Annotated in this window: 58 protein-coding genes, 2 tRNA genes and 1 rRNA gene; 24 read left to right on the top strand and 37 right to left on the bottom strand. The window is 41.0% G+C overall.

Annotated elements, in window-relative coordinates; all coding sequences use genetic code 11:
- Positions 1-167 precede the first annotated feature (167 nt).
- The 7 genes from E0H81_RS08615 to ftsY form a co-directional block, all read right to left on the bottom strand.
- Positions 168-243 (bottom strand) — tRNA-Ala (locus E0H81_RS08615).
- Positions 244-288: 45 nt separating this feature from the next.
- Positions 289-365, bottom strand: a tRNA-Ile gene (locus tag E0H81_RS08620).
- Positions 366-426: 61 nt separating this feature from the next.
- Positions 427-1,964, bottom strand: a 16S ribosomal RNA gene (locus E0H81_RS08625).
- Between the two features lie 488 nt (positions 1,965-2,452).
- Positions 2,453-3,130 (bottom strand): DUF2057 family protein, encoded by a 678-nt coding sequence (locus E0H81_RS08630; RefSeq protein ID WP_131318204.1) that lies wholly within the window; start codon positions 3,128-3,130, stop codon positions 2,453-2,455.
- Positions 3,131-3,361: 231 nt separating this feature from the next.
- Positions 3,362-3,955, bottom strand: coding sequence for a nitroreductase family protein (locus tag E0H81_RS08635; RefSeq protein ID WP_131318206.1), 594 nt, complete (start codon positions 3,953-3,955; stop codon positions 3,362-3,364).
- A gap of 198 nt (positions 3,956-4,153) precedes the next feature.
- Positions 4,154-4,840, bottom strand: coding sequence for a nitroreductase family protein (locus tag E0H81_RS08640; RefSeq protein WP_131318208.1), 687 nt, complete (start codon positions 4,838-4,840; stop codon positions 4,154-4,156).
- A 171-nt stretch (positions 4,841-5,011) separates the two neighbouring features.
- Complete coding sequence (gene ftsY / locus E0H81_RS08645) at positions 5,012-6,115, bottom strand: signal recognition particle-docking protein FtsY (RefSeq protein ID WP_131266385.1); 1,104 nt, start codon at positions 6,113-6,115, stop codon at positions 5,012-5,014.
- Between the two features lie 253 nt (positions 6,116-6,368).
- Here ftsY and E0H81_RS08650 point away from each other — a divergent pair, with 253 nt between their 5' ends.
- On the top strand, positions 6,369-7,679 hold the full coding sequence (locus tag E0H81_RS08650) for a M16 family metallopeptidase (RefSeq protein ID WP_244926525.1): 1,311 nt from the start codon (positions 6,369-6,371) through the stop codon (positions 7,677-7,679).
- Positions 7,680-7,690: 11 nt separating this feature from the next.
- A complete protein-coding gene (locus E0H81_RS08655) occupies positions 7,691-9,274 on the top strand; it encodes a M16 family metallopeptidase (protein WP_131318210.1) in 1,584 nt (527 codons plus the stop codon).
- On the opposite strand, the gene E0H81_RS08660 is transcribed toward E0H81_RS08655, so the two are convergent.
- On the bottom strand, positions 9,201-9,521 hold the full coding sequence (locus E0H81_RS08660) for a hypothetical protein (protein ID WP_131318212.1): 321 nt from the start codon (positions 9,519-9,521) through the stop codon (positions 9,201-9,203). The two genes, E0H81_RS08655 and E0H81_RS08660, sit on opposite strands and share 74 nt — an antisense overlap.
- A 106-nt stretch (positions 9,522-9,627) precedes the next feature.
- On the bottom strand, positions 9,628-9,987 hold the full coding sequence (locus E0H81_RS08665) for a hypothetical protein (protein WP_131318213.1): 360 nt from the start codon (positions 9,985-9,987) through the stop codon (positions 9,628-9,630).
- A gap of 224 nt (positions 9,988-10,211) precedes the next feature.
- Here E0H81_RS08665 and E0H81_RS08670 point away from each other — a divergent pair, with 224 nt between their 5' ends.
- The 3 genes from E0H81_RS08670 (at position 10,212) to E0H81_RS08680 (ending at position 11,522) form a co-directional block, all read left to right on the top strand.
- Positions 10,212-10,445, top strand: a complete 234-nt coding sequence (locus E0H81_RS08670) for an SEL1-like repeat protein (RefSeq protein ID WP_131266390.1) — start codon at positions 10,212-10,214, stop codon at positions 10,443-10,445.
- A 138-nt stretch (positions 10,446-10,583) separates the two neighbouring features.
- Positions 10,584-10,958: a DUF2750 domain-containing protein gene (locus tag E0H81_RS08675; RefSeq protein WP_131266391.1), complete on the top strand. Its 375-nt coding sequence runs from the start codon at positions 10,584-10,586 to the stop codon at positions 10,956-10,958.
- 132 nt (positions 10,959-11,090) lie between these two features.
- Positions 11,091-11,522 (top strand): CBS domain-containing protein, encoded by a 432-nt coding sequence (locus tag E0H81_RS08680; RefSeq protein WP_131318215.1) that lies wholly within the window; start codon positions 11,091-11,093, stop codon positions 11,520-11,522.
- A gap of 151 nt (positions 11,523-11,673) precedes the next feature.
- On the opposite strand, the gene trpB is transcribed toward E0H81_RS08680, so the two are convergent.
- From trpB to E0H81_RS08725, 9 genes are all read right to left on the bottom strand, one after another.
- Positions 11,674-12,882 carry a tryptophan synthase subunit beta gene (gene trpB / locus E0H81_RS08685; protein ID WP_131318217.1) on the bottom strand — a complete coding sequence of 403 codons (1,209 nt, stop codon included), beginning with the start codon at positions 12,880-12,882 and terminating at the stop codon, positions 11,674-11,676.
- 46 nt (positions 12,883-12,928) lie between these two features.
- Positions 12,929-14,116 (bottom strand): vWA domain-containing protein, encoded by a 1,188-nt coding sequence (locus tag E0H81_RS08690; RefSeq protein WP_131318219.1) that lies wholly within the window; start codon positions 14,114-14,116, stop codon positions 12,929-12,931.
- 13 nt (positions 14,117-14,129) lie between these two features.
- Complete coding sequence (locus E0H81_RS08695) at positions 14,130-14,981, bottom strand: AAA family ATPase (protein WP_131266395.1); 852 nt, start codon at positions 14,979-14,981, stop codon at positions 14,130-14,132.
- A gap of 21 nt (positions 14,982-15,002) precedes the next feature.
- A complete protein-coding gene (locus E0H81_RS08700) occupies positions 15,003-15,386 on the bottom strand; it encodes a hypothetical protein (protein ID WP_131318221.1) in 384 nt (127 codons plus the stop codon).
- Between the two features lie 21 nt (positions 15,387-15,407).
- Positions 15,408-15,716, bottom strand: coding sequence for a YcgL domain-containing protein (locus E0H81_RS08705; protein ID WP_131318358.1), 309 nt, complete (start codon positions 15,714-15,716; stop codon positions 15,408-15,410).
- Between the two features lie 128 nt (positions 15,717-15,844).
- Entirely contained in the window at positions 15,845-16,987 is a 1,143-nt protein-coding gene (locus tag E0H81_RS08710; RefSeq protein WP_131318223.1) for a ribonuclease D, read from the bottom strand.
- Between the two features lie 224 nt (positions 16,988-17,211).
- On the bottom strand, positions 17,212-17,808 hold the full coding sequence (gene recR, locus E0H81_RS08715; RefSeq protein ID WP_131318225.1) for a recombination mediator RecR: 597 nt from the start codon (positions 17,806-17,808) through the stop codon (positions 17,212-17,214).
- A gap of 12 nt (positions 17,809-17,820) precedes the next feature.
- Positions 17,821-18,150 (bottom strand): YbaB/EbfC family nucleoid-associated protein, encoded by a 330-nt coding sequence (locus E0H81_RS08720; RefSeq protein WP_131318227.1) that lies wholly within the window; start codon positions 18,148-18,150, stop codon positions 17,821-17,823.
- A gap of 45 nt (positions 18,151-18,195) precedes the next feature.
- Positions 18,196-19,383, bottom strand: a complete 1,188-nt coding sequence (locus E0H81_RS08725) for an O-succinylhomoserine sulfhydrylase (protein WP_131318229.1) — start codon at positions 19,381-19,383, stop codon at positions 18,196-18,198.
- A gap of 137 nt (positions 19,384-19,520) precedes the next feature.
- Here E0H81_RS08725 and E0H81_RS08730 point away from each other — a divergent pair, with 137 nt between their 5' ends.
- The 10 genes from E0H81_RS08730 to E0H81_RS08775 all read left to right on the top strand — a co-directional run bounded on the left by E0H81_RS08730 (position 19,521) and on the right by E0H81_RS08775 (position 27,539).
- Positions 19,521-20,612, top strand: a complete 1,092-nt coding sequence (locus tag E0H81_RS08730; protein WP_131318360.1) for an alpha/beta fold hydrolase — start codon at positions 19,521-19,523, stop codon at positions 20,610-20,612.
- Positions 20,613-20,622: 10 nt separating this feature from the next.
- A complete protein-coding gene (locus E0H81_RS08735) occupies positions 20,623-21,495 on the top strand; it encodes an NAD(P)-dependent oxidoreductase (RefSeq protein WP_131318231.1) in 873 nt (290 codons plus the stop codon).
- Between the two features lie 81 nt (positions 21,496-21,576).
- Positions 21,577-21,846 (top strand): YARHG domain-containing protein, encoded by a 270-nt coding sequence (locus E0H81_RS08740; protein ID WP_131266402.1) that lies wholly within the window; start codon positions 21,577-21,579, stop codon positions 21,844-21,846.
- 31 nt (positions 21,847-21,877) lie between these two features.
- A complete protein-coding gene (locus E0H81_RS08745) occupies positions 21,878-22,291 on the top strand; it encodes an HIT family protein (protein WP_131318233.1) in 414 nt (137 codons plus the stop codon).
- A gap of 252 nt (positions 22,292-22,543) precedes the next feature.
- Entirely contained in the window at positions 22,544-23,638 is a 1,095-nt protein-coding gene (locus E0H81_RS08750; protein ID WP_131318235.1) for a porin, read from the top strand.
- Between the two features lie 523 nt (positions 23,639-24,161).
- Positions 24,162-24,353 (top strand): cytochrome oxidase putative small subunit CydP, encoded by a 192-nt coding sequence (gene cydP / locus E0H81_RS08755; RefSeq protein ID WP_131266405.1) that lies wholly within the window; start codon positions 24,162-24,164, stop codon positions 24,351-24,353.
- A complete protein-coding gene (locus tag E0H81_RS08760) occupies positions 24,353-25,972 on the top strand; it encodes a cytochrome ubiquinol oxidase subunit I (RefSeq protein ID WP_131318237.1) in 1,620 nt (539 codons plus the stop codon). Before cydP ends, E0H81_RS08760 begins: the two co-directional genes overlap by 1 nt.
- Positions 25,969-27,114: a cytochrome d ubiquinol oxidase subunit II gene (gene cydB / locus E0H81_RS08765; RefSeq protein ID WP_131318238.1), complete on the top strand. Its 1,146-nt coding sequence runs from the start codon at positions 25,969-25,971 to the stop codon at positions 27,112-27,114. Before E0H81_RS08760 ends, cydB begins: the two co-directional genes overlap by 4 nt.
- A 23-nt stretch (positions 27,115-27,137) precedes the next feature.
- On the top strand, positions 27,138-27,239 hold the full coding sequence (gene cydX / locus E0H81_RS08770) for a cytochrome bd-I oxidase subunit CydX (RefSeq protein WP_131266408.1): 102 nt from the start codon (positions 27,138-27,140) through the stop codon (positions 27,237-27,239).
- 3 nt (positions 27,240-27,242) lie between these two features.
- Entirely contained in the window at positions 27,243-27,539 is a 297-nt protein-coding gene (locus E0H81_RS08775) for a cyd operon YbgE family protein (protein ID WP_131318240.1), read from the top strand.
- A 43-nt stretch (positions 27,540-27,582) separates the two neighbouring features.
- Here E0H81_RS08775 and E0H81_RS08780 read toward each other — a convergent pair whose 3' ends face one another.
- The 7 genes from E0H81_RS08780 to E0H81_RS08810 form a co-directional block, all read right to left on the bottom strand.
- A complete protein-coding gene (locus E0H81_RS08780) occupies positions 27,583-28,239 on the bottom strand; it encodes a DUF6988 family protein (protein ID WP_131318242.1) in 657 nt (218 codons plus the stop codon).
- 51 nt (positions 28,240-28,290) lie between these two features.
- The gene (gene rodA, locus E0H81_RS08785) at positions 28,291-29,427 is read right to left on the bottom strand and encodes a rod shape-determining protein RodA (protein WP_131318244.1); all 1,137 of its coding nucleotides are present in this window, start codon (positions 29,425-29,427) and stop codon (positions 28,291-28,293) included.
- Between the two features lie 82 nt (positions 29,428-29,509).
- On the bottom strand, positions 29,510-30,232 hold the full coding sequence (gene ispD / locus E0H81_RS08790) for a 2-C-methyl-D-erythritol 4-phosphate cytidylyltransferase (protein ID WP_370984640.1): 723 nt from the start codon (positions 30,230-30,232) through the stop codon (positions 29,510-29,512).
- The gene (locus E0H81_RS08795; protein WP_131266413.1) at positions 30,192-30,587 is read right to left on the bottom strand and encodes a septum formation initiator family protein; all 396 of its coding nucleotides are present in this window, start codon (positions 30,585-30,587) and stop codon (positions 30,192-30,194) included. Before E0H81_RS08795 ends, ispD begins: the two co-directional genes overlap by 41 nt.
- Before the next feature lie 16 nt (positions 30,588-30,603).
- Positions 30,604-31,893: a phosphopyruvate hydratase gene (gene eno, locus E0H81_RS08800; RefSeq protein ID WP_131318248.1), complete on the bottom strand. Its 1,290-nt coding sequence runs from the start codon at positions 31,891-31,893 to the stop codon at positions 30,604-30,606.
- A 45-nt stretch (positions 31,894-31,938) separates the two neighbouring features.
- Positions 31,939-32,796, bottom strand: coding sequence for a 3-deoxy-8-phosphooctulonate synthase (kdsA, locus tag E0H81_RS08805; RefSeq protein ID WP_086193395.1), 858 nt, complete (start codon positions 32,794-32,796; stop codon positions 31,939-31,941).
- 35 nt (positions 32,797-32,831) lie between these two features.
- Positions 32,832-34,472, bottom strand: a complete 1,641-nt coding sequence (locus E0H81_RS08810) for a CTP synthase (RefSeq protein ID WP_131318250.1) — start codon at positions 34,470-34,472, stop codon at positions 32,832-32,834.
- A gap of 226 nt (positions 34,473-34,698) precedes the next feature.
- On the opposite strand from E0H81_RS08810, the gene E0H81_RS08815 reads away from it, so the two are divergent.
- The 3 genes from E0H81_RS08815 (at position 34,699) to E0H81_RS08825 (ending at position 36,533) form a co-directional block, all read left to right on the top strand.
- On the top strand, positions 34,699-35,151 hold the full coding sequence (locus E0H81_RS08815; RefSeq protein ID WP_131318252.1) for an internalin: 453 nt from the start codon (positions 34,699-34,701) through the stop codon (positions 35,149-35,151).
- A 263-nt stretch (positions 35,152-35,414) separates the two neighbouring features.
- Positions 35,415-35,891, top strand: a complete 477-nt coding sequence (locus tag E0H81_RS08820; RefSeq protein ID WP_131318254.1) for a CinA family protein — start codon at positions 35,415-35,417, stop codon at positions 35,889-35,891.
- 18 nt (positions 35,892-35,909) lie between these two features.
- On the top strand, positions 35,910-36,533 hold the full coding sequence (locus E0H81_RS08825; protein WP_131318256.1) for an aminotransferase: 624 nt from the start codon (positions 35,910-35,912) through the stop codon (positions 36,531-36,533).
- 60 nt (positions 36,534-36,593) lie between these two features.
- Here E0H81_RS08825 and prpC read toward each other — a convergent pair whose 3' ends face one another.
- Both prpC and prpB read right to left on the bottom strand, forming a co-directional pair.
- Positions 36,594-37,730, bottom strand: a complete 1,137-nt coding sequence (gene prpC / locus E0H81_RS08830; protein ID WP_131318258.1) for a bifunctional 2-methylcitrate synthase/citrate synthase — start codon at positions 37,728-37,730, stop codon at positions 36,594-36,596.
- A 26-nt stretch (positions 37,731-37,756) separates the two neighbouring features.
- Entirely contained in the window at positions 37,757-38,632 is an 876-nt protein-coding gene (prpB, locus tag E0H81_RS08835; protein WP_131318260.1) for a methylisocitrate lyase, read from the bottom strand.
- Positions 38,633-38,879: 247 nt separating this feature from the next.
- Here prpB and E0H81_RS08840 point away from each other — a divergent pair, with 247 nt between their 5' ends.
- From E0H81_RS08840 to E0H81_RS08850, 3 genes are all read left to right on the top strand, one after another.
- A complete protein-coding gene (locus E0H81_RS08840) occupies positions 38,880-39,530 on the top strand; it encodes a TetR/AcrR family transcriptional regulator (RefSeq protein ID WP_131318262.1) in 651 nt (216 codons plus the stop codon).
- A 111-nt stretch (positions 39,531-39,641) separates the two neighbouring features.
- Positions 39,642-40,562, top strand: a complete 921-nt coding sequence (gene argF / locus E0H81_RS08845; RefSeq protein WP_131266422.1) for an ornithine carbamoyltransferase — start codon at positions 39,642-39,644, stop codon at positions 40,560-40,562.
- A gap of 98 nt (positions 40,563-40,660) precedes the next feature.
- Positions 40,661-41,131, top strand: a complete 471-nt coding sequence (locus tag E0H81_RS08850; protein ID WP_131318264.1) for a hypothetical protein — start codon at positions 40,661-40,663, stop codon at positions 41,129-41,131.
- A gap of 25 nt (positions 41,132-41,156) precedes the next feature.
- Here E0H81_RS08850 and E0H81_RS08855 read toward each other — a convergent pair whose 3' ends face one another.
- The 8 genes from E0H81_RS08855 to rpiA all read right to left on the bottom strand — a co-directional run bounded on the left by E0H81_RS08855 (position 41,157) and on the right by rpiA (position 48,651).
- On the bottom strand, positions 41,157-41,510 hold the full coding sequence (locus E0H81_RS08855; RefSeq protein WP_131318266.1) for a YnfA family protein: 354 nt from the start codon (positions 41,508-41,510) through the stop codon (positions 41,157-41,159).
- A 113-nt stretch (positions 41,511-41,623) separates the two neighbouring features.
- Positions 41,624-43,900, bottom strand: a complete 2,277-nt coding sequence (gene clpA / locus E0H81_RS08860; RefSeq protein WP_131318269.1) for an ATP-dependent Clp protease ATP-binding subunit ClpA — start codon at positions 43,898-43,900, stop codon at positions 41,624-41,626.
- 9 nt (positions 43,901-43,909) lie between these two features.
- Positions 43,910-44,323: an ATP-dependent Clp protease adapter ClpS gene (gene clpS, locus E0H81_RS08865; protein WP_067724705.1), complete on the bottom strand. Its 414-nt coding sequence runs from the start codon at positions 44,321-44,323 to the stop codon at positions 43,910-43,912.
- An 18-nt stretch (positions 44,324-44,341) separates the two neighbouring features.
- The gene (locus E0H81_RS08870; RefSeq protein WP_131266426.1) at positions 44,342-45,097 is read right to left on the bottom strand and encodes a DUF6776 family protein; all 756 of its coding nucleotides are present in this window, start codon (positions 45,095-45,097) and stop codon (positions 44,342-44,344) included.
- Between the two features lie 78 nt (positions 45,098-45,175).
- Positions 45,176-46,231 carry an N-acetyl-gamma-glutamyl-phosphate reductase gene (argC, locus tag E0H81_RS08875; RefSeq protein ID WP_171458393.1) on the bottom strand — a complete coding sequence of 352 codons (1,056 nt, stop codon included), beginning with the start codon at positions 46,229-46,231 and terminating at the stop codon, positions 45,176-45,178.
- A 362-nt stretch (positions 46,232-46,593) separates the two neighbouring features.
- On the bottom strand, positions 46,594-46,935 hold the full coding sequence (locus E0H81_RS08880) for a hypothetical protein (protein WP_131269976.1): 342 nt from the start codon (positions 46,933-46,935) through the stop codon (positions 46,594-46,596).
- A gap of 229 nt (positions 46,936-47,164) precedes the next feature.
- Positions 47,165-47,842: a M48 family metallopeptidase gene (locus E0H81_RS08885; protein WP_131318271.1), complete on the bottom strand. Its 678-nt coding sequence runs from the start codon at positions 47,840-47,842 to the stop codon at positions 47,165-47,167.
- A gap of 137 nt (positions 47,843-47,979) precedes the next feature.
- The gene (gene rpiA, locus E0H81_RS08890) at positions 47,980-48,651 is read right to left on the bottom strand and encodes a ribose-5-phosphate isomerase RpiA (protein WP_067724695.1); all 672 of its coding nucleotides are present in this window, start codon (positions 48,649-48,651) and stop codon (positions 47,980-47,982) included.
- 107 nt (positions 48,652-48,758) lie between these two features.
- Between rpiA and ilvA the strand changes: the two genes are divergently transcribed.
- The 3 genes from ilvA (at position 48,759) to E0H81_RS08905 (ending at position 52,929) form a co-directional block, all read left to right on the top strand.
- Complete coding sequence (gene ilvA, locus E0H81_RS08895) at positions 48,759-50,297, top strand: threonine ammonia-lyase, biosynthetic (RefSeq protein WP_131318273.1); 1,539 nt, start codon at positions 48,759-48,761, stop codon at positions 50,295-50,297.
- 637 nt (positions 50,298-50,934) lie between these two features.
- A complete protein-coding gene (locus E0H81_RS08900; protein WP_131318275.1) occupies positions 50,935-51,585 on the top strand; it encodes a potassium channel family protein in 651 nt (216 codons plus the stop codon).
- Positions 51,586-51,588: 3 nt separating this feature from the next.
- A complete protein-coding gene (locus E0H81_RS08905) occupies positions 51,589-52,929 on the top strand; it encodes a TrkH family potassium uptake protein (RefSeq protein WP_131318277.1) in 1,341 nt (446 codons plus the stop codon).
- 67 nt (positions 52,930-52,996) lie between these two features.
- Here E0H81_RS08905 and E0H81_RS08910 read toward each other — a convergent pair whose 3' ends face one another.
- On the bottom strand, positions 52,997-54,151 hold the full coding sequence (locus E0H81_RS08910; protein WP_131318279.1) for a phospholipase A: 1,155 nt from the start codon (positions 54,149-54,151) through the stop codon (positions 52,997-52,999).
- A 309-nt stretch (positions 54,152-54,460) separates the two neighbouring features.
- The gene (locus E0H81_RS08915) at positions 54,461-57,400 is read right to left on the bottom strand and encodes an insulinase family protein (RefSeq protein ID WP_131318281.1); all 2,940 of its coding nucleotides are present in this window, start codon (positions 57,398-57,400) and stop codon (positions 54,461-54,463) included.
- Positions 57,401-57,671: the final 271 nt, after the last annotated feature.

Genomic DNA, 57,671 nt, shown 5'->3' on the forward strand with positions numbered 1-57,671 from the left:
TAAATTCAATTCAGTTCTGAGTTAAACAATTATTTCAACTCAAATTTGCCAATCTGTTAATGAATAAACTTGCCTTCGTCAGGTCAGGTTTAAAACACTGTGATAAATCACAGAACTTAATAAACTTAAACAGTTCACTAAATTCTATAATTTCTCAGCTTAATATATGGTGGAGACTAACGGAGTCGAACCGTTGACCTCCTGCGTGCAAAGCAGGCGCTCTACCAACTAAGCTAAGTCCCCAGCTTATCATTAGATCGATGTATCTTTTCTTCTGTAGTCAGATAGTGGTGGGTCTGACAAGACTTGAACTTGTGACCCCACGCTTATCAAGCGTGTGCTCTAACCAACTGAGCTACAGACCCTCAGATACATCTTTATGAAGAACAACTTGTTGTGGATTCTTACCGATCGTCAATCTTTCGTTAAGGAGGTGATCCAGCCGCAGGTTCCCCTACGGCTACCTTGTTACGACTTCACCCCAGTCATCGGCCACACCGTGGTAAGCGTCCTCCTTGCGGTTAGACTACCTACTTCTGGTGCAACAAACTCCCATGGTGTGACGGGCGGTGTGTACAAGGCCCGGGAACGTATTCACCGCGGCATTCTGATCCGCGATTACTAGCGATTCCGACTTCATGGAGTCGAGTTGCAGACTCCAATCCGGACTACGATCGGCTTTTTGAGATTAGCATCCTATCGCTAGGTAGCAACCCTTTGTACCGACCATTGTAGCACGTGTGTAGCCCTGGTCGTAAGGGCCATGATGACTTGACGTCGTCCCCGCCTTCCTCCAGTTTGTCACTGGCAGTATCCTTAAAGTTCCCGGCTTAACCCGCTGGCAAATAAGGAAAAGGGTTGCGCTCGTTGCGGGACTTAACCCAACATCTCACGACACGAGCTGACGACAGCCATGCAGCACCTGTATGTAAGTTCCCGAAGGCACCAATCCATCTCTGGAAAGTTCTTACTATGTCAAGACCAGGTAAGGTTCTTCGCGTTGCATCGAATTAAACCACATGCTCCACCGCTTGTGCGGGCCCCCGTCAATTCATTTGAGTTTTAGTCTTGCGACCGTACTCCCCAGGCGGTCTACTTATCGCGTTAGCTGCGCCACTAAAGTCTCAAAGACCCCAACGGCTAGTAGACATCGTTTACGGCATGGACTACCAGGGTATCTAATCCTGTTTGCTCCCCATGCTTTCGTACCTCAGTGTCAGTATTAGGCCAGATGGCTGCCTTCGCCATCGGTATTCCTCCAGATCTCTACGCATTTCACCGCTACACCTGGAATTCTACCATCCTCTCCCATACTCTAGCCAACCAGTATCGAATGCAATTCCCAAGTTAAGCTCGGGGATTTCACATTTGACTTAATTGGCCACCTACGCACGCTTTACGCCCAGTAAATCCGATTAACGCTTGCACCCTCTGTATTACCGCGGCTGCTGGCACAGAGTTAGCCGGTGCTTATTCTGCGAGTAACGTCCACTATCTCAGAGTATTAATCTAAGTAGCCTCCTCCTCGCTTAAAGTGCTTTACAACCAAAAGGCCTTCTTCACACACGCGGCATGGCTGGATCAGGGTTGCCCCCATTGTCCAATATTCCCCACTGCTGCCTCCCGTAGGAGTCTGGGCCGTGTCTCAGTCCCAGTGTGGCGGATCATCCTCTCAGACCCGCTACAGATCGTCGCCTTGGTAGGCCTTTACCCCACCAACTAGCTAATCCGACTTAGGCTCATCTATTAGCGCAAGGCCCGAAGGTCCCCTGCTTTCTCCCGTAGGACGTATGCGGTATTAGCATTCCTTTCGAAATGTTGTCCCCCACTAATAGGCAGATTCCTAAGCATTACTCACCCGTCCGCCGCTAGGTAAAGTAGCAAGCTACTTTTCCCCGCTCGACTTGCATGTGTTAAGCCTGCCGCCAGCGTTCAATCTGAGCCATGATCAAACTCTTCAGTTTAATATTGCTTAGTGCCTTAAAGGGCACCAATCTTGGCTCATCAATTTTCTGACAAATATTTCTCAAATAAACTTCGAGTCATTTCTACCATCAATCAATGAAAATAATTTCGATCGATCAACCAGTAAAAATCCACACAAGTTGTTCTTCATAATCTCTTAATGATCTACCTTGCTCTTCGTCAGAGACAAGTTTCAACGCAACAAAATAAACAACTTAACCAAATCAGCTCAGTTCGTTTGCTGTATCGCGTCGGGATGCTGCGTATTCTATACAGTTTCTCAAGCCGCGCAACCCCTATTTATCAAAATAACTTAAAAACAGAACTGACTGTTTATTTTTTAAACCAAAATGCTGTTTTTCTCACTTTTCAAGGTTCTTTCCCTATTTTTTCTTATCCCTAAACACAAATTCCAATCTCTTACTCCTCTCAAAAAAAGAAAAACCAGCTTTGGCTAGTTTTTTCTTTAAATGAATGAACCCATGAATTAGTTTGCTTGTTCAGCCAACCAAGCCATAAATTTTTGACGTTCGGCTTTATTCGAATTTTTCCACAGCTGAATCAGTTGCTGATCTGCGGTATTTGCAAAATGAGTTGATACGCTAGAATTTAAGCTCGCTGGTAAAGCAGCACCCGAAATAACTGCTGCTTGTGTATAAACTGGCGCTGGCTGATTCACTGGTGTAGATTTTTTTTGCGTTAAATCTGTGGCTTTTGCAAAGATGCCTTGTCCCAACCAAGGTTTTTGCTCTGTATTTGCACCACTTTGCTGAACCAGTATTTGTTTGTTGTTATCCACCAAAGCAATAATAGGTTGTTCCGCATATTTTTTTGCAGCTTCAAAACTTGCTGGTGCATTTACTAAATCTAATCGGTAATTTTCACCCTCTTTTAACAATGGAGTTTTTAGCGTCACTACACCAGACTTCACAATATCGTGTTCACCATTCAGATGTTCAAAATATTGGGTGTAACGAACACTTATCAGACTTTCACCTGCAGCGACTTTATATTGATTATTCGCCGAGCGGAATAATCCTGTATTAACTTCCTGATCATTTACTGCAACAATTTTAATTTCTTCAGGTGCGGTAATTGTCACTGCCGAAAATGCAGCACCACTGATCATTAATGCAGCTGCAGCAAAAGTTAATCTTAAAGCCATTCTGCTTTCTCTTTTTTCATTGTTAAAATTAAATTGCACTATGCAATATATCAATGACGATTTTATGACAAAGCTATTTTCAATACACCAGCATGTTCAAGACTTTGTTGAGATAAGCTTTGCAACTTCATAGATATAAATATTAAAGTCTTTTTTCGAGCCATAAAAAAGAGCGTTAAATAACGCTCTTTATAACTTAAAAATTAAGAACAACTTTAAATTAAGAAAAATTTAGTCAAATTTCTTAAACCGCTCTTTATCATCCATAAATGTCTTTTCTCCCGCAGGTGCTTCGATTGAGCCAAACACCAATTGAGCACGTAATTTCCAGTTTTTAGGAATATCAAAAGTCTCTGCAACCTCATCATCAATTACAGGATGATAATGCTGTAATGAAGCCCCGATATGTTGCTCTGCCAATGCTGTCCATACCGCAAACTGCGCAATAGCGCTTGAGTGTTCTGACCATACAGGGAAATGATCGGCATATGAAGCAAATTGTTTTTGCAATGATTTTACAACCTCTTGATCTTCAAAAAATAAAACGGTGCCATAACCGGCTGCAAAACTATTAATTTTTGTATCAGTTTTTTCAAAAGCATCTGCTGGCACCATTTTACGGAGTGTTTCACGCACAATATTCCAAAATTTACTATGTGAATCACCATATAAAGTAACCACTCGCGATGTTTGTGAATTAAAAGCAGATGGACTATTGCGCACAGCATCTTTGATGATTTCTTCGATTTTTTCTTGTGCCAATGGAACATTTTTACCGATTGAGTAAATGCTACGGCGTTGTTTAATTTGCTCTAGAAATGACATGATTTAATTCCCTCTGGTTTTTGTTAAACATTATTAGGATGGATTAATCTTAGGTTAATTCTATGATGAGTACATGACTAAAAAAGTGACATTGCGTTTTATTTATAGAACAGTTTGATGAAAGGCTTTTTGAATTTTATGCGGATTTAAAAAAGAAAAAGCACCTATAACAAGTGCTTTATTTGTTCATAGCATGGATTAGACCAATATTCTAAATCGCTCTCCATCTTGTTGGTAATGTTTAAGCTCAGCATCTTGCTCAATGGAGCCAAAAACCAGTTGCGCTCGAAGCAGCCAGGATGCGTCTATTTTAAAATAGTCGGCAACTGCTGAATCTATACTCGGGTTATAGTGTTGCAGGCAAGCGCCAATACCCGAATCCGCTAAAGCCGTCCATACTGCATATTGTGCCATGCCTGAAGTCTGTTCTGACCAGACTGGAAAATCATCCGCATTGAACGGGATCTTCTTTTGTAATCGCTGAATGGTTTGCTGATCTTCATAAAAAAGAACCGTACCGAAACCTGCGGCACATTGTTCTATCTTCATCTCTGTGCCGGCAAAAACATGCCCCGCGACTAATTTTCGTTGTACTTCTTTGACAATATCCCAAAATTTTTCATGAGACTCACCAAATAACACCACAACGCGTGAACTTTGAGAATTTAAGGCAGATGGACAACTTCGTACGGCTGCCTGGATGAGTTCTGCCAAGTAGGCTTGACTATAATGAACTTTTTTCCCGAGCACATAGATGCTACGGCGTTTTTTCAAATGATCAACAAAAGTGAGTTGGTGTATTTCTTCAGCAACGCGTTTTTTAAGCTTAAAATCTTTGGTGATATCTGCCGTCAGGACATGACCAATTTTTTCCAACAATGCCACAGCAGTACTCCCCAATACCAATACCAAAGCTTTTAATAGCCTTTGATTCTAATCGTTTCCTGAAGACTTCTTTGCATAAGTTATTTTTAGATGTTGTTTTTTAAATCAAACAATTAGCTTAAAAACAACAAACTCCGCACTTGGCGGAGTTTATGTGAAACATCAAGCATTTTACTTTTCTGTTTCAAATAGTGCTGCAACAAAAGATTTTGCTGAAAACGGACGTAAATCGTCGATTTTTTCACCCACACCAATAAAACGAATTGGCACATGGGTACGACTGGCAATATTAAACAGCACACCACCCTTAGCCGTACCATCAAGTTTGGTAATGGTCAGTCCAGTCAGGCCAACGGCTTCATCAAACATTTCGACCTGATTAATCGCATTTTGACCTGTACCTGCATCCACCACCAACATGATTTCATGCGGTGCAGTTGCATCAATTTTTTGCATCACACGCTTAACTTTGGTCAGCTCTTGCATCAAGTGACTTTTATTATGTAAACGTCCTGCGGTATCGGCAATCAAAACATCAACACCTTTAGCACGCGCACTTTCAAAAGCATCAAAAATCACTGACGCACTATCCGCGCCATGACCTTGTGATACCACTGCAATATTATTGCGGTCACCCCAAATTTGAAGCTGTTCTGTTGCTGCAGCACGGAATGTATCGCCCGCTGCCAGCATTACTTTCTTGCCTTCACCCTGTAAACGTTTTGCCAGTTTGCCTATGGTCGTGGTTTTCCCCACACCATTAACGCCCACCACCAAAATAACGAACGGCGCTTTATTTGGGTCAATGTGTAAAGGCTTGACACGTGGGGCAAGGATCGCCACCAACTCTTCTTGCAAAGCTTTATACAATGAATGTGAATAGATCAAATCACCACGCGTGGTACGCTCGGTTAAATTGGCAATAATGGTTTTCGTTGCCTCAACACCAATATCTGCAACCAGTAATTGCTCTTCCACTTCCTCTAATAATTCATCATCGATTTCTTTACCACCGATCAGAATATTCACCATGCCATCTGCAAGGTTTTTACGGGTTTTGGTTAAGCCCACTTTCATGCGGCTAAAAAAACCGCTCTTAGATGCATCATCTTGCTCAGTTTCTGTGGCTACAGGCGCAGAAACAGTTGCTTGTTCTTGTTTTGGAGTTTCAACAATAGGTACATTTACCGCAGGTAAATTCGGTAAAGTGACATCGTCATCCCCGATATCAGCATCAATCAAAAATTTATTTTGCCCATTAGATTGCTGTTGCATGCCGAATCCTTGAAAAGCATTGCGTTGAAAAACAAGGATTCTAGCATAGATTTCCTTTGCAATCCCCAGTAGACGTACAACACACCAAAAACGAACAACTCCGCCTTGCTTTCAAACAGGAATTTCTTAAAAATAATCATAAATACAATGAATCACTTTGGTAAATATTGTGCTCAAAATTTATGTCTCACTTTTTCCAAAGCTGTCTTTTTTTAAAAAACATATTTTACCCATGGGCTTGGCTTTGCTCTGTATGCAAAGTGGATGGGTTCATGCCGAGACACGCAGTGAGTTAGCACGCACCACCTTTGAAACCACGCTTAAAAATGGCTTAAAAGTGATTATTCGCGAAGACCATCGCTCACCCATGGTGATGACGCAAATTTGGTATGGTGTCGGAAGTAGTGATGAATCAGGGAATTTATTGGGCATTTCCCATGTTCTGGAACATATGATGTTTAAAGGAACCAGTAAAGTTCCCAATGACGAATTTACCCGCTTAAGCCGTATTTATGGCGGCCGCGTGAATGCCTCAACTTTCACCAACTACACCAATTATTATCAGCTTTACCCAAAAACCTATTTGCCGATGGCATTGGAACTTGAAGCGGATCGCATGAGTAATCTGCTGTTACGTCAGCAAGATTTTGATCCGGAAATGAAAGTGGTGATGGAAGAACGGCGCTTACGCACAGATGACAATCCAAGATCACTTGCATTTGAACGATTCAAATGGATTGCTTATCCCACCAGTCATTATCGACAGCCCGTGATTGGGCACATGAAAAATCTTCAAAACATTCAGCTTGAAGATGTCAAAAAATGGTATCGCGATTGGTATATCCCGAATAATGCCATCTTGATTATTGTCGGCGATGTGGATTCTGAGAATGCCTTACTACAAGTACAAAAGTATTTTGGTGATATCCCGGCCAGAAAAATACCGGCTAGAAATGATGTTCTGGAATTTGATCGTGTCGGTTACCGGCATATGGAACTCAACCTACCGGTACAAGTGCCGAATTTATTTATGGCCTGGAATGTCCGCTCACTGGTAACGGCCAAAAATCCACAGGATGCTTATGCGCTGACGATTATTAAAAATTTATTAGACAGCGGAATTTCCTCCCGGCTACAAGACCGACTGGTCCGTGACAAGAAAGTTTTAACGGCGATTAGCGTTTCTTACGATCCCTATAGTCGTGGAGACAGCTTGCTCAGTATTTCTGCATTGCCTGTTGATGGCGTGAGTTTGCAAGAAGCTGAAAAAGCCATTCAAAATGAAATTGATTTATTAAAAACCGAACTGATTAAACCCGAAGAAGTTGAACGCGTGACGGCTAAATTCGTATCCAATTTAGTCTATAGCCAGGACGATATTGCAGGTCAAACCAAAATGATCGGCAATCTGGAGATCAATGGTCTAAGTTTTCGCTTGATGGATGAACTGCCAAAGCATTTTGAAACAGTCACTCCCCAAGATATTCAGCGCGTAGCGAATATTTATTTTAGCCGCGACAATCTCAGCACCTTATATCTTTCTCCCGAAAACAAAGCACAATAATGGAATTATACATGTCGAAGCTACGCCCTCTTGTTTTACTCGGTTCTATTATTGCTGCCCAATCTGTAGTTGCCGAAGTAGATTTAACTAGCATGAGCGATGCCAATCCGGCTCATTTAAGCTCGATTCCCCTATTACAAAGTCTGAAAATCAATCACCAGCAACTTCAATTTAATGCCCCTTACGTTCATGAACTGAAGAATCGCTATAAAGTCCGCAGCCTGTTTGTAGAGTCAAAAGATCTGCCTATGATCGATATTCAACTCACCTTTAATGCGGGTGCCGCGCGAGATGAAGAGGTTGCTCCAGGTTTGTATGGTATTGCCAATATGGCCGCAAAGCTGATTGACGAAGGCACAGAACAATATACTGCTAATGATATTGCTAGTGCTTTTGAACGCGTGGGGGCTAAATTTAGTGCTCAAGCTTATCGGGATATGTTTGTTGTAAAACTAAGGGTGCTCTCTGACCCTAAAAAACTTGAGCCGGCTTTAGCCATGATGATGGAAGTTTTAAATCATTCGACCTTTAAAAAATCCAGTATTAATCTGGTCTTAAGCAATACCCAAGTGGGTCAGAAGCAAATTAAGGAAAGTCCGAGCCGGATGATGAGTGTTCAGTTTTATCGAGCGCTATATGGAAAACATCCCTATGCAGAACCGATTAGCGGAACACAACGTAGCATCAGTAAAATTACCCCAGTACAACTGAAACAGTTTAGTGACCAATTCTTGGTGGCACAGAATCTGAATATCGCCATTACCGGCCAACTCAGCGCCAAAGAAGCACTACAACTTTCTGAACGCATTGCTGGCAATTTAAAACAGGGCGAAAAAGCCAAACCCTTGGCTCAGCCACTCGAAAAATCGGCTTTTGATATCCGCCACATAGCCTTTAATTCTAGCCAGGCGCATGTGATGATGGGGCATTTAGGCACCACACGATTTGATCCAGATCGTTTAGCTTTGGAAGTTGCCAATCAGATGTTGGGTGGAAGTGGCTTTAATTCTGTATTGATGAAAGAGCTACGGGTTAAACGCGGCTACACTTATGGGGCGTATAGCTCTTTTTCATTTAGCCAGGTGCCGGGTACTTTTAGTTTTAGTTACTCAACCCGACAAGACCAACTGCTCGACAGCATACAAGTTGCTCATCAGGCTTTAGTCAATTTTGTTCAGCAACCGATTGAGCAAAAACAGCTGGAAGAAACCAAGGCGGGAATGTTACGCGCGTTTCCAAATAATTATAGTAGCAATGCCAATATTAATGCCCAGTTAGGCTCAATAGGTTTTTACAACCAAACAGCTGATTATTTAAATGAATATCCCAAATTATTAGAAAAAATGACTGCACAAGATATCCAAAATGCAATCCGCAAACATCTGCATCCTGAACGTTTGACCATCATCGTGGTCAATGAAAAATTAGATAAACAGGCTTTGGAAACTACTCTCAATCAAAATCTGCTTCCAGATGCACCTAAGCTTCCAGCACCTTCAATCGAACAAATCCCTAAAACGATTACTGTTCCGCCTGCAAAGGAGGGAGTTGATGTGCCCGTGTCATTTCCAACTGATGCGCCTGCATCAATTTAAAGTATTGACCGTAAGGAACCTGCGGCTGCTGCATCAACTGCAAAGCCATTTCTTGAGTATCAGGATAATTGGCCTGAGAGGAAAGTTTTACAATATTTTCAAACTGGGTAACTGAAATTGGTCGATGCAAGGCAATAAGGGCAAGGATTAATATAATGGCGATAATCGCAACAATGAGCACGTTATAAACATTTTCAAACTTTATTTCAGATTTTAATTGAACAATTTTTTGTATAGCAATATGCATAACCTACCTCGAACTCAAGGTAGTGTATGGCGCGTTAAAAATAAGTACAAGCAGATTTGCTCAATTTCAAAGCACTTGTGCCAGAAATTGAGCAATTGTCAACTGCTTATCCCACTACGTTTCTGATTACGGCAAAGTAAAGCACCATTGCAATAATGGCCAAGACCACCGCAATTGCAAAAACCCCGACACCTCTTTCTGAATCAGCTGGATGCAGCTCATCATCATCCGCGACACGCATTAACTCGCCATTATAAACATCATAAAATTGTTCCCGTTGTTGTATATCCAGCTGACGGGTAAAATCATAAACTCTCTTGCGCTGAGCCAAACAAAAATTACCCAGATGAATTTCTTGATGAAAAACTGCTTCGTCTAAATTTTTGCGATGTTGATGAGCGAGCTCAACAATTTGAGCTTCTGTTGGAGGCAAATCAAAATTCAAACCATCTAATGTTTTTGTCATGTTATTCTCCTTATACTTAAGAGTTTCCGTACATCCATCTTAATAAAAAATCATTTTGTGCATTGTTTAATCATGTAAACTTGAATTAACCCGAAAAACCCACATATATTGTTTGACAATTTATCTTCGTTGTAATATTACTTTAACAATACCAAGTTAAATTAGTATAAAGACGAATATAGAAGTCTGACCTTAGCAATCATAATTACAATAAGGAGTTTAATATGATTCAACAACTCTCTCCTCAAGATTTAGAACATGTATATGCAGATGCAGTAAATACGATTCAATCTCAAATGAATTTTGCAGATGCGGTTCAAAAATTGGAAGAAGTCGCTCGTGCTGGGCATGGTAAAGCAGCATTATTCTTGGCAGAACTTTATTATCAAGGTTTTCGCGTAGAACGAGACTCGCTAAAAGCGCAGTATTGGCAGAATTTAGCCACCATGCAAGCATAATAAAACGTCACCCAGGTGGCGTTTTTTAATGCCTATTGTTTTTAAATACATATTTTCTTACATTGTTTGTCAAAGCTTACACATAACTTTCATCTAAATTTCCTACAATAGCTGCTGAAGTCACTAGATGCTTTTGGTATGAATCGAATTAAATCTTTACACCCTATTCCTAAAGACTTGTTCTTTAAAATCACGCTTTTAAAGTCAATGATGTACTGCGGTGTACTCTGGGGTTTATATCACCAACAAGGCTGGGCCATGATGTCTGACCATGAAGACTTCATTTTTCCATTTTGGCTTAACAGTGTTCAAGCGCATAAATATGCCGAGCTACATTGGCCAGACTATACTCCTCGTAAAATCACACCTCAGGATTTCCAGGAATCTTTATTGCCGACATTGACGCGCTTAAAAGTCACCCCTGCTTTATGTAATTCTTCAAGTCGAAAATTTAAATTGACCACTCAACAAATGCGTCATTTTTTCTTCTCTGAATCTTTACAGCCTGCTTAACAGTTGTGCAAACAGCTAAAGCGAAAAACAGAGAAATGTAAAATTAAGTTTCTGAATTGAAAAGTGTTTGCATTTTTCTGATTTCGCGCTAAGTTTAATGTCAAAGAACAAAACAACAAAGGATGATAATAAATGACCAATGTAGCACAAGTTCTTCAGGACAAAATTGAACATACCACCTTTACCATTAGTCCAGAAGCGACTGTACTTGAAGCGATTTCACTTATGGCAAATAAAGGCATTGGCGCAGTTGTGGTCACTGACCAGGATAAAGTAGTTGGTATTCTTTCTGAGCGTGATTACACGCGCAAAGTGATGTTAATGGAACGTACCTCTAAAGAAACTGCAGTGCAGGAAATTATGACTGCAAAAGTATTAACCGTGACCAAATCAACCAGTGTTGAAGCTTGCCTAGATCTGATGACAGATCGCCATTTACGTCATCTTCCTGTTGTTGAAAATGACAGACTCATCGGCTTGATCTCAATTGGAGACTTAGTCAAAGCCGTCATGGATGATCAGCGTAAACTCATTGATCAGCTGCAACAATATATTGCCAGTTAAACGCTTAAATCCAATAAAAAAACCTCTCGAAACGAGAGGTTTTTTTATATGAGCTATATTAGGCGTTAAGCCATCTCCTTTTAGGAGAGGGTTTGGGAGAGGTCAAATTACCTCATCCTAAGCTTCCGCTTAAAAAGGCAGGAAATATGAGCTAGTTCAAGCCTAATTTTTGCGCCACATAATCCGAGTCTTTATCACCACGACCGGATAAGTTCACCACGATTTTTACATCATTTTCCATTTGAGGTGCTTCACGTATCGCCCATGCTACAGCATGTGAACTTTCTAGCGCAGGTACAATGCCTTCTACACGTGACAATGTCATAAAGGCATCCAGACATTCCTGATCTGTTGCGGTGGAGTATTCCACACGACCCAAGTCTTTCAGGAAGCTGTGCTGTGGACCTACGCCCGGATAATCCAGGCCAGAAGCAATTGAATGTACGGGTAAAGGTTCACCCTGCTCATCTTCAAGCACATAACACGCCATGCCATGCAGCTGACTCGGTTTGCCCAAAGTCAAGGTTGCAGAATGCATATTGGTATCCAGACCATGTCCTGCAGGTTCCACACCCACAAGTTTCACATCGGATTCATTTAAAAATGCGGTGAAAGCACCCATTGCATTTGAACCACCACCGACACAAGCCACGATGTAATCTGGATTCGAACCGAAACGGTCATGGGTTTGAACTTTAATTTCATCACCAATAATGGACTGGAAATCACGCACCATTTTCGGGAATGGATGTGGTCCCACCACTGAACCAATGGCATAGATAAAGTTTTTCGGATCTTTTAGGTATTCCTCAAACGCGCTGTCTACTGCATCTTTTAAGGTTGCCGTGCCGCGTGTGACAGAAATCAGGGTTGCACCCAAAATTTTCATTTTCACGACATTTGGATGTTCTTTTTCAATATCCACTTGGCCCATGTGAATTTCACACGGAATACCGACTAAGGCACAGGCGGTCGCCAAAGCAACGCCATGCTGCCCTGCACCAGTTTCTGCAATAACTTTAGTTTTACCCATATATTTGGCAAGTAAAGCTTCGCCTAAACAATGGTTAATTTTGTGTGCGCCAGTGTGGTTTAAATCTTCACGTTTCAGGTAAATTTGCGCACCACCCAACTGATCCGACAAACGCTTCGCATGAAATAATGGGCTTGGACGACCGACATAATTGGCAAACAAATCTGTCAGTTCATTTTGAAATTCGGCAGTATGGCGAATGTGCTCATACGCCACATTAATTTCATCCATCGCCTCTTTTAAATGAGGTGGAATAAATTGACCGCCATATTGTCCAAAGAAGCCTTCTTCATTGGGTAATGGGATACCATTAATTTGATGAGTCATTTTCCAATTCCTTCATTTAAAACCAGTGCGTTGAGTTTTATTCTGCTTAGCGGGATAAATACTTTGTCATATCTTCCACACCTTTCAAGGTCATTGGATACATATGATCTTCAAAAATCTGCTTAATTTGACCAATGGTATGGGTGTAATGCCAATAACGGTCTTCTTCAGGATTTAGCCATGCAGTTTTTTCAAAATGCTGACGTAAACGCTGCAACCAGATATTGCCCGCTTCATCATTCATATATTCAACCGAACCCCCCGCCGAGCTTAGCTCATAAGGTGCCATACTGGCATCGCCAACGACAATTACCCGATAGTCGCGACCATATGTATTAAATAAATCCCAGGTGTTCATGCGCGTGTTGGAACGACGAATATTGTCCTTCCACACATAATCGTACAGACAGTTATGGAAATAGAAATACTCTAAGGTTTTAAATTCTGTTTTGGCTGCACTAAACAGTTTTTCACATTGGGCGATGTGTGAATCCATTGATCCACCAACATCAAACAACATCAGCACTTTAATGCGGTTACGACGTTCAGGCACCAGTTGTACATCTAAAATGCCCTGCTTCGCCGTTTCACGAATCGTACCGTTAATATCCAGTTCTTCAGCTGCACCTTGTCGGGCAAATTTACGCAAACGACGCAGTGCCATTTGCATTTGCCGTGTACCTAAAATCTGTTCGTCATCGAGGTTTTGATATTTGCGCTGTTCCCATACTTTAACCGCTGAACGTTTACGTCCCGGTCCACCAATGCGCACACCTTCAGGATGATCTCCATAAGCACCGAATGGCGATGTGCCACCCGTGCCGATCATTTTGTTACCGCCCTGATGCTTCTTGTGCTGCTCACGAAGACGCTCTTCCAGCATCTTCATCAGTTCTTCAAGAGAACCGACTTTTTTAAGCTCTTCGCGCTGTTCAGGCGTCAGGTGCTTTTCGATCAGCTCAAGGTCGAACCAGTCTTTCGGCAATTTATGCACCTGATTGAGCAAATCATCCAGATCAAAAGTTGAGATGCCATCAAAGTAATCTTTCATGGCACGGTCAAACTTGTCAAAGAAACGTTCGTCTTTGACCATGACGGTTTTTGCGAGTTGATAGAACTGGTCCTGATCGGCAAAAACCAGACCAGACGCAACCGCTTCATTCAGGTCAATCAGTTCACGTGTTGATACCGGTATGCCGTATTTACGTAAGGTATAAAACAATCGCACAAACATGCGTGTTTCCCCCTTAGCGACGTGACATAAAGGCTAAACGTTCAAGCAACTGTACATCTTGCTCGTTTTTAATCAACGCACCATACAGTGGTGGAATTGCTTTGGATTTATCATGATTACGCAATACGTCTTCAGGCATATCATCTGCCATTAGCAAGCTTAACCAGTCAATCAGTTCAGAAGTTGAAGGTGGTTTTTTCAAACCCGGAATTTGGCGAAGTTTAAAGAAAACTTGCAAAGCTTCGTTCACCAAAGCCGATGAAACCTGCGGAAAATGCACATCAATAATCTCGCGCATGGTCGCTTCATCAGGGAATTCAATATAATGGAAGAAACAACGGCGCAAGAATGCATCCGGCAATTCTTTTTCATTATTTGAAGTGATGATCACGATTGGACGTTGCGTCGCGGTGATGGTTTCCCCTGTTTCATAAACAAAGAACGACATTTTGTCCAGTTCATGCAACAAGTCGTTTGGAAACTCGATGTCTGCCTTGTCAATTTCATCAATCAACAATACACAGCGTTGTTCACGGGTGAACGCTTCCCACAATTTTCCAGGTTTAATATAGTTTTTAATATCATAAACACGATCATCGCCGAGTTGGCTATCACGCAAGCGTGATACAGCATCGTATTCATACAAACCTTGCTGTGCCTTGGTGGTTGACTTGATATGCCAGGTAATCAGCTCAAGCCCCAAACTTTCAGCGACCTGTTCTGCAAGTAAGGTTTTACCCGTACCCGGCTCACCTTTAACCAAAAGCGGTTTTTGCAATGCGCGCGCAGCTTTTACGGCAAGTTTTAAACTATCAGTCGCAATGTACTGATCTGTACCAGAAAATTGTTGAGTATCCACAGACATGATTTAACCTTATTGTTTTATTTAAAGCGGTGAACTATTTTTGCGTACTACAATTTTTGCTTTGTGGGCGGTGTATCTTGACCATAAATAGCCAACCACCAGACCCAGTCCCACAACAAATAAAATAAGGGAAGCATTTGACCACACCAACACAGTTTCTTTGGTTAAAACGCCAAATAACAGCCCAAAAATTGCCGGGGCGATGGAAGCATTATTTCCTTCAGACACTGTAGGCGTGAGTAAAATCGCAAATCCAATGATCCACGTGATTCCGCCCAAAGGTTGAGGCAAGCGTTTTGCAATCGCATACCACGCCCAAAGAATAATTATGCTTCCCAATACATAAACCGTGACAGCGATGCTGTCTTCAGGAATTGAATCTAGTAGTGAAAGAAAACTATTCATCGTGCAACTCCTGAATCGACTTTAGGCACCGCGCAGCCCTTCTGGGGCAGGTTGATTAGGATTAATTAAACCTTCTGGTGGCACTTGAATAAAGAAGCCTTTGGTTTGAATTGAATCAATCACATGCAACACATTTACACGTGCCAATTTACGGCTCTCAGAGATTTCTAAATCCATCACAAAAGTCGCACGACCAAATGCAATACGCATCGGTTCAGGCAAAACCTCAAGCGGACTTGCTGCTTCTGCTTCGTTTTCAGTTGGCTCAGGACGGGCAATGTAAAGATACATTTCATCTTTTTTGCTAGATTTGAAAATTGAACAATGCATAGTTGAAACAGTACTCATAAAACTTGGCTTAAGCATACAGCAAAAAAAAGACGGATACATTAGTGATTATTAACGCATCAGTCTTGATTTTGTATAAACGATAATTCTTTAATCAATCTGTTTAAAAATTATTCCATCACCTTCATTTGGGTAGACAGATATTGCTCGTCAGCATGCAGAACATCAATCAGTGGCTTGGTTAACAGCTCATAGCGCCAACCCAAAAGATAAGCCGGCAAATCCTGCTCATCATTATGAAAGACCACATGCTGATACAAGGCATTCAGCCATTTTTTACGCATTAACACTTCTTTCGGCACTGTGGTTTCTTCTACTACAGCATCAATGACTTTATCGACCTTTTCACCAATATCTTTGGAGGAATGACGAATTGGACGTGCCATACGAAGTGGCCATTCTGCCTGCTCCGGCAAGAATTTTAATAGATCTAAAATGGTCTTGCCATGATCGCGCACGATATTTTGACGGATATCTTTAATGCTGGATAACTGGAAATGATTACGCGGATTCTTTTCCACCAAATCAATCATACTGGAATTTTTCAGAATAAAGCTACGCGGATAATTCAGCGCTTTAACCATCTGCTCACGCCACACCGCCAGTTGCTGTAATTGCATCAGTTGACGGCGCGAATGCCGGTAATTCCCTACATCATGGTAGAGCAATTCCAACGGGGTTTCCTGACCAATCTCATGGGTCAGATGACGGCAATCTTCAAGCGTAAACTCAAGTAAATTTTTATCGTTTAATTCATGCTGAATTTTATTAGATAAATTCATCAAATACAGCACATCATTGGCTGCATAGCTCAGCTGTTCCGGGCTAAGCGGACGTGCCAACCAGTCAGACCGTGTCTGATCTTTATCTATATCGACATCAAGGATTTGTTTCAACGCATTTTGATAGCTGACTTGCAGTCCATGTCCCAGAAAAGACAAACCGACCTGGGTATCAAAAACATTGCTTAGGCTTTTTTGCTGTGCATAGTGATAGATCAGATCAATATCTTCACTACAGGCATGGAATATATTTTGTTGAGCATGAAACAGTTTTTTCCAAAATGCAGACAAATCCAGACTTGTCCCATCAAGCAAAAAGACCTGACCTGCAACATTGATTTGAAATACACCTAATTTAGGCCAAAGGGTATCCACTTTGATGAATTCTGTGTCTAATCCGTAAATGGATGTCTGACCCATCAAATGCAAAATATTTTCTAAGTCTTTTTGGTGCTGAATGAACTGAAACATATTACCGAGTCTAAAATCAGATTCTCTTTAAAAACATATTAACCGATATATAACATTTAGATATAACAAATTTTACATCTAGCACGCATATTCACTCTATTTTAGGGTTTAAATCAAAACACAATCAGCTTTTATATATTTTTTGTATAAGTTTAAGCTTAATTAAAACCAGGAAAACTCAAATTTCAAGCTAAACAAAAGTGATGAAATAAGTACCATGGCACTTATTTCATACGCATCCGGTTATGGACCGCTTGACTCAAAGTATGACTATCCACATATTCAAGCTCTCCCCCTTGAGGAACACCTTGAGCAATACGGGTCATTTGCAGCGGTAAATGCTTGCTGGCTTCAACCAGGTAATGTGCAGTTGCCTGACCTTCTACAGTCGCATTGGTGGCTAATATCACTTCAGAAACATTGCCTTGACTCAGGCGCTGAATCAGATACGGAATACCAATTTCTTCAGGCCCAATCCCATCAAGTGGCGATAAATGCCCACCCAGCACATGGTATTTACCACGAAAACTGCCACTTTGTTCAATCGCCATCACATCTGCAGGTGATTCAACTACGCATAGCAGCTGATCATCACGTTCATGCGAAAGGCAAATATCACACACTTCATTTTCAGTCAGTGAATGACAAACGCTACATTCATGGATATAGGTGGTTGCTTCATTTAAGGCATGGGCCAAGCCGACTGCACCTTCTCTATTTTTCATGATCAGGTGCAATGCCATGCGCTGAGCCGATTTCGGCCCAACACTTGGCAAAATACGTAAAGCTTGTACCAGTTGATCAAATCGATCACTAAACACTAAACGTATTCCTTAGAATAAACCGGCAAGGCCTGGTGGCAAGCCCATACCCGAGTTTGCCGCTTTCATGCGTTCTTCAGAAACCGCTTCCGCCTGACGCGCCGCATCATTCATTGCAGCAGCAATCAAGTCTTCAATCATATCGGCATCGTCTTGAAGAAGTTCAGGACTGATTTCGATACGTTTTACCACGTTACGGCAAGTCATGGTCACTTTCACCAAACCGCCGCCTGCTTCCGCATGAACTTCAGTTTGAGCAAGCTCTTCTTTGGCTTTTTTCATGTTATTTTCAACATCTTTCTGCATGCGCTGCGCTTGCTGCATCAACATATTAATGTTCATAAAATTCTCCGAACAATCAATTTCTAAATCAATGTCTATAAAAAATTAGATTAAATCTAAACCACGACGAATGTCGCGAATAATATCATCAATATCTTCTAAGCCAACAGATACGCGAATTAAACCTTCACGAATACCTGCAGCTTCTTTGGCTTCCGGTGAGAGTTTACCGTGAGTTGTGGTCGCTGGGTGAGTAATTGTCGATTTCGCATCCCCTAAATTACCGGTAATAGAAATAAATTGGGTATTGTCGATGACTTTCCAAGCCCCTTCACGACCACCTTTGACTTCAAACGAAACAATACCGCCAAAACCAGTTTGTTGTTTCGCTGCAAGTTCATGACCCACATGCGAAGTTAAACCGGCGTAATACACTTTTTCAACTTTTTCGTGGTTATCCAAGAATTCAGCCAGTTTCTGTGCACTTGCTGAATGTTCACGCATACGTAAACGTAAAGTTTCCAGACCTTTCAAGAATACCCAAGCGTTAAATGGGCTCATTGATGGACCGGTGGTACGTACATAACCAAATACGTCTTCAAGCAGTTTGTGGTTACCGACCACGGCGCCACCTAAAGCACGGCCTTGACCATCAAGATATTTAGTCGCCGAGTAAACCACCAGGTCCGCACCGAATTTGATTGGTTGTTGCAATACCGGGGTACAGAAGCTGTTATCAATCGCCAGTAATGCACCATTGGCATGAGCAAGATCTGCCAAGGCCTGAACATCGGCAACTTCAGCAAGCGGGTTGGATGGAGATTCTACAAACAACAGTTTGGTTTCAGGCTTGATGGCATTTTTCCATGCCTGCAAATCTGTCAAGTCAACAAAATCGACAGTTACGCCAAATTTAGCCACATATTTTTCAAACAAGGATACAGTTGAACCAAACACGGCACGTGAACAGATGACATGATCACCCAATTTCAAATATGACATTGCCACAGCCATAATGGCTGCCATACCAGAACTGGTTGCCACAGCACGTTCAGCACCTTCCAGGGCAGCTAAACGCTTTTCGAACATTGCTACAGTCGGATTGGTAAAACGCGAATAAATATTTCCCGGTTCTTGACCGGAAAATTTAGCGGCTGCTTCTGCTGCATTTTCATAGACAAATGAAGAGGTCAGGAAAATTGGCTCGCCATGCTCACCTTCAAAACTACGTGTATGACCTGTACGAATGGCTAAAGTATCTAATTGGTATTCAATGTCGTCTTGTTGGCTCATCTTTCCTACCCAGTCCTGGACTACTGTTGCTAATAATTGCCAACATTTTGAGCGCCTATGGCATTTAAGGTCAAGGTATAATGCATAAATATCGCTTACACTTCGATCAATCCACTCATATGTTAGTACCTGCAGCAATGATTCAAGTTAAAAATAAAATTGCCAAACAGAAAAGTAAACTCAAAAACCTGTCGACCAGTTTATTCAATTCAAAATCGCTGGTTCTATCGCAAACCACGCCTTATGAAGTCATTGCAGAATATAAACAAACCCGTGTGCGTTATTACGCCTCACCGGACAAACAATTTAAAGAACCGTTAGTCTTTGTTGCACCGCTTGCCATCAACATGGCCATTTATGACTTGTACCCCTACCGCTCATTGGTAAAGCATTTTCAAAACAGTGGTTTTGATGTCTATCTAGTCGAATGGGGTCAATACAACTATAAAGATCGTTTCCTCAACTTCATGTCATTTATTGATGATGCAATTCCACATTGCATTGAACAGATTCGTCAGCATTCAAACAGCGATGAAATTTCACTACATGGCTGGAGCATGTCCGGTGTCTTTGTGATGTTGTATTGTGCATTGCATAAACCGAACCACGTTAAAAATTTAATTGTATTGGGCAGTCCGGTAGATAGTCATGCCTCGGGTCGTACCGGCAAGCTTTTTCAAAAGGCCAATCAGCTGATTGCCAAAAATAAAGCGCTGCAAAACAAAATCTATTCTGAAACTTTACCCAAATCCCTGATTCACACTCCGGGATTACTCAATGCATTCGGGTTTAAAATTATAGACCCGCTGGGATGGATTCAAAGCCAAAAGCAGCTGCTGCTCAATCTGGATAACCCGGAAATTTTATATGAACACGCCACTATGGGGCATTTTCTTAACCGCATGATTGATTATCCTGGGGGGATCAATCAGGACATGATTTTTAATGTCTGGCTACAAAATCCGCTAAAAAACGGCGTTATCCAATTACAAGATAAGAATATCGAATTAAAAAATATAGAGTGCTCTTTATTGGTGGGTGCGGGTCGTAGCGATCAGATTGTTTCTGAAAATGCCGTTAAGCCTTTAATTGAATTGACAAATAGCCAGGATGTCACGTTTACTCTTATCCCGGGTGGTCATTTGGGGCTGATGTCGAGCCGAGCCAGTGCCAATGAGTTCTGGCCATTTATGACCACCTGGCTAAAACACAGATCAAGCAGAATATAAAGGAAACATCATGATTCAGTCAGTTGCATTCATCGGCTTAGGTGCTATGGGTTACCGTATGGCAGCACATTTACCTAAACATTTCGACACGGTTTATGTATGGAACCGTAATTTCGAAAAAGCCAAGCAACATGCTGCTGAATATGGCACTCAGGCAGTTGAATTGAAACAGGCGGTTCAAGCAGACATTATTTTCTCTTGCCTGCCGACCAGCAAAGAAGTGGAAGATCTCATTGCATCGGTTCAAATTAAGTCTGGCGCTGTATGGGTCGATTGCACCAGTGGTGTTCCTGAATCTGCAAAAAATCTGGCACAGCAACTCAAATTACAACATGTAGATTTCCTTGATGCACCTGTGAGTGGTCAAACCATTGGTGCTGAAAGTGCGACTTTAACCGTGATGATTGGCGGTGAAGCCAGCGCTTTCGAAAAAGCACTGCCTGCCATTCAAGCCGTTGGCAAACTGATTAAGCATGTTGGTGGCCCGGGTGCAGGATTTGCAGTTAAAGCGGTTAACAATATGTTATTGGCTGTAAATCTTTGTTCAGTTGCTGAAGGCTTTACTGCCCTTAAAGCGCATGGTGTAAACCTGAACGAAGCCCTGGATTGTATTAATGCATCCAGTGGCAAAAGTGGCGTTACGGAAACTGTTTTACCGCAGCGTATCTTAAACCGTAGTTTCCCGCTGACCTTTGCCCTGCCATTACTAGCCAAGGATACCGGTATTGCTTTAGACCTGGTTCGTGAAGCCAAACTCTCTGCGCCAGTCATTGCCCTCACTCAAAGTTTAATCCAGGCTTCCAGTGATTTATCAGAAAAAGACAGTGACTTTTCTAGCGCTGTGAAAATGTATGAATCATGGAGTAAAATTACACTTGAGTAATAACTCGCCATTGAATAATGATAACGAAACCTAATATTGTGATTATATGTTATACACAATGTTCTTACAGAGGAAACTCTCATGACTAAGTTGAGTGTTGCAGTATTTGCTAGTGTTGCAACTTTTATTGGGGCAAATGCTTTTGCGGCGACTGCAGAGCAAGAATGTCAAAAATTGAAGAACGACCATGATGTCATTTACGCATCTAAAGGTTTTTGCTTTAAAGACCCTGATGCCAAGGCGAAGTTTGGCAATGATAATTGCTATACAACTAAACCAAAATTTTCAGAAAAAGAGCAACAACGACTTGACGCCATCAAAGATCGTCAGAAAGAATTGAACTGTAAATAATTACAGTTCAAATCACTTTCAAGGATTAAGCATGCTTTACGATGATCAAAATATTTTTGCGCGAATTATCCGCAATGAAATTCCTGCAATTAAAGTGTATGAAGACGATCAAGTCCTCGCCTTTATGGATATCATGCCACAAGCTGAAGGTCATACCCTGGTGATTCCTAAAACCCCTGCGATAACCTTGCTTGATCTGCCACCTGAAGCTGCTGCCTATACCATTCAGATTGTGCAAAAAATTGCACAAGCGATGAAAACAGCACTTGATGTCAAAGGCATTGTACTCATGCAGCTATCTGGGGCATCTGCGGGTCAAACTGTTCCGCATGTGCATTTCCACCTCATTCCAAGTTCGGTTCATGAGTTGGGCAAACATGCTTTGCACATGGGTGATCAAGAAAAAATTAAAGCTCTGGCTGAAAAAATTAAAGCCGCACTTTGATTTAAATCAATTCAAGAAATGGAGCTTCGGCTCCTTTTTTTATAAATGCAGAATAAAAAAAGAAAAATTAATTTAAAGATCCCTCCAAATGCTTCACCAAACTGTCATTTATTGTTCACTTCGCTGTCACAAACATTACAGATACTGCAAAGCAAGTTGGTGAGCTTCTGCAACTTTTTGTACTTAAGCAAACTAAAAAGAAGTGTCAGGTCAGGCGAATGCCATTTAGAACCGTGTTTTGGAGAAATCTTAATGAATAAATTGCTTCTCGCTGCTGTTGTAGCGACTATGGGGATGAGTGCAGCACAGGCAGCACCTACTTTGTACGGTAAAGTAAATGTCAGTGTTGACAGCTATGATGATGGAAAAGATGACAAAACAGAAGTCAATTCAAATGCTTCACGTATTGGGGTGAAAGGTGAGGAAAAACTAACCGATCAACTCGCTGCCATTTACCAGGCCGAATGGGAAATTGATGTCGATGGTGGTGATGATGTATTTAAAAAACGTAATATTTTCGCTGGTTTAAAGTGGGCTAATGTAGGTACTTTGAAAGCCGGCATTATGGATACCCCATTTAAAGACGCTACGGGTGGCTACCGTGATGTATTTAATGACTATGCACACGCTGACATTAAAGAAATGATGTACGGCGAAGAACGTGTAGAAAATGTTATTGGTATTGAAACCGATCCTAAACTGATGGGTGGCGTAGTATTTGCGCTTCAAGCTCAACAAGGTGAATCTACCACTGAAACAACTAAATATACTGATGGAGCACGTGACAGCATTGGTGATGGTATCTCTACCTCAATTTCTTATGCCAATAAAGATCTAGGCTTCGAAGGTGTTATTGCAGGCAACTTCAAATCTGTAGGCGACTTCGCTGCTGTGGGTATCTCAAATGCGCCGGCTGATGCCATCCGTGTTGGTGGTTCTTTCGACTTGGGTAAAATTGGTGCGACTGGCTTATATCTAGGTGCAATGTGGCAAACTGCTGAAATTTCAGATTACACCAATCTTGAAGCCTTTTCGGTTACACCCGCTTATGCAGGTGACTATAATAAAGTAGAAGAAGATGCCTGGTTAATCTCTGCAACTTACAAACTTGCAAATACACCGTGGACGTTTAAAGCCCAATATCAACAAGCGGATACTGACTATGCAGTACTGGGTGGTGCATCGGGTGATAGCTCTGTAGACCAATGGGGTATTGGAGCAGATTACAAATTAAACAGCCAAACTAAATTGTTTGCTAACGCAATTCAGCGTGAATGGGATAACTCACCTAAAAAAGGTAACGCTGATGAAAGTGTTTACGGCCTAGGTATGGAAATCAAATTCTAAAATTCAACTTGTATAAATCTGGCTCTAAAATTTAAAATCATTAACATGAGACTGCCTCGGGGCGGTCTTTTTATTTAAATCATATTCTCATAACTGCTTTCATAAATAAAATATCCAATGTCTTCTTTTACCCTTATTCCCTCGTCCTTAGTATTCTTCTCTTTTTAAAATCTGTATTTTAATTAAAATACAAATCAATCTCATTTCATAAATATTATTTTAAAATAACGCTTTTAATAATTCAGACTATTTTAGTCTGATTTTAAATATTAAACATAACTGTTTTAGTCAACTTTAAATATAATACATGACCATTTTAGTCGGGATTAAAAACATTAATACACAGCATTTTAGTCAACTTTAAAATAATAAAAATTAGTTTATTTTTTAACACAACATTAATTTAAGTTATTGTTTTAATTATCTTTAATAATATATTTTTATTTTAACTGTTTAATCTATTTATTTTTAGTTACTTTTTGTTTAATAATATACATTATGTTTTAAAAGTAGGCTTATTCACATGAGCTTAATACCCAAAGATTTTAATCAACGATTAGTTCGCGAGATCACAATCATATTAATAATTAAGATTGCTCTCTTACTGACGATTAAACATATCTGGTTCGACGCCCCCACTATTCCCAAAAATTTTGACTCTCAAGTTGCCGAGCGTATTGCCGGCAGTCCTTCCCCAATCAAGGAGACACGTTGATGATTTCTGAAAGCGTGGTCGATCTTTCGCGGTTCCAATTTGCAATGACCGCGTTGTATCACTTTATATTTGTACCTCTTACTCTTGGTCTGGCTTTTATTCTTGCCATTATGGAAACCACCTATGTGATTTCCGGTAAAGAAATTTACAAGGACATGACCAAATTCTGGGGCAAACTCTTCGGTATTAACTTCGCTTTAGGGGTAACGACCGGTTTAACCATGGAATTCCAGTTCGGTACAAACTGGGCCTACTATTCTCACTATGTAGGTGACATTTTCGGTGCGCCACTTGCTATTGAAGGCCTCATGGCATTCTTTTTAGAATCGACTTTTATTGGTCTATTCTTCTTTGGCTGGGATCGACTTTCCAAAGCCCAGCATTTAGGCGTGACCTGGCTGGTTGCACTCGGTTCCAACATGTCAGCACTTTGGATTTTAGTTGCCAATGGCTGGATGCAAAATCCGGTCGGTGCAGCGTTCAACTTTGAAACCATGCGTATGGAACTGGTTGATTTCGGCGCACTGATTTTCAACCCGGTGGCTCAGGTTAAATTTGTCCATACGGTATCTTCAGGTTATGTGACTGGGGCAGTTTTCGTTCTGGCAATTTCCAGCTATTACATGCTCAAAAAACGTGATCTGCCTTTTGCACGCCGTTCTTTCGCGATTGCTGCAATCTTTGGTTTAGCCTCTACACTTTCTGTAATTTTACTGGGTGATGAATCAGGTTATGAATTGGGTGATGTGCAAAAAACCAAACTAGCTGCGATTGAAGCGGAATGGGAAACTCACCCGGCACCTGCGCCATTTACATTGTTCGGTATTCCTAATCAGGAAGAACAACGCACCGATTATGCTGTTCGTATTCCATACGTTATGGGTATCATTGCGACACGTTCTTTAGATAAAGAAGTCACTGGTCTGAAAGACCTAATGGTTCAACATGAAGTCCGTATCCGTAATGGTATGACTGCATATGGCGAACTTGAAAAACTTCGTGCAGGCGACCGTTCTCCAGCACTTATGGCTTCTTTCAAGGAGAACCAAAAAGACTTGGGTTATGGCTTACTTCTTAAAAAATATACAGCAAATGTCGTGGATGCTTCTGAAGAGCACATCAAAGCTGCAACCAAAGATACCATTCCTAACGTAACTGCCTTGTTCTTCTCGTTCCGTGCCATGGTTGCTTCTGGTTTCTTAATGTTGCTTCTATTCATCCTTGCAACTTATGCCGTGGCTAAACGCAATGCGGAAAACAAACCATGGTTGCTTAGATTTGCACTTTACGGTCTTCCATTGCCTTGGATCGCTACACAAACTGGCTGGTATGTCGCTGAAGGTGGCCGTCAACCGTGGACCATTGGTGAAGTTTTACCAACACATCTCTCTGCTTCAAGTCTAAGCACTGGTGATATTTGGGGTTCAATCATCGCGCTTGCAGCGTTCTATACCGTACTTCTTATTATCGAAATGTACTTGATGATCAAGTTCGCTCGCTTGGGCCCAAGTTCTTTACATACCGGTAAATACCATTTCGAAAAACCAAATGCTCAAGTAGAAGCTGAGCAAGACAACACTGTTCTTCCTGAAGGCGTATCTGGAGAGGCTCAATCATGATCGAATATGAACTTCTCAAAATTATCTGGTGGGTACTGGTAGGCGTATTGCTGATTGGCTTTGCCCTCACCGATGGTTTTGACATGGGCTCAATGGCCATTATGCCATTCGTAGGCAAAAATGATAACGAGCGTCGTGCGGCAATCAATACCATTGCCCCACACTGGGACGGCAACCAAGTCTGGTTTATTACTGCGGGTGGTGCACTGTTTGCAGCATGGCCGATGGTTTATGCAACAGCTTTCTCTGGTATGTATTGGGCGCTGCTTCTGGTCTTGTTCGCCTTATTCTTACGGCCTGTCGGTTTTGACTACCGCTCTAAACTAGAAAATACCAAATGGCGTACGTCTTGGGATTGGGGTTTAGCTGTCGGTGGTGCTGTGCCAGCATTAGTCTTTGGTGTCGCATTCGGCAACATGTTCTTAGGTGTTCCATTTACCCTAGATGAAACTGTGCGATCAACCTATACAGGTAGCTTCTTTGCCCTGCTGAATCCATTTGCAGTGATTTGCGGTTTAGTCAGCTTATCAATGCTTTGTGCACACGGTGGTGCATGGCTCATGCTTCGTACCGATGGCGATTTACGTGCACGCTCAGCCAAAGCCACTCAACTTATGGGCATGCTGTTCTTGGCATGCTTCTTGGGTGCAGGTGCATGGTTATACTTCGGTGGTATTGAAGGTTATACATTGGTACAACCATTTGATACCAATGGGGTTGCCAATCCATTAGCCAAAGAAGTGCTTACCAATGGCAACCACGGCTGGATGAACAACTACTCAACTTACCCAATCACTATGCTTGCACCAGTTGCGGGTATTCTTGGCGGCATCATCGTGGTGCTTGCTGCGGGTAAAGATAAGGCGGGTTTCAGCTTTTTAGGTTCAAGTCTTGCTGTCGTCGGTTCAATCCTCACTGCCGGTTTTGCATTATTCCCGTTCTTAATGCCATCTAGCCTTAATCCTGCGATTAGCTTGACCATGTGGGATGCGGTTTCAAGTAAAAACACCCTTACTGTAATGACCGTAGCTGCTTGTATTTTCGTCCCACTGATCTTGTGTTACACCACTTGGTGTTACTACAAAATGTGGGGTGTGATCACCAATAAACACGTTCAGGATAATTCACACAGCCTTTACTAGGCTTGTGTGCAAGGAGAATAGATATGTGGTATTTCGCTTGGATTCTTGGCGTTTTAATGGCGTGTTTTGCAGGTGTGCTTAGCGCTCTTTACATCGAACACCATCACGATTTGGACGAGGAATAAAAAATGACTGAAGTCGCAATAACTGCAAAAACCATAAAGCCAAACAAGTTTGCCATGGCGATTTCCTTTTTGTTGGCATTGCCGCTTGCAGGCGTTTTACTGATTCATCCAGCGATGATGTTAGATGCAAATGGTGAATATAGTCACCGAACCATGATGTATATCATGATCGGTATTTCAGGTGGCTTTATTCACGGTGTAGGTTTTATTCCAAAGTTCTGGTTATGGAAATGGTTATTTAGTCCATTTCTGGCATGGCCACTCATGCTTTGGGGTTATTACACTTGGTTCATCACCTAAACATTGATTGTCAAAAAGCCCTCGATTGAGGGCTTTTTGAATTTTACCGATTGTACATCGCATCAATTCGTTGTTTATCTTCAGCAGAAATATCCTCCTGCATTAAGAAGCAATCTCGGTATTTAGCATACAAAATATGTATCCATTTTTCTTTACCTGCATGTCTTAAGAGTAGTTGCGCTGCCATCGCGACGAATCCATTTGATTGTTTTATAACATCTAAAGATTGTTTTTGAGTCAAACCAACTGAATTTCTTATAAGCGAGTGTTTACCCGTATGAACTATAGAGTTTAGATGCTTTAATGAATAAAATTTAAACTCTTCAAATTGCAATGCTATAGCTTTTATTTCTTCTATATTTTTCAATTGCTCAATCATTTCAGAAACCATTGGCATTTTTTCATTTTTAAAAAGCTCATTCACATTTAAAGTCTGCATTTTTAAAATTTGGTCATTAGATGCCCTAAGTAATACCCAGTATGCCCGCACAACGGATTCAAATTGAATACGAAACAATGCTAGTACTGAAGTATAAAGTTTTGCTTTTAACAATGACTTAACAGCCACACTATGTTCCATCGAAATATAACAACACTGATAAACCAGATCTAGTCGAATAACCCCGTCCATTAATTTAGAATTTTCTAATTCTCTATTTAGCTCATCCATCATCAAAAAAGATTGTTCAAATAAATCCATTTTATTTCTCCCAAAAAACAAAAAAGCTAGATCAAATCTAGCTTTTTAATATCAACGATGGGTATGAATCGACATCACAATGCCCATACTTGCCAATAACGAAATAACGGCCGACCCACCATAACTCATCAGCGGCAATGGATCTCCAGTCACGGGTAAAATCCCGCTTGCCATTCCTGAGTTTAAAAATACAAAGAAAAAGAAGGTCAATCCAATGGTGCCCGCAAATAGACGGCCAAAATTATGGAAACTATTCAACCCAATCATTAAGCAACGAATAATAATGGCAGCAAAAAGACTGAATAATAAAAACACCCCGATAAAACCATATTCTTCAGCATAGGCCGACATAATAAAGTCAGTATGATGTTCAGGTAAGTAACCCAAATGCGATTGTGTTCCAGTTAAATACCCTTTTCCGGTTAAACCGCCAGAACCAATGGCGATTTTCGACTGGATAATATTCCAGCCTGCCCCCAACGCATCCGACTCTGGATCAAACAAAGTTAAAACCCGTTTCTTTTGGTAGGTCTGTAACAAGAACATCCAGATTAATGGGGCCGCAACTGCCAAAGCCGTCAATGCGCCTAAAATGAGGCGCCATGACATCCCACACAGAAATAAGGCAAAAATACCGGGAATAATGAGTCCAATATTCAGGTCGGGCTGCAAAGCCACCAACACAAAAGGAAACATCATTAGCATCAGTCCAATTACGATCTGAACAAATGTTGGTGGAAAAGCACGACGAGAAAAAAACCAGGCCATCATTAAGGGCATAGCGAATTTCATAATCTCGCTGGGCTGCATACTGCCTATCCCGGGAATAGTCAGCCAACGCTTGGCACCCAGACGGGTATCGCCAATAATCAGCACCAGTACCAACAGCAATACGCCCAGTATATAAAAATAAGGACTCGCTGCCTGATAGACTTTTGGTGGAATCTGGGCACAGATAAACATGATAATAAAGCCGACACCAAAGCTTGTGGCTTGGCGGATGACCATGCTGTTATCTTGCATGGTTGCACTATAAACCACCATCAATCCCAGCACTGAATTCAATAAAAGAAAACAAAGTAGCCATGGATCTAAGTGTAATCTAGCCCATCTGGATGAATCATGTTTAATGCTTCTACCATCACGTAAAGAGTGACGTAAAAAACGATACTGGGATGATGGTATCATTTGAAATATTTGAGTGTTTAAATGCGATGGCAAAGTATAAATTTAAAGCCGGCCAGATAATACATCTGTCATCAATTTTATTTTATTTTTGTACTGTTAAAATTAATTTTGCGAGTTCCAAATCATCTGAATAGGTAATTTTAATATTATCTGAACGACCTTGAACCACTTTTACAGTTTCGCCCACATATTCCAAAGCACTTGCTTCATCCGTAATCGTGATGCCATCTTGTAACGCTTTTTCAATCGCGTGCTTCAATATGCCTAGTTTTGAAATTTGCGGAGTCTGGGCCTGCCATAAATAATCACGGCTTACGGTTTTCTCAATATTATTTTCGTGTTCAACCATTTTTAAAGTATCACGTACAGGAATTGCCAAAATCGCGCTACAATTTTCCTGTATTGCAGTATTCACTAAATCATTCAAACAATCTTGGGTCACACAAGGACGTGCAGCATCATGCACAAAGACTAGATCATCAGTTGACGCAAACTGGCTTAAATAAGTCAGCGCATTCAGGACTGAATGAACCCGTTCTGCCCCACCGACACAAAAATGAGCTTTATCCGGCTGAGCCAAATTTAATGTTTTCGCAACCGAATCATCTTCACTGATCGCCAGCACATAACCCGACAGCGGTAAATCGTTTAAACGGCTTACCGTATGTTCCAATACAGTTTGACCCTGAATCATCTGATACTGTTTAAGTTCAGTTTTAGAAAAACGACTTCCAGAACCCGCAGCAGGAATAACCGCCCAAATTTTATGGCGCATTTGCAGGTGCTGCTCCAGTGTCATCTTCATTTGTTCTTAAATCGACTTTGGCATTTGGGTCAATATAAATTGGTTTATAGTGTGTGCCAATCATGCTCATTTGTACAAAAGTTTCACGCGGCTTGACCAAACCCAGGTCTAAACGTGCATGCTCTTCAATGGCTTCAATACCATTTTTCAAGTCATAGACTTCAGCAGCCAGGACACGGTTACGTTCTTTTAATTCCGCATTTATTTCTGTTTGTTGTTGAATTTTTTGGGCTAATTTTTGATGGTCATGATAACCACCTTCGCCAAACCAGAATAAGTACTGAAACCCCGCGATCAAAATGATCGCGAGGCCCAATAATACTTTACTCGCAGCGGAGTTAAATATACTTAACATAAATTGCATTAGTCGCTTAGTTCAAACCTTTGAATTCAGCTTTACCGCGATATGCAGCGTTAGTCAATTCTTCAATACGAAGCAATTGGTTATATTTAGCAACACGGTCAGAACGGCAAAGTGAACCTGTCTTGATTTGGCCCGCTGCTGTACCGACTGCAAGATCCGCAATAGTCGAATCTTCAGTTTCACCTGAACGGTGTGAAATCACAGTAGAGTAACCATTTGCTTTCGCAAGGTAGATTGCATCTAAAGTTTCAGTCAGGGTACCAATCTGGTTATATTTGATTAAGATCGAGTTACCGACTTTCTCATTAATACCACGTTGTAAAATCTTAGGATTTGTAACGAACAAGTCATCACCCACCAACTGGATTTTGTCGCCAAGGATTGAAGTCAAGTAAGACCAACCTTCCCAGTCAGACTCATCCAAACCATCTTCAATCGAGATAATTGGATATTGTTTTACCAAACCAGCTAAATAATCAGAGAATTCATTGCTTGTGAACGCTTTGTTGCCTTCGCCCGCAAGAATGTATTGACCATTTTTGTAGAATTCTGAAGCTGCACAGTCAAGCGCAAGCATGATGTCAGAACCAGCTTTATAACCCGTTTGACCAATCGCTTCAAGAATGACTGTAATTGCTTCTTCGTTTGAGCGTAAGTTTGGTGCAAAACCACCTTCATCACCAACCGCTGTATTTAAACCTTGTTTCTTTAAAACTGATTTTAAAGAATGGAAGATTTCTGCACCAGCACGAAGCGCTTCAGAGAATGATGTGAAGCCAACAGGCTCAATCATAAATTCTTGAATATCAACATTATTGTCTGCATGCGAACCACCATTGATGATGTTCATCATTGGTACAGGCATGGTCAAAATTGTTTGACCACGTAAGTCTGCGATATATTGGAAAAGAGGAATTTTCTTTTCATCAGCAGCAGCGCGAGCAGCAGCCAAAGACACCGCCAAAGTTGCGTTTGCGCCTAATTTTTCTTTATTTTCAGTACCGTCCAACGCGATCATCGTGTTGTCGATGTCTTTTTGTTCGAATACTGATTTACCAACTAAAGCCTCACGAATTAACGTATTTACGTTATTAACAGCAGTGCGAACACCTTTACCCAAGTAACGTGATTTATCACCGTCACGAAGTTCTAAAGCTTCACGAGAACCAGTTGAAGCACCAGATGGTGCACATGCACGGCCAACTACGCCAGATTCTAAGATTACGTCTGCTTCGATGGTTGGGTTACCACGAGAGTCTAAAATTTCACGTGCACGGATGTCAACGATTTGACTCATGAACAATTCCTCAGTTGATTGAATAACTAGATGCTATTTAAAGCATCAATGAGTATCTAACTTTTTGAATCCTTTAACCAAAGTATCCAATTCTTTTAATTGCGCCAAGAACGGCTCAAGCTGTGACATACGCAGTGCGCATGGACCGTCACATTTTGCATGTTCTGGATCTGGATGTGCTTCCAGAAATAAACCAGCCAAACCGGTTGCCATACCTGCACGCGCAAGCGTGGTAATTTGCGCACGGCGTCCGCCCGCTGAGTCCGCACGACCGCCTGGAGTCTGAAGCGCATGCGTTACATCAAAGAACACAGGGACATCCATTTCTTTCATGATGTCGAAGCCCAACATGTCTACAACCAGGTTGTTGTAACCAAATGCCGAACCGCGCTCACAAATAATCAGTTTGTCGTTTCCTGCTTCTAAACACTTATGCAAAATATGGCGCATTTCATGTGGAGCAAGGAATTGTGCTTTTTTGATGTTGATAATGGCATCCGTTTTTGCCATTGCTTCAACCAGGTCAGTCTGACGACTCAGGAAAGCGGGAAGTTGGATAATGTCCGCAACTTCCGCTACAGGCGCAGCTTGGTAAGGCTCATGTACATCGGTAATGATCGGTACATTGAAATGTTTTTTAATGTCCGCTAACCACTCAAGACCTTTTTCCAGACCTGGGCCACGGAAAGAGTGCAAACTAGAGCGATTGGCTTTATCAAAACTTGCCTTAAATACATATGGGATATCTAAACGTGTGCAGATATCAACATAAGTTTCAGCAATTTCAAAAGCTAAGTCTTTAGATTCAAGTACGTTCATTCCGCCGAATAATACAAATGGCAAGTGGTTTGCCATTTGTATATCGCCTAAACGTACAATTTCTTGTGGTTTTAATTGCGACATTATTTAAACTTTCCTAGTTTATTCCTAGAGCAACATTATTTGGTGTTTTGATACTGTTTTTTAGCAGCGTCAATAAAGCTAGCAAATAATGGATGTCCATCACGTGGAGAACTTGTAAATTCCGGGTGGAATTGTACAGCAATAAACCAAGGATGTTGAGGAATTTCAACAGTTTCGACCAAATGTTGTACGGGTGAATAACCTGAAATTTTCATGCCCTTTTCTTCAAGCACAGGAATATAACGGTTGTTCATCTCATAGCGGTGACGGTGACGTTCAATAATGTCCGCACTACCATACACTTCACGAGTTTTAGTACCTTCAACCAATTCTGATTTTTGGGCACCCAAACGCATGGTTCCACCCAGATCAGATTCAACACTGCGTTGCTGAACTTCACCACGTTCATCTAACCATTCAGTAATTAAACCAATCAATGGTGATTTGGTTGAACGGTTAAATTCGGTAGAAGTCGCATCAGCAATACCGGCAACGTTACGTGCATATTCAATCACCGCAAGTTGCATACCTAGGCAAATACCCAAGAATGGTACTTGGTTTTCGCGGGCAAACTGAATCGCTTTCATTTTGCCTTCAGTACCACGTTCACCGAAACCACCTGGAACCAGGATTGCATCCGCATCTTTCAATACTTCATTGACATCTTGGCTTTCAAGTTCTTCAGCATTGACATAATCAATTTGAACTTTAACGCGGTTTTTAACCCCAGCATGTAAAAGCGCTTCATTTACAGATTTATATGCATCTGGAAGTTCAACGTATTTACCGACCATCGCTACACGAACTGTATATTCAGGATTAAATAATGCTTCAACCACATTATCCCAGTCTGAAAGATCAGCTTCTGGCAAATCGTTATAACCAAAACGTTCACAAATTAAATCGTCAACATTTTGTTCATAGAAAGTGCGTGGAATTTCGTAAATCGAGCGAGCATCTTTACAAACAACCACAGCACGCGCCTGAACGTTAGTGAACAACGCAATTTTACGTGTCGTGTCTGCATCAACATCATATTCTGTACGACAGATCAAAATATCTGGCTGAATACCAATTGACAAAAGCTCTTTTACAGAGTGCTGCGTTGGTTTGGTTTTAAGTTCAGCAGCAGATTTAATATATGGCAACAATGTCAAATGCATCAGCATAGTACGGTTATGACCAAGCTCAACCATTAACTGACGAACAGATTCCATGAATGGGAGAGATTCAATGTCACCTACTGTGCCGCCAATTTCAACAATCGCAACGTCATAGCCTTCACCTGCGCGAAGAACACGTTCTTTAATATTATCCGTAATATGTGGAATAACCTGAACAGTACCACCCAGGTAATCACCACGACGTTCTTTATTGAGTACGTCTTGATAAACACGGCCTGAAGTGAAGTTATTCAGTTTGGTCATTTTCGCACGACGCAAGAAACGTTCGTAATAACCCAAATCTAGGTCAGTTTCAGCACCATCCTCTGTGACAAAAACTTCACCATGTTGGAAAGGACTCATTGTCCCTGGATCGACATTAATGTATGGATCCATTTTGACCATGGTTACTTTTAAACCACGGGCTTCTAAAAGTGCAGCAACTGAAGCAGCTGAAATACCTTTACCTAGTGATGAAACTACACCACCAGTCACGAAAATAAAATGGGTCATTGGGTTTCTCGTACAATCGAGCCTAAATCGGCCTGCAATGTTGCGCAATTTTACTTTACTCTGTACCTATAAAGCAAAGTCATTCCGCATCAATTCAAAGAACAATAAACAATTGGTTATTCTATCAGCATTTCCGATAAAAAATTAGGGGCACTTGAGAGGATTTTTATATTCACATTTGCTGTTATAATGCTTGCATCCTATTAATGCTTTGTTTTGTGCAATTATGAATAAAAATTTTTTGATTTGTGGCGCTATTGCAGCAGGTTTATTATTGACAGCGTGTGTAAAAAAAGAAGCACCGAAGGAAGATGAACAAGAAAAAGTTGAGACCACTCAACAAATTGAACAAGTGAATGAACCTGTTCAATTAGAGCCATTGGATGCACCCGAAAATACACCAGCTGAAGCTCCTGCACAGGTTGAAGTAGAACGTCAGGAAACTGCCAATACCACAACTGTCATTCGTCGTGAAGTGCGTGAAGCACCTCAACAAACTGCTACTGAAGCAGCTCCAAAAGCCGAAGCACCTAAAGCTGCAACACCAAAGCCCGAAGCGCCTAAAGCTGAAGAGAAACCGACTCAGACAGCACCATCAAAATCAAATTCTGCTAATCAGTCTGAAGATGATGCGGTTGCAGCGGCAATTGCTGCAGCAACGCCTGCACTTGAAAACTAAGGTAAATATTCGTCTAAAAGCAAAAAACCCAGTGATTTCACTGGGTTTTTTATTGAATCATTAAACTATATTTGATCGCTATAAATTAAAATTTAATTTTAATGCAAAAAAATAAGTACTGCTAAAAATAAAAACCACCTTATTCTTTTAAATGAAAAAATTAGTTAGACAATTTAAAACTTAATATCTCTCACCCTACTGCACCACAAGAGCCGAGTGATATTTAAGTTAAAATATAAATAATTTTTAGGGCTTAAAAATAAATGCTAAAAAAGTGCTGCGATTTACTTGAGTTGAAAAATTTAAAGATTGCCTTTATTGAAAGCGCAAGCTCAGGCTATCTTTCAAGCCAATTTTCTATTTGCAAGAACAGCGGTGCAGAGATTTTGCTAGGTGGACTGGTCAGTTATGATCCTTCTATCAAGATGGATCTCCTGAATATTAATGCCGAACTTATAGAGAAATATACGGCTGAATCTACCGAAGTTACAGAGGCCATGGCAATTCATGGAAAAAAGCTATTTAATCAGGCAGATATTATTGTCGCTTGTACCGGATTACTCAAACCGGGTGGGAGCGCAACAAAAATAAAACCTGAAGGTACATTTTTTATCTCAATTTTATATTTAAATAAATTGCACGACTTTCATTATTTTATTAATGGAACGCCTTTACACAGGCTTTCAATTTTAACCCAGCATATTGCAGCAGAAATTATCAAACTCATTGACGGAGTTTAATATTGACGGAGTTTAGTGATGTTGAAATTCAAAACTTTTATATTCGGTTTAATCCTGCTCCCCTGCACCAGTTTTGCAACCGTGGGAGGGCCTCAGAACTTGGAATTTCTAGGTTATGACAGCAAAGATCAGAAAGTCTATTTGTTAAAACATTATGAAGATGGTCGTGGTCGTCTGCCACAACTCTATTATTATCAATTTAAAAACAACAAGCAGCCTGAAAAACTGATTCAGGTTAATTCGCTCTATATTAATCCGAAAACCAAGAAGATAGATTATGATCAAGACGGGATTCAATTCAATAAAGACATTTTAAAAATCAAGAAAAGATTAACGCCTTTAATTGCTGTAAATAAATCATCAGCCAAAATTCAAATCGTGAAAAAAACGCGCGTACAAAAGTCTGCAAACCCCGGATTTGATGATTTAATCAGTGAATATCAGTATCGTTATAAAGTCACCACGCCACAATTAAGCAGCTTGCAACATAAAGCCGTAGCCTATAAACCCTACTTAAATATTTCCCAAGCCTTCAAAATTCCGCAGCACAACAAAATCATTGTCGCGGTTAAATACCTCGGCATTCCTTTTGAAACAGGCTATAGCATTGAAGATCCTGTTTTACTCACACTTAAAAAATAAAGCTCTAAAAAAAGCCAAAAAATAAAGCCTCCGGAGAGGCTCTATGATAACTTTTATAATTTAAGCTGCTGTACGATCTGCAATCGGCACAACTTTACGCAGTTCAGGACCGGTATAATCCGCACTCGGGCGAATAATACGGTTGTCCGCACGCTGTTCCATTACGTGTGCTGCCCAACCTGTTAGACGGCTCATCACAAAGATAGGCGTGAACAGTTTGGTTGCAATACCCATAAAGTGGTAGGCAGATGCATGGAAGAAGTCTGCATTACAGAACAATTTCTTCTCGCGCCACATCACTTCTTCACAGCGTACTGATACTGGATAAAGTACTGTATCACCTACGTCTTTTGCTAAACGCTCAGACCAGATTTTGATGATACCATTACGCGGATCATTGTCTTTGTAGATTGCATGACCAAAGCCCATGATCTTTTCTTTACGCTCAAGCTTGCCGAGCATTTCACGTTCAGCTTCATTGGCTGATGTCCAGTTTTCGATCATTTCCATCGCAGCTTCATTGGCACCACCATGCAGCGGACCACGAAGTGAACCAATCGCACCGGTAATACATGAATGCATATCAGACAATGTTGATGCGCATACACGCGCAGTAAATGTTGAAGCGTTAAATTCATGCTCAGCATAAAGAATTAATGATACATTCATCACCTGTTCATGCAATTCATTCGGTTTTTCACCACGAAGTAAATGCAGGAATTGCGCGCCGATTGAATCATCATCAGTATTTTCTTCGATACGTACGCCATCATGGCTAAAACGGTACCAGTAGCAAATGATTGCAGGCAAAGTCGCTAAAATACGGTCTGCAACATCTTGCTGCTCATCGAAAGATTTTTCAGTTTCTAGGTTGCCGAGCATAGAAACACCAGTACGCATCACATCCATGGGATGAGAATCTGCCGGAATACGTTCCAATACTTCTTTCAATGCCTGTGGAATCGCACGTAAAGATTTTAATTTGGCTTTATAAGCTGCAAGCTGTTCTGCTGTTGGCAATTCACCAAAGAAAATCAGGTAAGCCACTTCTTCAAATTGACAGTTTTCAGCCAGATCTTGCACATCATAACCACGATAAGTTAAGCCTGCACCGCTCTTACCCACTGTTGATAGCGCTGTTTTACCTGCCACTTGTCCGCGCAATCCCGCGCCGGTGAGTACTTTTCCTTCAGCCATTTTTTTAATTCTCCATTTTGAATCAATTATTTAAACAATTTATCTAAAGTGTTTTCAAAGGTATGATAATCAAGGAACTCGTAAAGTTCTTTACGTTGTTGCATCTGGTCCAACACATTGACTTGCGTACCATTTTCACGGATAGAACGCATCACTTCCAATGCTGCTTTTTGCATTGCACGCGTTGCAGAAAGTGGATAAAGCACCATTGAGATCCCTTGCTCACCCAATTCATCAACAGTGTAATAAGGCGTATCACCAAATTCGGTAATGTTTGCCAATACTGGAACACCTACCGCATCACATACCGTGCGATACATGGTAATGTCAGTCATTGCCTCAGCAAAAATAGCATCAGCACCCGCTTCAACACAGGCACAGGCACGGTCAATAACCGCTTGCAAACCTTCTTTTTGCAAGGCATCAGTACGTGCCATGACCACAAAGTTTGAATCGGTTTTAGCATCTACCGCAGCTTTAATACGGTCGACCATTTCTTGTTGGGTCACAATTTCCTTATTTGGACGGTGACCACAACGCTTTTGCGCAACCTGATCTTCAATATGAACTGCGGCAGCACCTGCAGCAATCATTTGTTTAACAGTACGAGCGATATTAAATGCACCGCCCCAGCCTGTATCAATATCTACCAACAATGGCGTATCTACACGTTCAGTAATACGACGAACATCTTCAAGAACATTGTCTAAACTGGTCATTCCTAAATCAGGTAAACCATAAGAATAATTGGCAACACCTGCACCAGATACATAAATGGCTTTGTAACCCACTTCCTTCGCCATCATGGCTGCGTAGGCATTCACTGTGCCGATAATTTGTAATGGTTTTTCCACTTCCAGTGCTTGTCTAAATCTTAAGCCTGCAGACATTTGTTGTGTCATATTCCTTTCCACAGTTTTCACTTTACTTATCGAAATCCGAGTATATCCATAAACACCTTTATATCTATGACTATTTAGAACTTATGCTCTAAAACTTTAGTCAAATATTCAGCAAATCTATAATAATATTTCGATTCTTCATAATTGTAACTTAACAAGACAAAACCTTTATTTTAAGAAATGTGTACATATTTTTGCTATCATTGCAAATGTTTTCATTTCTTAGATTATTGACGCTATAGCCCATATGCAAGAACTCGCTCAGTTAGAACCCTTAGGTCGCGACATACCACAAACCAAACGTGGTCATGAACGATGCCTGGCACTTTTGCTTAGCGCAAATGAGCTATTTCTAGAGCGTGGTTATGATGCGGTGTCTTTAGATGACATCGTCAATCATGCGGGCGGCTCCAAAGCATCAATCTATAAATTTTTCGGCAATAAGGAAGGTTTGTTTACTGCAATTTGTGATTATCGCCGTGAGCAATTTTTTAAAGATATCTGTGTACCTTTTGAACAAAGTAAAGATGATCTACGTTCCTATCTTATTCAGACTCTTATAAATCTTAAAAATCACTTGGTGATTCCAGAGAATGCAGCTTTTTTTCGTTTAATTATAGAGCAGACGCAGCGCAGTCCAAAACTGGCCCTTTATATTAATGAACAAGGCCCAAAACACATTCAAATGGCAATAGCCTGCGCACTAACAAAAGCCAATGAACTCGGCATTATCCAATGTAAACAACCGATTTACTCTGCTCAACTCTATTTTGGAATTATCCGGAATATTGAATGGCGGATTTTAATGGGCCTTCCAATTCAAGAAAATGATCAAGAAACGCGCGAATACTTCGAATATTGCGTCGATCGCTTCCTGGAAGGCCATCAAAAAGTCTAGTTTTTTTGCAATTCTGCCCGCTTATAGTATATTAATCGATTCCCTTTCACTTAACCAACCAACAACTAATTGTTGTTTTGTTTTCTATTCAGCAATTATTGTGGAGTAACCATGGCTCTACGTCACTTTCTGACCTTACGCGATTTATCGACTTTAGAACTTAACCAAATTTTGCAGCGCGCGATTGAACTTAAACGCAAGCAACATAGCAATGAGGTGTTCCAACCTTTTGTCGGTAAAGTTATGGGCATGATTTTTGAAAAATCGAGTACCCGCACACGTGTTTCGTTCGAAGCAGGTATGAGTCAATTCGGTGGTAGTGCAATTTTCCTCTCTTCTCGCGATACTCAACTGGGTCGTGGCGAGCCGATTGAAGACTCTGCACGTGTGATTTCAAGCATGCTTGATATTATTATGATCCGTACTTTTGGTCATGACATCGTAGAACGCTTTGCTTCTTATTCAAAAGTACCCATCATCAATGCCTTGACTGATGATCATCACCCTTGCCAGCTGCTTGCCGACATGCAAACTTATTTAGAACAGCGTGGTTCTATTGAAGGTAAAACCGTTGCATGGATTGGTGACGGCAACAATATGTGTAACTCTTATATTGAAGCGGCACATATGTGGGGCTTTAAATTAAAAGTTGCTGCACCTAAAGGCTATGAACCACAAGAGAAATTTTTGTCTGAATTTGCTCACTGTGTAGAACTTGTTGATTCTGCTGAAGATGCAGCTGTGAATGCTGACCTGATCGTGACTGACGTTTGGGCAAGCATGGGACAAGAAGAAGAGCAGAAAATTCGTGAAAAAGCATTCGCCGATTTCCAGGTGAATGAAAAACTCATGGATTTAGCACATCCAGATTGCCTGTTCATGCACTGCTTGCCTGCTCACCGTGGTGAAGAAATTTCTGAAAATATGCTTGACCATAAAAATGCCGTGGTTTGGGATGAAGCAGAAAACCGTTTACATGCTCAAAAAGCTTTGGTCGAATTTTTACTGAATGAAAATTTAAAAAAAGACTAATTGATTAGAAAAATCTTAAAAAACTAAGCACCTTCGGGTGCTTTTTTTATACTCAAATGACTATAATAAATCCATAACTTTTATAAGTGTTTATAACCATGCCTTTAAAAATAATCGTTTTATGCTTAAGCAGTTTGCTTCTCATCAATTCAGTACAAGCCAAAACCACGGAACTCGACCAATATCTAGTTAAAAAGCAAATCCTCGATCAAACGTATAAAATTAAAGACACCAAAGCATTGAATGAAATTTTAGATGTCATCAGTGATGAAGATTCTCGCACTATGCCATTTCAAGCTGATCAAAACACGCTGATTGAGCAATTGCGTTTATATGCCGATCATATTGATATTCAAGGCATCATTACCACACCAGACTTCAGCCAGTTTGCTGAAGATATAGGTGATAAAAAGGTAAAACTTATGATTAAACAAAATTTAATTCAAAATTGTGATTTATTTTTTGAACATGAATTTCAACGTGTAAATCCATATTATGTTGCCATCAAACTCAGTTCAGATAATAAAAACTATCATATGAAAATTAAAAATAATGAGTGTCAGTTTTAACCTGCCTATTTGATACGTTAGTTCTCTAACGTATCAAACCTTGAGGTTGTAAAATAATGATCATCGCACCTAATATGACCACTAATCCGCCCAACAGATCCCAGCGCGTCAAGATCACCTGATCGACATAGCGCAACCACATTAAAGCGCTAAAGATATAAATTCCGCCATAAGCGGCGTAAATTCGACCTGATGCAGCAGGATGCAAGCTAAGCAGCCATACAAACACAGCCAGACTTAAGGCTGCTGGAAACCACAACCAATGTGATTTCCCCTGGTTTAAAATTAAATATGGAAAATAACAGCCCAAAATTTCTGCTATTGCGGTAATAAAAAAAAGACAAAAAGTGGTAATAACCTTGGTAATTTGAATATCCATGAATTCTTATATCATTTGATTCGTTTCTTCTGACTTTGAAAGAAGGTGCGAATGAGGCTGAATAAAAACAAAATAACCCGTGCGAGCACGGGTTATTTCAACAATTCAAACGATTATGCAGGTTCAGCAGTTTGATCTTCAAACACTTCAAGCTTCAAGCCCACTGCCTTGCCATCTTCTTTCTTCACCGAAACAGCAACATTACCGCCATGTTCAGCAAGTTCACCAAACAGAATCATCTCAGCAAGCGGTTTCTTCAAATGTTCTTGAATTAAACGCTGCATTGGACGCGCACCCATTAAACGGTCATAGCCATGTTCAGCCATCCATTCACGCGCACTCTGATCCACTTCAAGAATAACTTTCTTGTCATCAAGTTGCGCTTGAAGTTCAGTCAGGAATTTATCCACTACATTTTCAATCACTGTAGTTGGCAACGCATTGAATTGGATCACACCATCGAGACGGTTACGGAATTCAGGCGAGAATGCTTTCTTCATTGCATCCTTATTGTCATTACTATTGTCTTGTTCCATAAATCCGATACTCGCACGAGAAATACTTTCCGCACCAATATTGGTGGTTAAAACAAGAATCACGTTACGGAAGTCTGACTTACGACCATTATTATCGGTCAATGCGCCATGATCCATAATTTGCAATAACAAATTAAACACATCTGGGTGCGCTTTTTCAATTTCATCCAGTAGCAACACGCAATGTGGACTTTTATGAATCGCATCTGTCAGCAAACCACCTTGGTCAAAACCAACATAACCCGGAGGCGCACCAATTAAACGTGAAACCGCATGACGCTCCATATATTCAGACATATCGAAACGAACCAGTTCCACCCCTAACAGTTTAGCCAACTGCTTGGTGACTTCAGTTTTACCCACCCCAGTTGGACCAGCAAACACAAAGCTACCCACCGGTTTATCTGGCGATTTCAAGCCTGCACGCGACAATTTAATCGCAGAACCGAGTGCTTCAATTGCATCATCCTGACCAAATACCACACGTTTAAGATCACGCTCAAGATTACTCAATACAGTCTTGTCATCTTTCGATACGGTTTTTGGTGGAATGCGCGCAATTTTAGAGATGATATCTTCGATATTTTCAACCGTGATTACAGTATCATCTTCCTCTGCTTTCAAACGGCGCTGTGCACCCGCCTCATCAATCACATCAATGGCTTTATCCGGCAAGAAACGATCATTAATAAATTTCGATGACAACTCCACTGCTGCAACCAAAGATTTATCGTCATATTGAACATGATGAAAATCTTCAAACTTAGATTTTAAGCCACGTAAAATATCAATCGTTTCAGGAATAGAGGGTTCATTGACATCAATTTTCTGGAAACGACGCGACAAAGCATGATCTTTTTCAAAAACTTGGCGATATTCCTGAAAAGTGGTTGAACCGATACAACGTAATGAACCATTCGATAAAGCAGGTTTAATTAAGTTTGATGCATCCATGGTGCTGCCCATGCTTGAGCCTGCACCAATAATCATGTGAATTTCATCAATAAACAAAATTGCTTCTGGTTTCTTTTTCAACGCATTCAACAATTGTTTCAGACGTTTTTCAAAGTCACCACGGTATTTCGTACCTGCAACCAACGCACCAATATCCAAGCTGTACACTTCTGCATGAGCCAGTGGTTTAGGCGCTTTACCGTTCACAATTAACCAAGCCAAGCCTTCAGCGATTGAAGTTTTACCTACGCCCGGGTCACCAACCAACAAGGGATTGTTTTTACGACGGCGACATAAAATTTGCGCAGCACGTTCAATTTCTTTTTCACGCCCAATTAAAGGGTCTGTTTTTCCTTTTTGAGCTTCGACATTCAAATTGGTGGTATATAAGTCGAGTGGTCCCGCATTTGAAGAACCCGCTGTTTCACCATCCAACTCCTCAACTTCTTCTTCGGCTTGCACTTCTTCTTTGCGCGTACCGTGAGATAAATATTGAGTTAAAGTTAAACGGTTAATTTGATGACGTTTGAGCAGGTAAACCGCAAAAGAGTCACGTTCAGAGTACATTGCAACAAGAATGTCTGCACCTTCAACAGTCCGATCACCACCGCTGGATTGCACATGGAAAATCGCGCGCTGCAGAATACGATCAAAACTTTCAGTCGGATGTGGCGCCTGATCGCTATGTTCGCCTAATTTAGGGGTGTGTTGTTCAACGTATTCTTCTAGCTCTTTACGAAGAACGATAATGTCCGCACCGCACGCTTTTAGCGCATTTACAGCAGAGTCATTATCAAGTAAAGCCAACAATAAATGTTCAACCGTGAGAAACTCATGTCTCTTTTGACGAGCCATGCTTACAGCCAAACGTAAAGATACTTCTAATTGACGACTGAGCATGTAATCCCCTTAATCTTTTGGCTCAATCTGACAAAGCAATGGATGACCTTGTGACCGAGCATAATTATTGACTTGGTTCGCTTTCGTTTCCGCAATGTCTCGTGGATAAACGCCTGCAACACCTTTCCCTTCATAATGTACAGTTAGCATTACTTGGGTCGCTTGGTCAAGATTCAAAGCAAAGTATTGTTGTAAAATTTCAATTACAAAGTCCATTGGGGTGTAATCATCGTTCATCAAAACAACAGCATACATGGGTGGACGTTTTAATTCGGGTGGCGCAGTCTGTACCGCGATCTCACCCTCAGATTCATCTTGCGAGTCATTGCTTAAGCGTGGACTAATATGCCAATCGACATATCCTGATTGATGAAAGGAACTTTTGATGGCATTTAAACAATTTTGACGCTTATTCATTCGCATAGGATTTAAAATTCACATTTATTGTGCATTTGCTTCTGCTTGAGGAATTTCAGAAATAAATGCAGATTGACTCTCAATCGGTTTACCACGGCCCCAACTAAAACGTTTAATCACTGGCGTACTGGTTCCACCAGTTAAACGAACTTCAATGAATTGTGGAGTAAAACCTTTAGGCATAGTCCAGCGGCCAGTTAAACGCTCGTAATCTTGAAAATTAAAGTTCTTGTCTTCCATGGGAACAACCAGAACTTCTGTACCCTGAATCAGGCGTATTTCTACAGTTCCAGAGGTACTACGTTTGTTCGGGCTAACTTGTACCAAATCCAGTTCGTATTCATAAGCATTGTCAGGTAAAGGTTTAATTCCGATATTCTGGATCGTCAGGCTCAGACCACCGCGTTGTCGTAGCACTTCACGATAAATCGCCCCCAAACCTTCAGACTGGACTTTATCTTCACGGGCTTGATTCAGCGCAGTAAACAAATCATTTGAATTACTCACGGCAACATCACGCTCTTGCACAGCCAGATTCAAATTTTTATTCATTGTTTCCAGGCTGGTCTTTTGCTTTTGCACAACTTCAACCAGCTGTTCCGCATCCGCTTCATAGCCGACAACCGTCAAACCTTGCCGATGCCCAACTGAATAGCCCAGCAAGCCACTCCCCGCAACCAGAATTGCAGCTCCAATGGCTAAAGGTAAATTCCCCTTAGCAAAAAGCTTTTTACTCAGTGGAGTCTGTTGTGACGGAGTATTTGATTCAGTGTTCGGCATCATCATCTCTTATTTTGATTCATTCAAAACACACATTTAAATCCAATTCCAAATGTGTGTGAAGCTGAAAAACGTTTTTTATGGTAATAAACCAATACCTGCCAGACCTGCATTTTCAGCAAAACCGAACATTAGGTTCATATTTTGCACAGCTTGCCCCGCAGCACCTTTGACCAAATTGTCTTGTACGGATAAAACAACCAGTTTTTTCGGCTGGGGTTTATACAAAGCAATTCGAAGCTGGTTTGCACCACGCACAGAACGTGTTTCAGGTGAACTGTTTGCTGGCATCACATCAACAAATTGTTCATGGGCATAGAACTGTTCATACAAGCTTTGAAGATCTGCTGCATCACCTGCATCGGTTAAATCGACATAAATGGTGCTAAGCATGCCACGAATCATGGGAACCAAATGCGGCACAAATAAAATGTGGTTAAACACATCTTTAAGACCCGAAATATTTTCCAGAGCTTCTACAATTTCAGGATGGTGACGGTGACCTGCCACGCCATAGGCCTTAAAGTTGTCGGCATTTTCAGAATAAATCATGCCGAGACTTGCTTTACGACCTGCACCAGAAACACCAGATTTCGCATCAATAATAATGCTTTCAGGTTTTACTAACGCTTCAGCTTGTTTAAATAATGGTGCAAGACCCAGTTGTACCGTAGTTGGATAGCAACCCGGGTTACCAATTACGCTGGCTTGTTTGATTTTGTCACGATTCAGTTCTGATAAACCGTAAACTGAATCTTTTAAAATATCTGGGCAGGCATGTTCAAGACCATACCATTTTTCAAATTGTTCTAAGTCTTGTAAACGGAAATCCGCTGCTAAGTCGATGACTTTAGTATTTGCTGCAACCAGTTCTGCCGCGTGTTTCATTGCCACGCCATGAGGGGTTGCAAAGAAAACCACATCGCATTTTTTGAGTTCATCAATGTTTAAATCTGAATATTCAAGATCGGTATGACCGCGCAAGCTTGGGAACATATCATCTACACGGCGACCTTTTTCGGTACGTGATGTCAGTACATTGACTTGCACATTTGGGTGTCGTAGTAAAAGACGCAACAATTCAACGCCTGTATAACCTGTACCACCGACAATACCAACAGTAATCACGATCACTACCTCAAATTTAAAGTGTTCATTTCGTAACTGCGTAGTATGACAGGAAGTTTTGGTTTTCTAAACTGTTTTGGATAGCTGATTAAAGTTTTTAAGCTTAAAACCCAATATACGTATTTATATCGCACTTATGAATATGCATCACAACAATTGATATAGATCATTTATAAATCGCTCCGTATTTTTTATATACGCCTCCAAAAAAGGAAGTAAATCAGTTTACTCTCACCAACTGAAATCTTTCTATCTTTTGTAATTTTAAAATCAGACCTCTTTCATAACTTTTCCCAGACATTAAAAAAGCCCAGTTCATTAATGAATAGGGCTTGTATTAAATATGATGAGTTGAGGCTTTTGGGATATTATTTAACGTCTAGATTTTCTAAATCTTTAATACTCATTAATTTATAGCCATCTTCCGTCGGATCACCATCTTCAATATTATTGGTGCACAAGATTCCTTCTACCACACAAAGATGAGTCACTGTTTCATCCCAGCTATCATTATTTAATGTAAATTCAGGATCTTCTTTCCATACATCCTTGCCCGTTTCTTCATCCCACTCAGGCCATTCTTCTCTCTCCCAGTCCCATCCACGCTTAAAGCATGCCTGTTGAGCTTTATCCCAAGTCTCTTTGTCTGGTATTTCAATACAAATTTCCAATTCAATCTCCACAGCGACTTTGGCAACCTGCCAGTTCACTTAATTATGATCACTGCATTGTACTGGGCCGATAACTAAAAAGAATAGACTCTTTCATAAATCATTTTTTATTAAGTTCCACATTATAAATTCCAGCAAATAAATTAAATTTTAATCCTAATTTTTACCTCTATGCGGTAACATTCAGACAGTATTTTAAAAGTTAAGATTTAACTTTATATTTATATACCTAACACAACTCATTAAATTTAATAATTAAAATATTCTTCTATGATGAATACCACCAATACGGCATTGGACTACTTTTTAGAATTTTACGATGCTGTTGAAAATTCACATCATGTCTTTGAACTTCAGCCCAAAAATGCGAGCTATGATCAAAATGTTTGGTATGTGCTAACTCATGCACGCAGACATAACGCGCGACATGCTTCGGAAATAATACCAAGGCACTATTCAGCATGATGTCATGTTTGGAGGTACAACTCCCCCAACGTGTTTTAGGTTGGCGAATCGCACATTTACCGAAGCTTAAACTACTTTCTTGACTCACCTCCTCCAAATAAAGCGGAAGATGCTGCTTTGCATAGGCGATTACAAATGCTTTTAAATATTGCTCAGACTGACGATCACTCACTGAAAGCTGTAAATTTTGATCATCAAAAATAAAGGACTGCTTTTGGGTTTGATAAATGATCTGTAGAGGTTCAGCCAAATTAAAAAGCTTTAATTCGGTGGGCAAAGTCTGTAGTTGGATATTCTGTGTTTGTTGTTGCCAGGTTTTGAGCAGCCATTCCTCGGCCTGATCCATAAAATTTTGAATTTTCCGTTTGCTGCAAAGTACCGGTACAGTTAAACGAATTTGGTTCTGCTCAACACGCAAGCGTAGACATTTCGCTCGCGCATGACGAACAATTTTAATTTCGGGTAATTCGTTTAGCGTCATTTTTCTTTTATTCTTAGAATCCTCCCCAGCCCTGAGCAAATGTTAAAGCACTGCTTTAACATTTAGCGCAAGGAAAAGAAGAGCTTTCCCTCCTTTTGCAAAGGAGGGTCAGGGAGGATTATATTTGAAACATTCGGTTAAACCGCAGTACGTTCTTCAATACCATTATCAGTGGCAACAACCGCAATATCTGCTTTATTAATTGCGAAGATACCGTTACATACCACACCTGGAATGTTATTGAGGGTCTTTTCAAGTTCCAGCGCATTCAAGATATTGAAGTTATGAACATCTAAAATCACGTTACCGTTATCAGTCACTACGCCTTCACGGTAAACCGGATCACCACCGAGAGAAACAATTTTACGTGCTACAGCAGAACGTGCCATTGGAATGACTTCTACAGGTAATGGGAAATCATGACCCAATTGTTCAACCCATTTGGAATCATCGACGATACACACGAATTTTTTCGCAATAGACGCGACAATTTTTTCACGAGTCAGCGCAGCACCACCGCCTTTAATCATGTGCATATGACGGTCAATTTCGTCCGCGCCATCTACATAAGCATCCAAACCGCCAACAGAATTCATGTCGACCACTTCAATGCCTAATTTTTTAAGGCGTTGTGCTGTCGCTTCAGAACTTGCCACCGCAGCTTCCAGTTGCAATTCAGGCAATAATTCAATGAGGAAGTTCACAGTACTTCCTGTACCTACACCCAAAATCCCGCCTTTAGGCAAGTGCTTTAAAGCCGCTTTCGCAGCAGCTTGTTTCTTTTCATCTTGGGTCGCATACAGACTCATAACTTGGCTCAACTATTTTTTGACATTTGTTGCTGATTAAGCAGGTCAAATGTACAGGGGTTTGTTACAATAAAGGCCTATTTTAAACTGTTAGATGGAAAATTAACATGCTGTCTCGTTTGGTTCGACAAATATTACAAGCAACGGTGTATGACGTTGCAATCGAAACTCCACTCGAAGCAGCGCCACGAATTAGTGAGAAGCTAAATAATAACATTCGCTTTAAACGTGAAGATTTACAACCTGTCTTTTCCTTTAAACTACGCGGTGCCTATAACCGTATTAGTCAATTACCGAAATCTCAGTTGCAACGTGGCGTTATTACGGCTTCAGCAGGTAACCATGCGCAAGGCGTGGCTCTATCTGGTCAAAAACTGGGAATTCGCGCGATTATCGTAATGCCGAAAACCACACCGGATATTAAAGTTCAAGCAGTTAAACGCCTAGGCGGTGAAGTTGTTTTGCATGGCGATTCTTTTGATGTTGCCAATAAATATGCAATTCAATGTGCGCAAGATGAAGGTATGACTTTTATTCCGCCTTATGACGATGAACTGGTGATTGCGGGTCAAGGCACCATTGCCAATGAAATTTTACGTCAATGGCGCGATGTGGAATATGTATTCGTAGCTGTTGGCGGTGGCGGTTTAATTGCCGGTGTTGCTGCTTACTTGGGCGATGTTGCTCCACACGTGAAAGTCATTCCTGTGGAATATGATGAATCAGCATGTTTAAAAGCAGCTTTTGAAGCCAATGAACGCGTGATTTTGCCATCGGTAGGTTTATTCGCGGATGGTACTGCGGTTGCGCAAATTGGTGCAAAACCATTTGACGTGATTCGCCTGCAAAAATCTGATAACTCAGGTCCAATTGTTGAACGTGATGTGGTCTTGGTCAACACAGACGAGATCTGTGCGGCGATTAAAGATACCTATGACGAATGCCGCAGTATTGTTGAACCTTCTGGTGCCATGGCACTTGCAGGGATCAAAAAATATGTAGCCGAGCATGGCATAGAAAATAAAAACATGGTGTCGATTGTTTGCGGTGCCAACATGAACTTCGACCGTCTACGTTATATCGCCGAACGTACAGAACTCGGTGAACGTAAAGAAGCCATTTTTGCAGTGACCATTCCTGAAGAAAAAGGTTCATTCCTGAACTTCTGCCGCGCCTTGCAAGGTCGTAACATCACTGAATTCAACTATCGTGCCAGCACTTCTAGTGCTGCTCAAGTGTTTGTCGGTATTAGCTTAAAAGGTGGTGAAAAAGAACGTCACGACATTTATGCTACCTTGGCAACGCAATATGATGTTGATGACTTGTCTGATGATGAAGTTGCAAAACTGCATATCCGTTATTTGGTCGGTGGTCATGCGGACATCGAAAATGAGCGTTTATTCCGTGTCGAGTTCCCGGAACGTCCAGGTGCATTACTGACTTTCTTGGAACGTCTTGGTCCAACGCATAACATTACCCTATTCCACTACCGTAACCACGGCGCTGCGGAAGGTCGTGTACTGGTTGGCTTGGAAGCAAGCGACGCGAAACAGAATCCGGATGGTTTAATTGAGACATTGGAAAGTATCACTTATCCATATGCAGAAATTACCAACAACCTGGGTTATCAGCGTTTCTTGAAATAAATTCTAAAATACATTTAAATTATTTAAATAGCCTGTAATTTTACAGGCTATTTTTTTAACTTTATAAAACGTGTCACTATATATTTTTAACTAAAATCAACAACTATAAAAGCGAAATGTGAAATTCAAAGCTGGGAAAAAAATTCTATATATTTCCTTTTCTAGATATTTACCTGCCTGTTTGGTTAATTTTGTCTTTATTTTTATGGGCTAAAAATTTCATTTCAAACAGCCATCAATGCTCTACACGGTCTATCCGATGCTTATAGTAACTGCATTCACAGCGTTGCCTTATTCCATGCTAATCCTATGCACCCATAACAAAATATCTGGCAACGATGAGTTATATGGCATTTTTTGGTTTTTGTTGGCATTGCTAAGCGCAAAACTCTCACTCGCGCACATCAGTTATAGTGGTTTGTCTATCATGATCATATGAACCACAGTCGCTATGCCGATTTATTTCTTTTATCAAGATAAAAAACCACTTCATTCAATTCGCCATTTGCACCAGATTAATCATTGGTTGTATTCGTCTTTAACGCTAAGATAAAGACTGGAATAATTTAAAATTCATTGCAGTGTTGATCCAATATGAAATATAGAAAAACACGTGCAAGAAAGGATGAAGCAAAACATGGCATTATTCGCAGTTATCGGTTTAGGTAGTTTTGGTTCGACCATTGCAACCCAGCTGGTGAGCTTAAATCACGATGTGATTGGGATGGATAACAACAAAAGAAATGTTGAAAGCATTTCAGATCAAATCACCCATGCTGTGATTGCAGATGCCACCGATGAACATGTATTGAAAGAACTCAACATTCAAAATTGTGAAGCTGTTGTAGTTGCGATTGGTGAAGACATAGAGGCCAGTATCTTATGTGTCCTGCATCTAAAAAACATGGGCATGAACAAGATTTGGGCCAAGGCTAAATCCAAAGCCCACCACATGATTCTTACCCATCTTGGGGTAGATAAAATCATTCATCCAGAAGAAGATATGGGCACCCGCGTGGCCCAGTCTTTAAGCTACCCGATGGTCAGTCGTTATATGGGTCTGGAAGACAATCACTTCATCGTTAAAATCGAAATTAAGACAAGTCTGCACGGTAAACATTTTAATCATTTAATGGAGCACGTTACAGAAATTAAAACGCTCTTGTTTAAACGCGGTAATCAAATTCTGTTTACTATTGATCCCAATTTAATTCTGCAAGAAGGTGATATTTTAGTAGTGGAAGGTGAACTTGAGCCTTTACGAAAACTGTCTGCCCGGTTTAAATAAAATATGAATCAAGCAAAAAACAGCAAGTCCCAAAACGTCAATTTAAGCCCTCCCAGTTTACTTGCCTTTGGGTTCTTAAGTTTTATCTTCGCCGGCACCTTATTGCTTAAACTTCCCATTTCCCATCACGGGGAATTAAGCTGGCTCAATGCACTGTTTACCGCAACCTCTGCTGTGACCATTACCGGACTTTCTGTAGTCAATGTCGGAGAGGCTTTTACCACCTTTGGTCAAGTGGTGATTATGATTTTGCTGCAGGTGGGTGGCTTGGGTTTTATGACATTTGCCATCCTTGCTGCACTTAGCCTGTCTTCCAACATCAGATTAAAACAGCAAATGATGGCGCAGGAAACCATTGGTCAAACCAGTCTGGCCAAAGTCTCTTTCACCCTTAAAGGCGTGCTTTTATATTCGTTATTTTTTGAAGCTGTTGGTACGGTTATTCTCACCCTTGCCTGGATGCAGGAATATGATTTCGCTCACGCATTTTTTTATGCCGCTTTTTATAGTGTTTCTGCCTTTAACAACGGCGGGTTTTCCCTTTTTCCGAACAGCTTGATGAGTTTTGCAGACCATTACTTGATTACCCTTACAATCAGCATGCTCTACATTATTGGTGGCATTGGCTTTGTGGTACTGATGGATATTAAACGTAACCATCGCTGGAAGAAATTAAGTACCAATAGCAAATTAATACTCTCGACCATTGCAGGATTAAATCTGGCTGCCTTTATCGTGATTTGGATATTAGAAGCCAATAATCCGCTGACACTTTCCAGCATGAGTGTAGGCGATCAGGCTCTAAATGCCTGGTTCCATGCCACTGTTCCGCGATCCGCGGGTTTTAACAGCCTAGATGTGTCCAGCATGACCGATGCCTCTACCCTAGTGACCATGATCTTGATGTTTATTGGCGGAGGTTCCTTAAGTACTGCAGGTGGCATTAAAGTCGGTACCTTTATTATTGTGGTTTTAAGTGTCATTACTTTTTTACGCCGTTCCGAAGAATTGCGAATCTTTAACCACTCCGTTCCCAAGACCACCTCATTTAAAGCTTTAGCCGTCGTTTCAATTACAGCCATATTAATCTTTCTTGGATTTTTCGCCCTGCTCATTTTGGAACCAGAAAAAGACTTTCTGGATTTGCTCTTTGAAGCGGTTTCAGCCGCCTGTACTGTAGGCTTATCCCGTGGCGTGACCAGTGAACTGCAACCGGCAAGCTTGATTGCATTAATCTTACTGATGTTTGCTGGCCGTTTAGGACCGCTTACCTTAGCCTACCTGATAGCCACGCCTAAGAAGAGCCGCTTGAAACATCCTCCGGCAGATATTCAAATTGGTTAATTGCTGTTAATTTTCGATATAAAAAACCACTCAATCGAGTGGTTTTTTTATGATGCATGAATAAATTTTAATACCAATTCATCAACGACACACCTAGACCCACATAGGTGGCACGGTGGTTATAATCAATCAGACTTTCACCATAACCGTCAAACAACTGGAAGTGTCCACGCAGCTTACCGCTAATTGGGAATGCCCAATCAAACTGGGCTGCACCATGGGCATCATCACCGCCTTTAAGCGAATGACGCAGCATCAGTGAAAATTCATGATCATTTTTTCGGTAGAATGCAGTTAAATCACCACGACCGATGTAGTTTTTAATATCCGGGTTATTATCGTCTTTGGTATCTTCTTCAATGCGATACCACGGACGCACCATCAAGGCAAAGTTGTCGCGCTCAAAACCAAGATTCAGCATCACGCGGTTCCAGCTACGCGATAAAGGATCTGCACGGCCATTGGACTGGTGGTTAAAGGTCAAACCCAGCAAGCGTGCATTTAAACCCAATATTTCATAGTTGGTGCGGAAAATCAGGCTGGCTTCAGGTTCATAGTTGGTTTCACGAAAAGGACGCGATTCATCCGCATTGTAAACTTGCCAGCGTGATGATTGCGTATAACCAAACCAGATATCACCATTATCACCAAACAGGTTTTCGACCGCTTTGGTTTTTAATGACAACTGGAATTTCGCTTCCATCGATTTCAGATTCTGGTCATCACCCACGAGTACGGTATTATTTTCATTCGGGCTGGAAGGACGTTCATTTTTATCAGACGTCCAGAAACCTGGCATCAGATAAACCGGTTGATGCGCACGAATATTCCAGGTACCAAGTTTACTGTCAGAAGACAATTCCCAGCGCTTATCCAGCAAAGAACTATTCGGGTCTATTTTCGGGCCCTCAGCAGCAAATACGCTACTGACCCCATTGCTGATTTTTTCTTTGATTGTTTCTGGTTCAGTCGGCTTAGGCGCAATTTCATTTGCTGCCTGGCGTTCAGAAAGCAGCGGTGTTTTATCAGCCTCAGCAACTTTAAACAAAGTATCGTAACAAGCCAACCGATCTGCATTGGATTCTAATGCCACACACGCTTCAGGACTGGCGGGTGTAATTAAAGATTCCGGATTTACTGCATTTACATTCGTCACATACAACGAACCGAGCATGATTATGCTCAGGTGCAAAGTAGTGCGTTCAACGCTTTTGAACGCCATTTAACATTACCTCAGATGAGGGGCTATTGACACTTCATCTATGCTTTGCGACCACGCATGTTTTTTTAGCGCATAGCAGATACAGAGCAGAACATTGAGTCATTCTAAATGACTGCTTCGTATGAAATAGCAGCAAAAAACTATGCTCTAGCTATAAAACTACAGGCTGAAATTTACTCATATTTCGCTATAAAACTTTAAAAATAGTCTCGCTATTCTCTTGGTTTCATGCTTTAAGACCTATACGTCTCATGCTCAATTTTAGCCTACAGCGCAAACCATTTATGAAATATCAACCGCCCTTAGCTTTTAGTTTACTTGTTTGATATCAAAGCCAAGTTCAAGCAAGGCATCTCGTTTTGCAACGGGTGCAACCACAGCTTTCACTGGTTTTTGATTAACCAGATATTGTTCTGCAACTCGTTTTAAATCATCCAAAGTCACTGCGAGTAAACGTGCACGCAATTGTTTTCGAACTGCGGGCGTACGTGCATGCAATAAAGCATAGCAAGCACTAATCGCTTCACCTGCAGGAGAACCCGGTTTATCCATGCTCGCAACCAAGCCCAAAATTGCTTCTTCAAGTTGATGCTCTAGATGATCGGTATTCAACAACCAGTCAATACTTGCTTCAAAGTCTTTAAATGTTTCTGCCAAGCGTGGATCACGGTAGCTATAGAAACGGAACGAACATGCATTGCCGTCATAACTTGCGCCACCACCGTAAGCCCCACCTTTTTCACGAATCGCACTATGCAAGAAGCCATTACGCAAATATGCAGCCAAGACCATTAAAGGTGCTGCATCCGGATGAGAGACTTCTACAGCAGCATAAGCTGAAGCGCAAAACTGAACATTGGCCTGAATTAACCATGCTTCGTCTTTATTGCTATTTTCTGTGAAAATTGTCGTTAATTCCACTGGGGTTTTATCAACGGCCAACTTATCCCAAACCTCTTGAATTTCTTCAATCAGACGATCTGACTGATGCTCTTCACACACCAGCAAGAATTGTTTCGGCGCTTGTAAAAGTAGACGATGAATGGCTTTTAATTCTGCAATTAACGCGTCATACGCAGCTTCATCATTTTCAATTTTAGTCACCAGTTCAGTTAACCAGTTCAGTGCACCCAAGCCGGTATTTTGATAATCGCGCTGCGCCAAAGCACTGCAATTACGTGATGCAATTTGCATCGCATAACTATGACCTGAACCTGAAATACGTGATTGCCAACGTGTTTTACGTTGTTGCAATAATTCAATAATGCGGTCTTTTTCATCAAAACGCAGTTGTTCAAATGCCAACTTCAATATGCGGATCGCTTCAAAATTATTCACCAACGATTTGGTAGTCAAGGTCAACCATGCGCTGATTTTATTTTTGTCATCTACTTTTGAACGTAAAGATGCACCCATCCCAACGCCACCGCTGACTGCGGTTTGCAGTTGCTGAAGCTCAAGATAATCGTACTCGCCTGCACCGACTTCGCCCAACAAAACAGACAGCAAGTTGAAATATGGCGATTGCACCACTTCATCCGGAATTTTCACCGTCACTTGTTGATAGTAAATACCATTGGTACCGGCATGGTACAAATTCAAAGGTATATCGTGATTATTACTGATGATTTCACGCAATTGACCTTGCACAATATGCAGATCAGCAGGCACGTCTTCCAGTCCCACTTTTGGCAACAAGTTCATGTCATCCGGCGTATCTTGACGAACTTTTAAGGCTTCAGTTTGTTTGATAATTTCATCTTTTTGCTCATCAGTCAGTTTGGCACCAATTTCAGCCAAACGGGCTTTTTCTGCTTCAGCTTCCTTCGCAGATTTAGTTGCATCAGGTACTAAAGTCATTTGCACACGATGTGGATTATCAAGCAAATGTTCTTGAATCAGATTCGACAGCCACATCGGGTCTTTGAGTTCTTCTTTGACTTGCTCAATCGCGGTATCCACGTCCCAAACATGAATCGGGTCACTGTGATGAATCACGCTGCCCAAACCATTTAAAATCAGGCTTAAACCATACGGCATGCCATCGCCATTGATTTCACGCTGATGCAATTCAATCTGATGCAAAATGGCATCGACCATTGCAGAGTCAACCGGTTTAGAGGCAATCTCTTGCAGAATTTTGAACACACCTTGTTTAAATTCTTGCGCATGTTCAGGATTTGAACCCTGCACGCCACAGAAGAAAGTCATTTCAAAGTTTGAATCATCTACACCCATAAGTGGACCGGTAGATTGTGCATAATCACAGGTTTCGAGGTAATGAAGTAAGGGCGAAGCAGAATCTTCAAGCAAAATTCCCTCAACCAGACGCATGCCTAAGCGCAGTTTAATATCGCTCGCTTCAGGTAATAACCATGAAATCACGTGATAAGTTTTATCTGTTAAATCTTCAGCATCTACAGCATAGGTTTCTGTGACTTCAACCGGTGCAGTTAAACGGGTTTCAGGTGTTGAGTGCAGCGTTTGACCTTTCTCAAACTTAGACAAGGCCAAAGTTTCAAATTGTTCTTGCAAGTGATAGGCAGATTCATTACCAAATGTCATAAATACTGCATTACTTGGATGGTAATGTGACTTATAGAAATTAACTAACTCTGGGTAAGTTAAATCTGGAATATCTTTAGGATCACCACCTGAATTGTAATGATAGGTGGTTTTCGGGAATAAATGATGCGCTAATTGATGATACAGCTGATCTGAAGGAGAGCTCATGGCCCCTTTCATTTCATTAAACACCACGCCTTTATAAACCGGCTGACCGTCTTCAAGCTCGATACGAATACCTTCCTGGGCAAAGTCCAGCTCGTTTAAATTCGCAGCAAAAGCAGCATCTAAATACACTTCCAGCAAGTTTTGGAAGTCTTTCTTGTTTTGCGTTGCAAATGGATAGGCCGTCCAGTCCGCCGAGGTAAACGCATTCATAAAAGTATTCAGTGAACGACGAATCATCAGGAAGAATGGGTCACGAACAGGGAATTTTTCAGAACCACAGAGTGCGGTATGTTCTAAAATGTGCGCCTCACCTTTTGAATCCATCGGTTGAGTACGGAACGCCACCAGAAAGACATTTTCGTCCAGATCGCTTGCAAGGTGATAATGCGTTGCGCCCGTCACTTTATGTTTATATTCAGACACAAAAACGTCTAAGGCCTCAACATGGTGTTGACGTATCAACTGAAACGCGGGATGAACAGTTTGGGTAATGGTTTCAGTGACATCTACAGTCATGTGATCTCCTCATGTATACATATTTATCAGATGTTGTGATTATACCTGAATCTTCAACTATATGGATTCGTACAGTTACGAATTTCCTAGCATTTCAGTCCAGTTTCTATTCCTTTCTTTTTTAATCAAAATTGGCATAATTTTCAATGCAAAAAACAGCAACTGATTGCGATTTTTTTAAATCAGATCCAAAAATATTTTTATGGGTAAAGAGGTATAGCGCCCAAATCAATAAAATCAGACTAACGCAAAGGACAATCCCACCGATATA

This window comes from Acinetobacter terrestris (genome assembly GCF_004331155.1).
In the GTDB taxonomy this organism is placed as follows: Bacteria; Pseudomonadota; Gammaproteobacteria; order Pseudomonadales; family Moraxellaceae; genus Acinetobacter; species Acinetobacter terrestris.

Bases quoted from the DNA above. Each gene is read 5' to 3' on its own strand.
- E0H81_RS08630 (WP_131318204.1), bottom strand. From the start codon at position 3,130: ATGGCTTTAAGATTAACTTTTGCTGCAGCTGCATTAATGATCAGTGGT.
- E0H81_RS08635 (WP_131318206.1), bottom strand. From the start codon at position 3,955: ATGTCATTTCTAGAGCAAATTAAACAACGCCGTAGCATTTACTCAATC.
- ftsY (WP_131266385.1), bottom strand. From the start codon at position 6,115: ATGCAACAGCAATCTAATGGGCAAAATAAATTTTTGATTGATGCTGAT.
- E0H81_RS08650 (WP_244926525.1), top strand. From the start codon at position 6,369: ATGCAAAGTGGATGGGTTCATGCCGAGACACGCAGTGAGTTAGCACGC.
- E0H81_RS08655 (WP_131318210.1), top strand. From the start codon at position 7,691: ATGTCGAAGCTACGCCCTCTTGTTTTACTCGGTTCTATTATTGCTGCC.
- E0H81_RS08660 (WP_131318212.1), bottom strand. From the start codon at position 9,521: ATGCATATTGCTATACAAAAAATTGTTCAATTAAAATCTGAAATAAAG.
- E0H81_RS08665 (WP_131318213.1), bottom strand. From the start codon at position 9,987: ATGACAAAAACATTAGATGGTTTGAATTTTGATTTGCCTCCAACAGAA.
- E0H81_RS08670 (WP_131266390.1), top strand. From the start codon at position 10,212: ATGATTCAACAACTCTCTCCTCAAGATTTAGAACATGTATATGCAGAT.
- E0H81_RS08675 (WP_131266391.1), top strand. From the start codon at position 10,584: ATGAATCGAATTAAATCTTTACACCCTATTCCTAAAGACTTGTTCTTT.
- E0H81_RS08680 (WP_131318215.1), top strand. From the start codon at position 11,091: ATGACCAATGTAGCACAAGTTCTTCAGGACAAAATTGAACATACCACC.
- trpB (WP_131318217.1), bottom strand. From the start codon at position 12,882: ATGACTCATCAAATTAATGGTATCCCATTACCCAATGAAGAAGGCTTC.
- E0H81_RS08690 (WP_131318219.1), bottom strand. From the start codon at position 14,116: ATGTTTGTGCGATTGTTTTATACCTTACGTAAATACGGCATACCGGTA.
- E0H81_RS08695 (WP_131266395.1), bottom strand. From the start codon at position 14,981: ATGTCTGTGGATACTCAACAATTTTCTGGTACAGATCAGTACATTGCG.
- E0H81_RS08700 (WP_131318221.1), bottom strand. From the start codon at position 15,386: ATGAATAGTTTTCTTTCACTACTAGATTCAATTCCTGAAGACAGCATC.
- E0H81_RS08705 (WP_131318358.1), bottom strand. From the start codon at position 15,716: ATGCATTGTTCAATTTTCAAATCTAGCAAAAAAGATGAAATGTATCTT.
- E0H81_RS08710 (WP_131318223.1), bottom strand. From the start codon at position 16,987: ATGTTTCAGTTCATTCAGCACCAAAAAGACTTAGAAAATATTTTGCAT.
- E0H81_RS08720 (WP_131318227.1), bottom strand. From the start codon at position 18,150: ATGAACATTAATATGTTGATGCAGCAAGCGCAGCGCATGCAGAAAGAT.
- E0H81_RS08725 (WP_131318229.1), bottom strand. From the start codon at position 19,383: ATGAGCCAACAAGACGACATTGAATACCAATTAGATACTTTAGCCATT.
- E0H81_RS08730 (WP_131318360.1), top strand. From the start codon at position 19,521: ATGATTCAAGTTAAAAATAAAATTGCCAAACAGAAAAGTAAACTCAAA.
- E0H81_RS08735 (WP_131318231.1), top strand. From the start codon at position 20,623: ATGATTCAGTCAGTTGCATTCATCGGCTTAGGTGCTATGGGTTACCGT.
- E0H81_RS08740 (WP_131266402.1), top strand. From the start codon at position 21,577: ATGACTAAGTTGAGTGTTGCAGTATTTGCTAGTGTTGCAACTTTTATT.
- E0H81_RS08745 (WP_131318233.1), top strand. From the start codon at position 21,878: ATGCTTTACGATGATCAAAATATTTTTGCGCGAATTATCCGCAATGAA.
- E0H81_RS08750 (WP_131318235.1), top strand. From the start codon at position 22,544: ATGAATAAATTGCTTCTCGCTGCTGTTGTAGCGACTATGGGGATGAGT.
- cydP (WP_131266405.1), top strand. From the start codon at position 24,162: ATGAGCTTAATACCCAAAGATTTTAATCAACGATTAGTTCGCGAGATC.
- E0H81_RS08760 (WP_131318237.1), top strand. From the start codon at position 24,353: ATGATTTCTGAAAGCGTGGTCGATCTTTCGCGGTTCCAATTTGCAATG.
- cydB (WP_131318238.1), top strand. From the start codon at position 25,969: ATGATCGAATATGAACTTCTCAAAATTATCTGGTGGGTACTGGTAGGC.
- cydX (WP_131266408.1), top strand. From the start codon at position 27,138: ATGTGGTATTTCGCTTGGATTCTTGGCGTTTTAATGGCGTGTTTTGCA.
- E0H81_RS08775 (WP_131318240.1), top strand. From the start codon at position 27,243: ATGACTGAAGTCGCAATAACTGCAAAAACCATAAAGCCAAACAAGTTT.
- E0H81_RS08780 (WP_131318242.1), bottom strand. From the start codon at position 28,239: ATGGATTTATTTGAACAATCTTTTTTGATGATGGATGAGCTAAATAGA.
- rodA (WP_131318244.1), bottom strand. From the start codon at position 29,427: ATGATACCATCATCCCAGTATCGTTTTTTACGTCACTCTTTACGTGAT.
- ispD (WP_370984640.1), bottom strand. From the start codon at position 30,232: ATGAAGATGACACTGGAGCAGCACCTGCAAATGCGCCATAAAATTTGG.
- E0H81_RS08795 (WP_131266413.1), bottom strand. From the start codon at position 30,587: ATGTTAAGTATATTTAACTCCGCTGCGAGTAAAGTATTATTGGGCCTC.
- eno (WP_131318248.1), bottom strand. From the start codon at position 31,893: ATGAGTCAAATCGTTGACATCCGTGCACGTGAAATTTTAGACTCTCGT.
- kdsA (WP_086193395.1), bottom strand. From the start codon at position 32,796: ATGTCGCAATTAAAACCACAAGAAATTGTACGTTTAGGCGATATACAA.
- E0H81_RS08810 (WP_131318250.1), bottom strand. From the start codon at position 34,472: ATGACCCATTTTATTTTCGTGACTGGTGGTGTAGTTTCATCACTAGGT.
- E0H81_RS08815 (WP_131318252.1), top strand. From the start codon at position 34,699: ATGAATAAAAATTTTTTGATTTGTGGCGCTATTGCAGCAGGTTTATTA.
- E0H81_RS08820 (WP_131318254.1), top strand. From the start codon at position 35,415: ATGCTAAAAAAGTGCTGCGATTTACTTGAGTTGAAAAATTTAAAGATT.
- E0H81_RS08825 (WP_131318256.1), top strand. From the start codon at position 35,910: ATGTTGAAATTCAAAACTTTTATATTCGGTTTAATCCTGCTCCCCTGC.
- prpC (WP_131318258.1), bottom strand. From the start codon at position 37,730: ATGGCTGAAGGAAAAGTACTCACCGGCGCGGGATTGCGCGGACAAGTG.
- prpB (WP_131318260.1), bottom strand. From the start codon at position 38,632: ATGACACAACAAATGTCTGCAGGCTTAAGATTTAGACAAGCACTGGAA.
- E0H81_RS08840 (WP_131318262.1), top strand. From the start codon at position 38,880: ATGCAAGAACTCGCTCAGTTAGAACCCTTAGGTCGCGACATACCACAA.
- argF (WP_131266422.1), top strand. From the start codon at position 39,642: ATGGCTCTACGTCACTTTCTGACCTTACGCGATTTATCGACTTTAGAA.
- E0H81_RS08850 (WP_131318264.1), top strand. From the start codon at position 40,661: ATGCCTTTAAAAATAATCGTTTTATGCTTAAGCAGTTTGCTTCTCATC.
- E0H81_RS08855 (WP_131318266.1), bottom strand. From the start codon at position 41,510: ATGGATATTCAAATTACCAAGGTTATTACCACTTTTTGTCTTTTTTTT.
- clpA (WP_131318269.1), bottom strand. From the start codon at position 43,900: ATGCTCAGTCGTCAATTAGAAGTATCTTTACGTTTGGCTGTAAGCATG.
- clpS (WP_067724705.1), bottom strand. From the start codon at position 44,323: ATGCGAATGAATAAGCGTCAAAATTGTTTAAATGCCATCAAAAGTTCC.
- E0H81_RS08870 (WP_131266426.1), bottom strand. From the start codon at position 45,097: ATGCCGAACACTGAATCAAATACTCCGTCACAACAGACTCCACTGAGT.
- E0H81_RS08885 (WP_131318271.1), bottom strand. From the start codon at position 47,842: ATGACGCTAAACGAATTACCCGAAATTAAAATTGTTCGTCATGCGCGA.
- rpiA (WP_067724695.1), bottom strand. From the start codon at position 48,651: ATGAGTCTGTATGCGACCCAAGATGAAAAGAAACAAGCTGCTGCGAAA.
- ilvA (WP_131318273.1), top strand. From the start codon at position 48,759: ATGCTGTCTCGTTTGGTTCGACAAATATTACAAGCAACGGTGTATGAC.
- E0H81_RS08900 (WP_131318275.1), top strand. From the start codon at position 50,935: ATGGCATTATTCGCAGTTATCGGTTTAGGTAGTTTTGGTTCGACCATT.
- E0H81_RS08905 (WP_131318277.1), top strand. From the start codon at position 51,589: ATGAATCAAGCAAAAAACAGCAAGTCCCAAAACGTCAATTTAAGCCCT.
- E0H81_RS08910 (WP_131318279.1), bottom strand. From the start codon at position 54,151: ATGGCGTTCAAAAGCGTTGAACGCACTACTTTGCACCTGAGCATAATC.
- E0H81_RS08915 (WP_131318281.1), bottom strand. From the start codon at position 57,400: ATGACTGTAGATGTCACTGAAACCATTACCCAAACTGTTCATCCCGCG.